Below are 56,071 nucleotides of genomic sequence, written 5' to 3' on the forward strand. Positions count from 1 at the left end.
TGTTGCGCAGGCCCTCGTCCAGCATCAGCACCGTGGCGAACACGAACACCACCAGCGCCAGGCCGGCGCCGGTCAGCGCGGTGGTCAGGCGGCGCGCCCACAGGTTACGGGCCACGTAGGACAAGGGGATCTTCATGATGGAAGCGTCATCCTATGCTCCTCAGTCCCTCGACGATGTTGATGCGCACCGCGCGCACGGTGGGCGCGATGGCGGCGACGGCGCCAATGGCCAGCGCCGCCAGCATCTGCTGGATCACCGTCAGCTGCGACACTTCAAACACGGGGAACATGGTGCCCATCACCTTGCCGAGGAAGGCGGCGAACGGGAACAGCATGACGATGCCGATCGCCGCGCCGAACAGCGACAGCAGCAGCGATTCGCCGAGGATCATCAAGGTCAGGAAGCCGGGGCCGAAACCGAGCGCCTTCAGCGTGGCGTATTCGCCCAGCCGCTCGCGCGCGCTCATGGCCATGGTGTTGGCCATCACCGCCGCGATAATGACGATGACCACGAACGACACCACCCGTATCGCCACCACGATCGCCTCGGACATCGACACGAAACCCAGCTGGAAGGCCTTCTCGGTCTCGGTCAGCGTTTCGGCCAGCGAGTTGGCGAACTCCTTGTCGACGGCGGCGGAGATGGACGCGGCATTTTCCGGCTGGTTGATCTGCACCACGTAGACGCCGATCTGGTTGGCGCGGCGCGGCGCCAGCTTCTTTATGGTCTCGTTGACGTAGTCCCAGTGGAAGAACAGCGTCGCCGTGTTGGTGGTGCTCTGCTTGCCGTCGTAGATGCCGCGCACCACCAACTCCCAGTTGCCGGGATAGATGGTGCCCTTGAGCGGAATGATGTCGCCGACCTTGAAGCCGTACTGGTCGGCCAGCTTGCGGCCGACGATGCAGCCCTTGCGGTCGCGCAGGAAGTCGGCGCGTTCGTCGGGCGTCAGCAGATAGTCGGGATAGATGTCCAGGTAGCTCTCGCCGGAGATGGCGAACTGCGCGAAGAAGTTCTTCGGATCCTTGTACGTGCCCTGGAACCAGTTGGCGAAGCCGACGCCGGACACGCCCGGCACCGCGCGGATGCGGGCCTGGTACGACAGCGGCAGCGGAAACACCAGCGAGGTCTTGTTGCGCGTGACCAGCGTGGTGTTGGAGGCGCCCTCGGCGCCGGCGTACCAGGCGTCCACCACCGTCTGCAGCAGGCCGAAGGAAAAGATCGCCACCACCAGGCCGAGTATCGTCAGCGAGGTGCGCAGCTTGTGGCGCATGGTATTCTTGACGATCAGCCGGAACGTGTACATGGCGCGGGGTCAGGCGGGGGAGGCGGCGGGCTCGCCGGCGATCAATTCGCCTTTTTCCAGATGGATCATGGTGCGCGCCTGCGCCGCCGCGTTGGCGTCGTGCGTGACCATGATGATGGTCTTGCCCAGCTGCTGGTTGAGCTGCTGCAGCAGCGCCAGGATCTCGGCGGCGGAGTTGCGATCGAGGTCGCCGGTCGGCTCGTCGGCGACGATCAGGGTCGGATCGGTGACGATGGCGCGGGCGATGGCCACGCGCTGCTGCTGGCCGCCGGACAGTTCGTTCGGCGTGTGGTCCATGCGGTCGGAAAGGTTGACCATCTCCAGGGTCAGCTCGACACGCTCGCGCCGTTCGCGGCGCGACAAGGGTGTCAGCAGCAGCGGCAGCTCGACGTTTTCAAACGCCGACAGCACCGGCATCAGGTTATAGAACTGGAAGATGAAGCCGACGTTGGTGGCGCGCCAGTGCGCCAGGTCGGTCTCGCCCATGCCGGCGATATCGAGGCCGGCGATGCGCAGCACGCCGCGATCGGGCTTGTCGATGCCGGCGATGAGATTGAGCAGCGTGCTCTTGCCGGAGCCGGAAGGGCCCATCAGCGCGGTGAAGTCGCCGGCCGGTATCGCCAGGCTGATATCGCGCAGCACCTCCACCACCTGGTCGCCGCGGCGATAGGACTTGACCAGGTGCTCGATCAGTACCAGTGGCTCGGCCATGGTCATTTCTTCGCCAGGCTGACGGCGGCGCCGTCATGCAGCTTGGCGTCCGGCGCCATCACCACCTTGTCGCCGGGCTTGACGCCCTTGACCTCGGTCAGCTCGCCGATCTTGCGACCCTGCGTGACGGCGACCTGTTTGACCTTGTCGCCGTCGAGCACGAACACCACGGCCTTGCCGTCGCGCTGGACGATGGCGGCCGGCTGCACGGCGGTCACCGCCTGCTTGTCTTCAGGCGGGACGGCCTTGGACAGGAAGGCCACCTTGGCGCTCATGTCCGGCAGCACGCGCGGATCGCGGTCGATGAAGCGCACCTTGACCAGCAAGGTCGCCTTGCTGCGGTCCATGGTCGGCACCATGCGCGAGACGGTGCCGGCCAGGCGCAGCTCGGGGAAGGCGTCGAGCAGGATTTCGGTCGGCTGGTCGACGCGGATCTTGCTCAGGTTCGATTCGGAGACGTCGGCCTCCACCTCCAGCGTATCCATGTCGGCGATGGTGACGACGGCGCCCTTGCTGTCGGCGGCGGAAGAGAAGGGCGTGATGTTGTCGCCGACGTTGGCGTTCTTGGTCAGGATCACGCCGTCGAACGGCGCCCGTATCACGGTCTGGTCCAGCGCCACCTGCGCCGCCTGCGCGTTGGCGCGCGCGGCGGCGATGGCGGCGTTGTAGCCGGCGATGTTGGCCTTGGCCTTGTTCAGCCGCGCCTGCGCGGTGTCGTAGGCCGAGGCGGTGATGAATTTCTGGTTCAGCAGTTCGGCGGTGCGCTTGAAGTTGGCCTGCGCGTCCTGCAGTTCGGCCTGGCCCTGTTCCAGGTTGGCCTGCGCGACCTTGACGTTGGCCTGCGCCTGGCCCAGCGCGGCGCCGACGTCGCGGTTTTCCAGCCGCGCCACCACCTCGTCTTTTTTGACCTTGCTGCCTTCAAGCACGCCCAGCCACTCCAGCCGGCCGGTGGCCTTGGACGACAGGGCCGCCTTGCGCTGCGCCACCACGTAGCCGGTGGCGTTGAGCAGCGTATAGCTTTGCGACGGGTAGCTCTGGGCCACGGTGACGATCTCCACGCTGGGCTTGCCGGCGAACTGGCCCATCGCCACCCGGCCGCCGATGCCGACCGCCACCACGACCGCCGCGATCCGGATCCAGCGGCGGCGCTTGCTGCGCTGGCCGGGGGCCTGTGCCTGGGCGCCGCGCTCGATTTTCAGCTTGGAGATGTCGGGAGTTGCCACATTACCCTCGTTGTCAATTTTGTCATTAGATAGTGCGGCAAAAGTCCCTGCACCGCAAGTACCGGAACGCGATCTGTGCGTTATAGAACATACCGGCCTCTGCCGGTATGACAGGATGTGGTTTTCGCCTCACGCAGGACCGACCATGACTACCTTGCCGCCCGCGACCCTGGACACCGCATCGCTGGCCCTGCTGATGGATATGCAGAAGAATTCCTTCGGCTATTTTGTCAACGAAACCAATCCGCACAACGGCCTGGTGCGCGACAAGACCGCCCCCGACTGGCCGGCCAGCATCGCCGCCGTCGGCATGGCCCTGACTGCGTATGTGATCGGCGTGCGGCGCGGCTGCATGCCGCGCGGCGACGCGGTGGCGCGCACGCTGACCACGATGCGCTTCTTTGCCAACAGCGAGCAGGGCAGGTCGCCCTCCGCCACCGGCTACAAGGGCTTCTACTACCATTTCCTGGACATAAAAACCGGCACGCGGGTGTGGAATTGCGAGCTGTCCAGCATCGATACCGCGCTGCTGATCGCCGGCATGCTGACGGCGGCCGGATTCTTCACGGCCGACACGCCGGAGGAAAGCGAGATCCGCGAACTGGCCGACATGCTGTACCGCCGCGTGGACTGGCAATGGATGCGCGGCAAGAAGGGGCTGCTGCGCCACGGCTGGAAGCCCAAGACCGGCTTCCTGCGCTACCACTGGGAAGGCTACGACGAGGCGCTGATCCTGTACATCCTGGCGCTGGGCTCGCCAACCTTTCCCATCGGGCGCGACAGCTACGACGCCTGGGCCAGCAGCTACGAATGGAAGTCCCTGCACGGCATCGACTACCTGTACGCGGGGCCGCTGTTCATACACCAGATGTCGCACATCTGGCTGGACCTGCGCGGCATCCGCGACGACTTCATGCGCGCGCACGACCTCGACTATTTCGAGAACAGCCGCCGCGCCACCTACGCGCAGCAGCGCTATGCGATCGAGAATCCGCTGGGCTTCCCCGAGTACGGCGAACTATGCTGGGGTATCACCGCCAGCGACGGGCCGGGGCCGTCGACCAAACGGCTCGACGGCGTGCAGCGCAAGTTCTACGACTATGTCAGCCGTGGTGCGCCTTACGGTCCGGACGACGGCACGCTGGCGCCGTGGGCGGTGGCCGCCTCGCTGCCGTTCGCGCCGGAGATCGTGCTACCCAGCATCCAGCATTATCAGAGCCTGCAATTGTGCGAGGCCAATCCCTACGGCTTCAAGGCATCGTTTTCCACCATCTTCCACCTGGACGACCAAGGCTGCCGGCGCTGGGTGTCGCCCTATCACTTCGGCATCAACGAAGGCCCGACGGTCATCATGATAGAAAATCACCTGCATGATTTTCCCTGGAGCCTGATGCGCAACAACACCTATCTGCGCGACGGCCTGTCGCGCGCAGGCTTCACCGGCGGCTGGCTGGCAGACTGACGAAGGGATTCTTGACGCAGATCCATTGCAGCGGCACCGCCCGCGTATGCACTGCGCTTGGTGTCCGTCTGGTAGTTCAACCGGCAACTCTGTTAGTTCAACCGGCAATTTAGGCAGATTGGACAGCTGTTGTAAAAAGGCCGGCAAATATTGTCTGTTAAATTATTTCCCCTCAATTGTTACATATTTTTTGTCGCACTAACGCCGATTGAATGCGTTAATTGTCGTGCGGCAACATCGACGAAAAAGATCGTCGTGTGATCCCTCCAACCCCTGGCCCTGCGCTGCTGCACGTCGGGCCGACTTTTTTATCGAGGACGTCATGCTGGAATCGATCTCTCAACGTCAACTGTGGATTATCTTTTTCGTGCTGGGCGGCCTGGTGGCCTGGGTGATGGTGCAAGTCGAACTGCCGATGCTGCTGGGCTGGAACCCGGCCTGGGACCAGAAGATCAGCGACTACAGGCTGCTGCTGCACGTGCACGCGACCGCCGGCAGCGTGGCGCTGTTTGCCGCGCCGCTGCAACTGCTGCCTTTCCGGCGCGTCCGCCGCCTGCATCGCCCGATCGGCTACGCCTACCTGCTGGCGATCTGCATCGGCGCGCCGACGGCGATCTGGATCGCGCTCGACCACCTGTCCGGCAGCGAGCGCTGGATGACTTGCGCGCAAGCCGTCTGCTGGCTGTACGCGACCCTGGTGGCGGTGGCGGCCATCATGCAGCGTAAGGTCGACCTGCACCGGTTGTGGATCATGCGCAGCTATGCGCTGACCTACACCTTCATCCTGAGCCGGCTGGCGGTGGACGTGTTGCACTTCCATCCCAGCCCGGCGGTGGGCGGCAATTCCGGCTTTATCCTGCTGTCCTCGCTGGCCGTGCTGGTGCTGGCCGATCTCGTGAGCATGAAGAAACGGGGCTGGAGCCTGGCCTGAGATATTGGGCGGGAGGCGATTCGGCGATACAATCTCGCCTTTGCCTGGAAGCTTTCCGCCCATGACGATCCCGACCTCCATCCTCGATGCGCTGCCGCGCGCCGACGCCTCCTGGCGCCCATTGCTGATCAAGGGACTGGAGGCCATGATGACGGCCTATCCCGACTACCTGCCGCAACTGGCGCAGGACCAATACCTGCCGACGGAGCAGCGCCTGTTCGCCGCCTTTGCCCTGCCGCTACAGGATGTGCGCTATGTATTAGTGGGCGAGGGCCCGTATCCGCGCGAGGAAAGCGCCACCGGCGTCTGCTTCATGGATGGCGCGGTCGGCAGCCTGTGGTCGAGCGAGGAGGGCGGCGGCCTGTCCAAGCCGGTCAACAAGGCCACCTCACTGCGTAATTTCATGAAGATGCTGCTGGTGGCCGACGGCCAGCTGGCGCTGGACAACACCGCCGGCGAGGCGATGGCGGCGGTGTCCGCCCAGGCCCGCAGAGGCGCAGGCAGCCACATCCAGACGCTGGCCGACATGCAGCGGAAACTGACCGGGCAAGGCTTCCTGCTGCTGAACGCCTCGCTGGTATTCCGCAGCCATGTGGCCCCGGCCAAGGATGCCAAGGCCTGGCTGCCGTTCTTCGAGACGGTGATGACCGGCCTGGCCGCCCAGGCGCGCGTCACGCCGACGATGATTCTGTGGGGGAAGATTGCTGAATTGCTGAGCAAGTTGCCGGTAATGAAGGATTTCCCGCAGATCGCCGCGGAACACCCATACAACCTCAGTTTCATCGGCAACCAGGACATGCACGCGCTGTTCAAACCGATGCAATTGCTGAAGGGTAAGTAGGACCGAGGCCCTCCCGGCACACTTTGTTAAAGTTTGGTATACTTGACTAAATCGATCAACTAATCAGCCCTCTCAGGTGCTGGTTAGCGTGAAAGGTCGATATTTTAACCCAGTTGAACCGAGGTAGTGATGCGTCTGACCACCAAAGGCCGTTTTGCTGTGACTGCGATGATCGATCTGGCTTTGCGCCAAGGCAAGGGCCCGGTCACGCTCTCCGGCATCAGCCAGCGCCAGGCCATCTCGCTGTCCTACCTGGAGCAGTTGTTCGGCAAGCTGCGACGCCATGAGATCGTCGAGTCGATCCGTGGTCCGGGCGGCGGCTACAGTCTGGCGCGCCGCGCCGACAAGGTCACCGTGGCCGACATCATTATCGCCGTCGACGAGCCGCTGGATGCGACCCAGTGCGGCGGCAAGGAAAATTGTCATGGCGCCGACGCCACCAGCGGCGCGCGCTGCATGACCCACGAACTGTGGGCCACGCTGAATGAAAAGATGGTCGACTACCTGGATTCGGTATCGCTGCAGGATCTGGTCGATCAACAGAAGCAAAAGAATGCTGAACAAAACGTGGTCGTGATGCACCGTAACCACGCCGCGCTTGGTTAAGAGAATAAGTTAAATCGGAGTAACCCAGATGAACGCCCCTGAAAAAAACATCGCGCCAGTGAAGTTCCAGACCGCCCCGCATTTCCCGATCTACATGGACTACTCGGCCACCACGCCGATCGATCCACGCGTCGCCGACATGATGATTCCCTACCTGCGCGAGCAGTTCGGCAATCCCGCGTCGCGCAGCCACATGTACGGCTGGACGGCGGAAAAAGCGGTGGAAGAGGCGCGCGCCCACGTCGCCGCCCTGGTCAATGCCGACCCGCGCGAAATCATCTGGACCTCCGGCGCCACCGAGTCGAACAACCTGGCCATCAAGGGCGCGGCGCAGTTCTACAAGACCAAGGGCAAGCACATCATCACCGTCAAGACCGAGCACAAGGCGGTGCTGGACACGGTGCGCGAGCTGGAACGCGTCGGCTTCGAGGCGACCTACCTGGAGCCGCAGGACAACGGCCTGATCACCATCGAGCAGCTGACCGCCGCCATCCGTCCGGACACCATCCTGGTCTCCGTCATGCTGGTCAATAACGAGATCGGTGTGATCCAGCCGATCGACGAGATCGGCGCGCTGTGCCGCTCGAAAGGCATCATCTTCCACTGCGACGCCGCCCAGGCGACCGGCAAGGTGGTGATCGACCTGCAAAAGACCAAGGTCGACCTGATGACCTTCACCGCGCACAAGACCTATGGCCCGAAAGGCATCGGCGCGCTGTACGTCTGCCGCAAGCCGCGCGTGCGCATCGAAGCGCAAATGCACGGCGGCGGCCACGAGCGCGGCCTGCGCTCCGGCACCCTGCCTACCCACCAGATCGTCGGCATGGGCGAAGCCTTCCGCCTGGCGAAGGTGGAAATGGACAGCGAGATCACCCGCATCAAGGGCCTGCGCGACCGCCTGGCCAAGGGCCTGCAGGAGATCGAGGAAACCTATATCAACGGCGACATGGAACACCGCGTGCCGCACAACCTGAACGTCAGCTTCAACTACGTCGAGGGCGAGTCGCTGATCATGGCCGTGAAAGACCTGGCCGTGTCGTCCGGTTCCGCGTGTACTTCGGCCTCGCTGGAACCATCTTATGTGCTGCGCGCGCTGGGCCGCAGCGACGAGCTGGCGCACAGCTCGATCCGTTTCACCATCGGCCGTTTCACGACGGAAGAGGATATCGACTTCGCCATCGACCTGATGAAGTCCAAGGTACACAAACTGCGTGAACTGTCGCCGCTGTGGGACATGTTCAAAGAAGGCATCGACATCAGCTCGATCCAATGGGCAGCCCACTAATTTTAAAGTTACAGGAGCACTAAAATGGCTTACTCGGAAAAAGTACTGGACCACTACGAAAACCCACGCAACGTTGGCGCTTTCGAAAAGGGCGATGAAACCGTCGGCACCGGCATGGTCGGCGCGCCGGCCTGCGGCGACGTCATGAAACTGCAGATCAAGGTCGGCGCCGATGGCCTGATCGAGGACGCGAAGTTCAAGACCTACGGCTGCGGTTCGGCCATCGCCTCCAGCTCGCTGGTGACCGAATGGGTCAAGGGCAAGACGCTGGATCAGGCGCTGGCCATCAAGAACACCCAGATCGCCGAAGAACTGGCGCTGCCGCCGGTGAAGATCCACTGCTCGATCCTGGCGGAAGACGCCATCAAGGCGGCAGTGCTGGACTACCAGACCAAGCACCCAGTCGCGGCCTAAGTCTGTTTTACACCGGCGACGATCGTCGTCGCCGGCACGGAGAATCAAATGGCAATCACCCTGACCGAAAAAGCAGCCAAGCATATCAACCGCTACATCGAACGCCGCGGCAAGGGCGTCGGTTTGCGTTTCGGCGTGCGCACCACCGGCTGCTCGGGCCTGGCCTACAAGCTGGAATACGTGGACGAAGTGGCGGCCGAGGACAGCGTCTTCGAATCGCACGGCGTCAAGGTATTCGTCGATCCGAAAAGCCTGCCGTATATCGACGGCACCGAGCTCGATTTCGCGCGCGAGGGCTTGAACGAAGGCTTCAAGTTCCATAACCCGAACGAGAAAGACGCTTGCGGTTGCGGCGAAAGCTTCCGCATCTGATAAGCCATGCAAAATCACTTTGAGCTGTTCAATCTGCCGCAGCAGTTTGCCGTGGACGCGGGAGCGCTGGACAGCGCCTACCGCGACGTGCAGGGCCGCGTCCATCCCGACAAGTTCGTCAATGCCACCGACGCCGAAAAGCGCGTCGCCATGCAGTGGGCCACCCGCGCCAACGAAGCCTATCAGACCCTGAAAAATCCGCAGAAGCGCGCGCAGTACATGTGCGAGCTCAATGGCGTCGACTTGCAGACCGAGTCGAACACCGCGATGCCGATGGCCTTCCTGATGCAGCAGATGGAGTGGCGCGAAGAGCTGGGCGACGCCCGCGCCAGCAAGGACGGCGACGCGCTGGAAGCACTGGACAAGCAGCTGCGCAACGAACGCAAGGCGCGCCTGGCCGAGATCGGGCAGCAGATCGACGCCGGCGACTTCCACGCGGCGGCCCAGGGCGTGCGCGCGCTGATGTTCCTCGAAAAATTCGGCGAAGAAGTCCGCTTCGCATTTGAAGCAATCGAAGCCTGACCGCACGCGCCGGCCGCGCGTGCTTGGGCAATACAAAAAATACAGGTCTCATCCATGGCACTTCTGCAAATTTCCGAACCCGGCATGTCCACCGCACCGCACCAGCACCGCCTGGCGGTCGGTATCGACCTGGGCACCACCAATTCGCTGGTCGCCACCGTGCGCAACAGCATTCCAGAAGTGCTGAGCGATGAGGATGGCCGTCCGCTGCTGCCGTCCGTGGTGCGCTACCTGCCGAACGGCCATGCCAACATCGGCTACAAGGCGCAGGCCGCGCAGACCACCGATCCGAAGAACACCATCGTCTCCGTCAAGCGTTTCATGGGCCGCGGCCTGGCCGATATCGCCTACGCGGAAAACATGCCCTACGATTTCCAGGACACGCCCGGCATGGTGCAGCTGAAGACCATCGCCGGCATCAAGAGCCCGGTCGAGATCTCGGCGCAGATCCTGGCCACGCTGCGCCAGCGCGCGGAAGATTCGCTGGGCGACGACCTGGTCGGCGCCGTCATCACCGTGCCGGCTTACTTCGACGACGCCCAGCGCCAGGCCACCAAGGACGCCGCGCAGCTGGCCGGCATCAACGTGCTGCGCCTGCTGAGCGAGCCTACCGCCGCCGCCATCGCCTACGGCCTGGATAACGGCTCGGAAGGCATCTACGCCGTCTATGACCTGGGCGGCGGCACCTTCGACATCTCCATCCTCAAGCTGAGCAAGGGCGTGTTCGAAGTGCTGTCCACCGGCGGCGATTCCGCGCTGGGCGGCGACGACTTCGACCATCGCCTGTTCTGCTACATCCACCAGCAGGAAAAGCTGGCGCCGCTGTCGGACGAAGACACCGCCGTGCTGATGGTCAAGGCGCGCGAAGCGAAGGAACTGCTGTCGACCAAGGCCGAAGTGACCGTGGACGCCGTCCTCGGCTCGGGCGAAGAGGTGCATCTGAAGGTCACCGCCGCGACCTTCCAGGAGATCACCAAGCACCTGATCGAGAAGACCATGAAGGCGATCAAGAAGGCGCTGCGCGACGCGAATGTCGATGCGGACGACGTCGACGGCGTGGTCATGGTCGGCGGCGCGACGCGCATGCCGCATGTGCAGCGAGCGGTCAGCGAATACTTCCACACCATCCCGCACGCGAACATCGATCCGGACAAGGTCGTGGCGCTGGGCGCGGCGATCCAGGCCAATCTGCTGGCCGGTAACCGCGCGCCCGGCGACGACTGGCTGCTGCTGGACGTGATCCCGCTGTCGCTGGGCATCGAGACCATGGGCGGTCTGGTCGAGAAGATCATTCCGCGCAACTCGACGATTCCTTGCGCCCGCGCGCAGGAGTTCACCACCTTCAAGGATGGCCAGACCGCGCTGGCGGTGCACGTGCTGCAGGGCGAGCGCGAACTGGTGTCCGACTGCCGTTCGCTGGCGCGCTTCGAGCTGCGCGGCATTCCGCCGATGGTGGCCGGCGCGGCACGCATCCGCATCACCTACCAGGTCGACGCGGATGGCCTGCTGTCGGTTTCCGCGCGCGAGCTGCGCTCCGGCGTGGAAGCGTCGATCACCGTCAAGCCGGCCTACGGCCTGGGCGACGACGACGTCGCGCGCATGCTGCAGGATTCGTACAAGTCTGCCGACGTCGACATGGTCGCCCGCGCATTGCGCGAAGAGCAGGTCGAGGCCGAGCGCATCCTGCTGGCGACGCAGTCCGCGCTGGACGAAGACGCCGAGCTGCTGAGCGGCGAGGAACGCGCATCGGTCGATGTGCTGATGAACAAGGTGCGCGACGTGATCGCCCAGTCGCAGACCGGCGCGGCCGATCATGCGGCGGTGAAGTCCGCCGTCGAAGCGCTGGCCAACGGCACCGAAGAATTCGCATCGCGCCGCATGGATCGCAGCGTGCGCAGTGCGCTGGCCGGCAAGACGCTGGACCAGGTCGTATAAAAATCAAAACCTAGAGGTATCAAGTGCCACAAATCGTATTCCTGCCCCACGCAAAACTGTGCCCGGACGGCGCCGTTGTCGAAACTCCCGCCGGCAAGACGCTGTGCGACGTCATGCTTGAAAATGACATCCACATCGAGCACGCCTGCGAAAAATCCTGCGCCTGCACCACCTGCCACGTGCTGGTGCGCGAAGGCTTCAATTCGCTGAGCGAAGCCAGCGAAACCGAGGAAGACCTGCTGGACAAGGCCTGGGGCCTGGAAGCCGTGTCGCGCCTGTCGTGCCAGGCGGTCGTGGCCGACGAAGACCTGGTCGTTGAAATTCCGAAGTACACCATCAATCACGCAAGCGAAGGCGGGCACTGATATGAAGTGGACTGACATCACCGCGATTGCGGAAGCGCTTTACGATAAACACCCGGACGTCGATCCGCTGACTATCCGCTTCACCGATCTGCACAACTGGATCGTCGACCTCGAAGAGTTCGACGACGACCACACGCGCGGCGGTGAGAAGGTCCTCGAAGCGATTCAGCAGGCGTGGATCGATGAAGCCCAATAAGCAAGCGAACAAGATCGGCGCCACCGTCACCGGCGCCGACAACATGCCGGAAATCCGCGAAGGCCAGACCGTCGCGCTGCTGCAGGAGCTGCACATCCTGACCCGCGACGGCAAGATGAACCAGGACAGCCGCCGCAAGCTGAAGCAGGTCTATCACCTGTACCAGTTCATCGAGCCGCTGTTGAAGGACGTGCTGGCCGGGAAGGACAGCGTGTCGCTGGTCGACCACGGCGCCGGCAAGTCCTATCTCGGCTTCATCATCTACGACCTGTTCTTCAAGGCCCTGGGCGATAGCTCGCACATCTACGGCATCGAAACCCGCGAAGAGCTGGTGGCGCGCTCGCAGGAGCTGGCCAGGCAGTTCAACTTCCCCGGCATGTCCTTCCTGCCGCTGTCGGTGGCCGAGTCCACCGAATCGAAACTGCTGCCGGAGCAGATCGACATCGTCACCGCGCTCCACGCCTGCAACACGGCGACCGACGACGCCATTCACTTCGCGCTGAAGAAGAAGGCCAGGTACATGGTGCTGGTGCCTTGCTGCCAGGCGGAAGTCGCGTCGGTGCTGAAGAAGAACAAGGGCAAGTCGCTGGCCAAGTCCGCGCTGACCGAAATCTGGCGCCACCCTATCCACACGCGCGAATTCGGCAGCCAGATCACCAACGTGCTGCGCTGCCTGCAGCTGGAGGCGCATGGCTACCAGGTCAACGTGACCGAACTGGTTGGCTGGGAGCACTCGATGAAGAATGAGCTGATCATCGCCACGTATAAAAACCTGCCGCGCCAGCGTCCATCGGAGCGGCTGCAGGAAGTGCTGGAAACATTGGGGCTGGAGGAGATGGGCAACCGCTTCTTCACCGAGCAGGTAGCGAAACAATAAACTGAAAGGGCGACGGAACGATGAGTGAGCTGAACGAAAAATGGTTGGATCTGCGCAGCGACACCGTCACCCGCCCCAGTGCGGCGATGCGCGCGGCGATGAATGCGGCGGACGTCGGCGACGATGTCTACGGCGACGATCCAACCGTCAATCGGCTGCAGGAATATACCGCCGATTTGTTCGGCTACGAGGACGCGCTGTTCGCGCCGTCCGGCACACAGAGCAATCTGCTGGCGCTGCTGGCCCACTGCGGCCGCGGCGACGAATACCTGGTCGGGCAGGAAGCCCATACCTACCGCTATGAGGGCGGCGGTGCGGCGGTGCTGGGCAGTATCCAGCCGCAGCCCATCATCAACCAGCCCGACGGCAGCATCGCGCTGGCCGACATCGAATCCTATATCAAGCCGGACGATTTCCACTTTGCGCGCACCAAATTGCTGGCGCTGGAAAACACCATCGGCGGCCGCGTGCTGGGCCTCGATTATCTGAAGCAGGCGACCACGCTGGCGCACGGGCGCGGCCTGGCCACGCACCTTGACGGCGCCCGCGTCTGCAACGCCGCCGTCAAGCTGGGCGTGAGCGCGCGCGCGGCGGTGGCGGGCTTCGATTCGGTCTCCGTCTGTTTGTCCAAGGGGCTGGGCGCGCCGATCGGCTCCGTCCTGTGCGGCAGCAAGCCGCTGATCGCCGAGGCCAAGCGCTGGCGCAAGATGCTGGGCGGCGGCATGCGCCAGGCCGGCATGATCGCCGCCGGCGGCCTGTACGCGCTGCAGCACAACTTCGCGCGACTGGCGGAAGACCATGACAACGCCACCTACTTCGCCGGCGAGCTGGCCAAGCTCAAAGGCATCAAGGTCAGCACGCCGCAGACCAATATCTTTTACGTCGATATCCCGGCCGATGCCTGCCGCGGCTTGAACGACGTGTTGCAACTGACCCGCATACGCGTGTCGATGTCGCCGCACCTGCGCATCGTCACGCACATGGATGCGTCGCGCGAGGACATCGACCGCGCCATTACCGTTTTTGGAGATTTCTTCGGATGACCGACACCACCACTGATAACACCGTCCGCCTGGCCAAGCGCCTGTCGGAGATGCGCCCATGCTCGCGCCGCGAAGCCGAACTCTATATCGAGGGCGGTTACGTCAGCGTCGACGGCGTCGTGGTGGAGGAGGCGGGGGCGCGCGTGACGATGGAGCAGCAGATCGACGTGGCCGCCGACGCCACGCTGCTGGAGATCGTGCCGGTGACGATCCTGCTGCATAAGCCGGTGGGCGCCAACGGCGGCATCGGCAAGGATGGCGCGCCGGCGCTGCATCTGCTGAACGCGGCCACGCTGACGCGCTCCGCGCCGGGCCAGCGCTTCCTCAAGCGCCACCTGGCCGGCCTGACCCTGACCACGCCGCTGGAGACCAAGGCCAGCGGCCTGCTGATCTTCACGCAGGATTTCCGCGTCAGCCGCAAGCTGGTCGACGACGCCGCCAAGATCGAGCACGAAATCATCGTCGAGGTAACGGGCGACATCATGGAAAATGGTCTGGCGCTGCTGAACCACGGCCTGCCGTTCAACGGCAAGCCGCTGCCGCCGAACAAGGTCAGCTGGCAGAACGAGAACCGCCTGCGCTTCGCCGTGAAGAATCCGAAGCCGGGCCAGATCGAGCATGTCTGCAAGCTGGTCGGCCTGAGCGTGGTGTCGATGAAGCGCATCCGCATTGGACGCCTCGCGATGGCCAGCCTGCCGCTGGGCGAGTGGCGCTACCTGCAGAACCACGAGAAGTTTTAAGCGGCGGGAGCGGCCTTGTCCGCAGCCTTCTTTTTCTTTTCCGGCGGCGGCAACTGGACCAGGCGGGTGCCGGTCAGTTTGTCGTGCAGGAACTGGCGGTCCTTGTCGAAGAAGGCCGTCAGCGACCACAGCAAAATGCCAACGCCGACAGCGCCCAGCGCCTGCCACTTGTGCAGGCCGAACACCAGCGACACCAGCAGCGCCGGCAGCACCCACATCCAGCTCAGCAGGTAGCGCACGGCGGCCGTCTGCAGCGACAGGTGCGGATGGCCGGGGCGCACCAGCTTCAGGCGCCAGGTCTTCATCGCCAGCGTCTGGCCGTCGCGGCTCCACTGGTGGATGAAATAGGCGCCCAGCACCAGGAAGGCCAGCGCCTGGCGCATGTGCTCCACCGTCGGTGTATGGCTGGCGTGGGTGGCGACTTCAAAGATCAGGAAGGGCAGGAACAACACCGCGAAACCCAGCAGGGTTTCATACACCATTGAAATCAGGCGGCGTTTGACGGTGGGGTTGGTAACAGGCGGATTATTTGACATTGCTGCTGGCGGGTGGGGCGGGCTGGACGGTGCCCGGCGCGGCCGGTGAGGCGGGCGCCACGGCCGGCGCTATATTCGATGCATTGGGAATCGGCGCGCCGGTGGCCGGATCGATGCCCGGCGCTACCGGGGTAACCGCCGCCGCGGTTGGCGCGGCGGCCGGCGCCACGGCAGGGCCGCCGGTGGTCGGCACGGCCGGCTTGATCGGCGCCACCGTCTTGATCTTGCTTTGCGTCGGCGTCGGCAGGTTGGCGACCTGCTTCTTGATCGCAGCCTTGGCGGCCAGTTCCTTCTTCTGTTCTTCCGGCAACTGCTGGTAGGACTCCCACTGCGTGGTCTTTTGCGACGGATCGATTTTCTGCGCGCGGGCGAAGTTCTGGCGCACCTGGCGGCGCTCTTCCGGCGTCATCTTGACCCATTCGCGCATGCGTTCCTGCACGCGGGCCTGTTCATCCGGCTTCATCGACGCATAGCGCTTGACGATGCCCAGCCATTTTTGCTTGCGGATGGGCTCCATCTGGTCCCACTCGGCGGACAGCGGCTCCAGCGCCTGCTGTTGCACAGGCGTCAAGTCCTTCCACATGGTTTTTTCGGGCGCCTTGGCGGACGCGGTCTTGCCGGTCTTGGCGCCGGGCAGCAGGGCGGATGCCGCCGAGGTGGCGGCGGCCATGGGCGCGGAAACGATGGCCGGCGCATCCGGCCGGCTGGCAACATAGGCCGTGCCCGCCGCTGCTACCGCTAACACAGCTACCGCTCCAGCGCCCCATTTTGCGCGACCGCTCAATGCCATGCTTATTGCTCGCTCTGGGTCAGATAGGCGTTAAAACCGTGGTCCAGGTAGGCGGACAGCGGCAATTCGTCGGACAGCACGGCGGCGTCCAGCTCGGCCAGATCGGCCACGCGCTGTTCCTGCTCATAGTGGTAGATGCCGGCCAGGCCGCCGACCAGTACCAGCAGCGGCAGCGCCACGCTCATGCGGGTCATCCACGAGAACGAGAAGAAGCCGCCAGCCGAGGCCAACTCGGTCTTGCTGACGCGCACCTGCATCGGCGCATCGGCTTTCTTTCGGGCGAGCGCCATCTTGCGCGCCTGTGCCAGGCGGTCTGTGGTCGATGCGGGCAGATCGTCCAGCTTCTCATTGAGCGCGTGGCGCACTTTGTAAGCGAAATTCAGATCGTCGGTATTCATAGTTTTATTCCCAAGGCTTTTAGCGACTCCGCAAGTGTATGTGTTGCACGAGAGCAATGCGTTTTCACGCTTCCCTCGGAACACCCCATCGCTTCGGCTGTTTCAGCCACGTCCATATCCTGCCAATAACGCAGTAGGAAGGCTTCTCGTTGACGTGCCGGAAGCTTTTGTACTTCGGCATCGATGAGTTCGAGCATTTGCTGGCGCTCGACCTTGTCCGCGCTGGACTCGGAGGCCTCGGTGCCTTCCTCGGCGGCATAGGATTCGAGTATATCAAAGTCCTCATGCTCGTCGCCCGAGGGTCCCATGCCCGAAAACAGGCTGACCCAGGTGTTGCGCACCTTTTCCCTGCGGAAATAATCGAGGATGGTGGTCTGCAGGATGCGCTGGAACAGCATCGGCAGCTCGGCGGCCGGCTTGTCGCCGTATTTTTCGGCGAGCTTGATCATCGCGTCCTGCACGATGTCCAGGGCGGATTCGTCCTTGCGCACTGCGTAGACGGCTTGTTTAAAGGCACGCCGCTCGACGTTTTCGAGGAAGTCGGATAATTCTTTGTCTGTGGCCATGCGTCGGGTGAGGGTACTGCCGGAAAAGCCGGCGCTGGGATGCCTGGCGGCGACCCGTGAACTGAGCGCATGCTAGCAAAAATTAGCCATTTCTGCATGGTTTTTGACGCACAATCGATCGAAAATGCACCGGCAAGGGGATATTTTCGATATTTCACTTGCCCAAACAGGGTGCCACGGTGTACCGTATGGGACGCTTTGAACACCCCGAAGCTCTATGGTCTCGCCGCAGCAGGCACACAACGCCGCAATCGACGGGACGCGCTTTCATATGTCAGCAGTTTGCTCTAACCCGTGCCACAAGCGCGAGAGGTACGCACAACCGCTACAGACAGATCCGGCTGAACGAGAGTTTGCGTTGAGCGCCGCTTTGCACGTCACTACGGTTGACGGAAGAGGCTGGCGTAACCGCAGAAAAAAAGGGACGCAGGGCAAAGCTGTAGAGGCAGGCCTACTTCGCTAGGAAAGAGCATCCGATCAATCTCCTATGGACCTTGAAAGGAATGTTTCATGAATACCGAAGCATCAACACAAATCACTGGCGCGGAAATACTGGTGCGCTGCCTGGCGGAAGAGGGCGTGGAACACGTCTTTGGCTATCCCGGCGGAGCCGTGCTGTATATCTACGACGCCATCTTCAAGCAAGACAAATTCCAACACGTCCTCGTGCGTCACGAACAGGCCGCAGTGCATGCCGCCGATGCGTACTCGCGCAGCTCGAACAAGGTTGGGGTCGCGCTGGTCACGTCCGGTCCGGGTGTCACCAATGCGGTCACAGGTCTTTCCACCGCTTACATGGATTCCATCCCCATGGTCGTGATCTCGGGCCAGGTGCCTAGCCACGCCATCGGCCAGGATGCCTTCCAGGAATGCGACACGGTCGGCATTACCCGTCCCGTGGTCAAGCACAATTTCCTCGTCAAAGACGTCAAGGATTTGGCGGAAACCGTCAAGAAAGCCTTCTTCATCGCCCGCACCGGCCGTCCAGGCCCCGTGCTGGTCGATATTCCGAAGGATATCTCGATGCACAAGACGACGTACTCGTATCCGAAAGAGATCGAGATGCGTTCGTACAAACCGGTCGACAAGGGCCACTCCGGCCAGATCCGCAAGGCGGTCCAGCTGCTGCTGCAGGCCGAGCGTCCGATGATCTACACCGGCGGCGGCGTGATCCTGGCCAATGCGGCGCCCGAGCTGAACAAGCTGGTCGACAAGCTGGGCTTCCCGGTCACCAACACGCTGATGGGCCTGGGCGCCTACCGCGCCAGCGACGAGAAATTCGTCGGCATGCCCGGCATGCACGGCACCTACGAAGCGAACATGGCGATGCAGAACTGCGACGTGCTGATCGCCATCGGCGCCCGCTTCGACGACCGCGTGATCGGCAACCCGAAACACTTCGCCTCCAACCCGCGCAAGATCATCCACGTGGATATCGATCCATCGTCGATCTCCAAGCGCGTGAAAGTGGACATCCCCATCGTCGGCAACGTCAAGGACGTGCTGATCGAATTCCTGGCCCAGCTCGACGCTGCGGACGCCAGGCCGAACGCGCCCGCGCTCAAGGACTGGTGGAAGCAGATCGCCGAATGGCGCGGCAAGGATTGCCTGAAGTATCCGACCTCGGACCTGGTGATCAAGCCGCAAGCCGTGGTGCAGAAGCTGTGGGAAGTGACCAAGGGCGACGCCTTCATCACCTCCGACGTCGGCCAGCACCAGATGTGGGCCGCGCAGTACTACCCGTTCGACAAGCCCAAGCGCTGGGTCAACTCGGGCGGCCTGGGTACGATGGGCGTGGGCCTGCCGTACGCCATGGGCGTGCAGATGGCCAACCCGGACGCGACCGTCGCCTGCATCACCGGCGAAGGCTCGATCCAGATGTGCATCCAGGAGCTGGCGACCTGCAAGCAATATCATCTGACGCCGAAGATCATCATGTTGAACAACCGCTTCCTGGGCATGGTGCGCCAGTGGCAGCAGATCGATTACGGTTCGCGCTATTCCGAGTCCTACATGGATTCGCTGCCGAACTTCGAGAAGCTGGCGGAAGCCTACGGCCACGTCGGCATGCGCATCGAGAAACCGGGCGACGTCGACGGCGCGCTGCGCGATGCCTTCGGCATGAAAGACAAGCTGGTCTTCATGAACTTCATTACCGATCAATCGGAAAACGTCTGGCCGATGGTGAAAGCGGGCAAAGGGCTCTCTGAAATGCTGTTGGGTTCGGAGGACTTATAAGATGCGACACATTATCTCTGTCTTGCTGGAAAACGAAGCCGGCGCGTTGTCCCGCGTGGTGGGCCTGTTCTCGGCCCGCGGCTACAACATTGAAACGCTGACGGTCGCACCGACCGAAGATCCGACCCTGTCGCGCATGACCATCGTCACCAGCGGCTCGGACGACATCATCGAACAGATCACCAAGCACCTGAACCGCCTGATCGAGGTGGTCAAGGTGGTCGATCTGACCGAAGGCCAGCACATCGAGCGCGAACTGATGTTGATCAAGGTGCGCGCGGTGGGCAAGGAGCGTGAAGAGATGAAGCGCACCGCGGACATCTTCCGCGGCCGCATCATCGACGTCACCGAGAAGAGCTACACGATCGAACTGACCGGCGCCAAGAGCAAGCTCGACGCGTTCATCGATTCGATCGACCGCGCTTCCATCCTGGAGACGGTACGTACCGGCGGTTCCGGCATCGGACGCGGCGAACGCATCCTCAAAGTTTAAGTAAATTCAAAAATACTACTAAGGAAATACCATGAAAGTTTTCTACGACAAAGACGCTGACCTCTCCCTGATCAAGGGCAAAAACGTCGCCATCATCGGTTACGGTTCGCAGGGCCACGCCCACGCGCAAAACCTGAGCGACTCCGGCGTCAACGTGACCGTCGGCCTGCGCAAAGGTGGTTCTTCGTGGAACAAGGTTGAGAAAGCCGGCCTGAAAGTGGCGGAAGTGAACGATGCGGTCAAGGCTGCCGACGTCATCATGATCCTGCTGCCGGACGAAAACATCGCCCAGGTCTACAACGAAAACGTCGCACCGCACGCCAAGCAAGGCGCCGTGCTGGCCTTCGCCCACGGCTTCAACGTGCACTACGGCCAAGTCGTGCCGCGCGCCGACCTGGACGTGATCATGGTCGCTCCGAAGGCCCCGGGCCACACCGTGCGCGCCACCTACACCCAGGGTGGCGGCGTGCCGCACCTGATCGCCGTGTACCAGGACAAGTCCGGCATCGCCCGTGACATCGCGCTGTCGTACGCCTCGGCCAACGGCGGCGGCCGTGCCGGCATCATCGAAACCAACTTCCGCGAAGAGACCGAAACCGATCTGTTCGGCGAGCAGGCAGTCCTGTGCGGCGGCGCGGTCGAGCTGATCAAGGCCGGCTTCGAAACCCTGACCGAAGCGGGCTACGCTCCGGAAATGGCCTACTTCGAATGCCTGCACGAGCTGAAGCTGATCGTCGACCTGATCTATGAAGGCGGCATCGCCAACATGAACTACTCGATCTCGAACAACGCCGAATACGGCGAGTACGTGACCGGTCCTAAGGTCGTGACCGAAGCCACCAAGGATGCGATGCGCCAGTGCCTGAAGGACATCCAGACCGGCGAATACGCCAAGTCCTTCATCCTGGAAAACAAGGCCGGCGCTCCGACCCTGATCTCGCGCCGTCGCCTGACCGCCGAGCACCAGATCGAAGAAGTCGGCGCGAAACTGCGCGCGATGATGCCTTGGATCGCCAAGAACAAGATGGTCGACCAGTCGAAGAACTAAGCTTCATCTTTGCAAAAAAACCGGCGCAAGCCGGTTTTTTTTCGTCTTGCTTGAACCTTTTCCAATTGACAGGGTATTTACGGCGAAACTAACTTGGGGATTACCGTGAGCACCTTGATCAAGACCATCACTTTTTCCGTATTGGCCATCGCTCTCGCCGCTTGCGGCGGCGGCAACTCGCCGGAGACGGCGGCGCAGCAGCCCAAAATGGCCGCGTCCGTGCGGCTCGGCGCGCAAGCGAGCAGCGCCACCGATTATTATCCGCTGGTGCAGCAGCTGTACATTTCCTATTTCGGCCGGCCGGCCGACAGCGCTGCCCTGGTCAACTTTGCCGCGCAGATGGTGCAACTGGACGCGCCCCCGGGCATCCGCGACCTGACCGGCGCCTATGACAGCAATGCCTCGATCAAGACGCTGATCGACAGCTTCGGCACCAGCGCGGAATCGGCCGCGCTGTACTCGGGCGACAACGAAGCCTTCGTCACGGCGATCTTCACCAATGTGCTGGGACGCTCGCCTGCGGCGGCGGGCAAGGCGTTCTGGATCGGCGCGCTCGACGCCGGTACGCTGACCCGTGCCAATGCCTCGCTGGCGATCATGAGCGCCGCACTGGTGAATACCAGCGACCAGGGCCTGCTGGACGCCAAGCTCATTAATAATCGGGTGACGGTGAGCCAGGCCTTTACCAGCGCGCTCAACAGCGACACGCGCATCAATGCCTACAAAGGCAAGACTGCCGCGGCGACGGTGCGGGCGATGCTGGCCTCGGTGGGTGCCACCACGGACACGACGGCCTTCAACACCACAGTGGAAGCGACCATCAACACGCTGGTCGCCAATGCCGTGCCGAGCTTCGCTACCATCAGCGGCATCGTCGGCCAGCGTTGCCTGAGCTGCCATTCCGGCGGCGGGGCGCAGGCGGGCGTCCGCCTCGACAGCGAGGCCGGCATCCGCAGCAATGCGCAACAGGTGTACAGCCAGGTGGTCTCGCGCAGCATGCCGCTCGGGAACGCCACCGGCATGACGGACGCCGAGCGCGATCTGGTCAAACGCTGGTTCGAGGCGGGCGCAAACTGATCAACCATGGGTTGATGCCAGCGTCGGGGGAACAGGAGCTGCGGCTCCTGTTTTCAATGCGGGGCAATCCGGTATCAAGTCTTATCGTTTCGTGCCCGTGTCCAACCTGGCAAGCTGGGCCAAGTAGGTGCGCAGCAGCGCCACGCGCCGTGGCCTGAAGCTCTCTCCAGTGCCCGCCACGGACACCAGACGTTCGGCCCGGAACATCCGAAAGTCCTCGCGCAGACAACACCAGGCCAGCAATACCAGCATGTTGTCGAGATAGACGATGGACAGAGGCCAGATCCGTCTTTCAGTGACTTCACCCAATCTGTCGTTGTAGCGTATCTCCAGGGCCTCTTCACGCCAGCAACTTTCCCGGATGATCCGCATATCAGGCAAAGCCGCTTGATAGCGGCCCTCGAAGCGGTGGACCTGCGACACAGCATGAAGAATCTGTTGCTGGGTCGCCGAGGGCAGCGTGCCCGCTACCTTGCCGAGCACCGTCGCGGCCGCTTCGGCAAGTTGCGGATCCCCCATGTGGCGTACCTCCGCCAGCCCCAGCACCAGGGCTTCAATTTCCAGGCGATTGAACATCTGCGGCGGCAGCGAACCGTCTTCAATGAGGCGGTAGCCATATCCACGTTCACCATCAATCTCGGCCCCGGCTGCGCGCAGACTGTCTATATCGCGGTAGATCGAACGCACGGATACGCCTGTCCGGTCGGCCAGTTGCGCGGCGGTGACGGGCGACGGCAGCGCACGAAATGCATCCAGAAGCTGGAAGAGGCGAGTTGAACGTAGCATTAAACCAACTGACAAGAATTGACAGGTGGAATCATTATACTGCCTCCAGCACGTTGGCAATACAAGCACTCGAAGCGGTGGCGCACTGAATGAGCCATAGGATAAATTATGAAAAGGAACCCTGGGATGATGGAAGCATTATTTCAAATGAACTGGTTTGCGATCGCGGCCGCAAGCGTCGCCAACTTCTGCCTTGGAGGCATCTGGTTTGTCGCTTTATTTGGCAAACAATACGCCTCGTCGCTGGGAATCGCCGATCGGCCCGCGCAGAAGCCGGGGCCGCTCTTCATCATCGGGCCGTTCATCTGCGGCACCATCAATATCGTGACGACGGCGTTCCTGCTGCAGGCCCTGCAAATCCATACCTACGGCGGTGCGCTCGCGCTTGGAGTCATTGTCGGTATCGGCTATCTCGTGGCGATGACGGTCAACATCGCGATCAACCCGCTCTTTCCCCGTCCGTTTTACTATGCGCTGATTAACAGCCCGATGTTCTTGATGGGCAGTTTGATGTCGTGCGTCATCCTGGTCGCAATGTCGTAGCCGTGCCAGCGGCGAGAGCTGTCAATGTTACAAACACTCACCATGTCTTACAGGTGCGCACGGTAATTTCGGGTACAGTTCCTCTTGCCGTAAATTTAACCTTGGAGCCCGCAATGACCGTCATGAAACATATCGCCGCAGCCGCTGCTGTCTCCTTCGCGCTGGCCGCGCATGCCGCGCCGGAATCGCTGCCGACCACCGGCACGCTGGTCGTGGTGCCGGCCTTTGGCGAAGTCACCCACGTCAACGACCAGGCCGTCGCCACCCTCGCCGTCGAAGAGCAGGATAAGGACAAGGCCGCCGCCGCCTCGCGCGTCAACCAGAAAATGAAGCAGGGCATGGAGATCGTCAAGAAGGAGGACCCCCAGGCCAGTCTGAAAACCCAAGGCTATTACACCTATCCGGTCTATCCGGAAGAGCGCCCGCTGCTGAACGGCCAGCAGCCGAAACCGCGCGTGCCGACCGCCTGGCGCGTCGGCCAATATCTGCAGGTCACCACCACCAATCTGGCCAACCTGCCGAAGACCGTGGCTGCCGCGCAAAAAGTCCTGGCCTTGAACGGCCTGCAATTCGGCCTGACGCCGGCGACCACCAAACAGCTGGACGACCAGCGCATCGCCGCGACTTATATAAACCTGAACGAGCGCATCAACTCGATCGCCAGCGCGATGGGCCGCAAAGTCAGCGACGCCACGCTGGACACGGTCGACTTCGAAGGCTCAGGCAATTACGCCCAGCGCGAGTTCGCCGCCGCCCCGGCGCCGATGGCGATGCGCATGGCCAAGTCCATGGACAGCGCCGAAGTGGCCGAGCCCAGCTTCGAGCCGGGTGAAACCACGCTGCAGATGCAACTGGTCGGGAAGGTCCGCTTCAAATAAGCGTGCTGCAAGGCGGCCATTGTTCGGGTACAGTTGACATTGCTGTTATATCAACTCTGGAGACCGCAATGACTGTCATGAAACAACTCGCCGCCGCCGCGATCGCTTCCTTTGTGCTATCCACGCAGTCGGCGCCGCTGGAATCCCTGCCCACCGCCGGCACGCTGGTGGTGGTGCCCGCTTTTGGCGAAGTCAAACACGTCAACGACCAGGCGGTCATTACGCTGGCCGTCGAGGAAGTGGACAAGGACAAGGTGGCCGCCGCCTCCCGCGTCAATCAGAAAATGAAGCAGGGTCTGGACATCGTCAAGAAGGAAGACCCGCAGGCCAGCCTGAAAACCCAGGGCTACTATACCTATCCGGTCTATCCGGACGAGGTGGCGCCGCCGCCGGGCCAGCCGCGCAAGCCACGCGTGCCGACCTCCTGGCGCGTGGGCCAGTCGCTGCAGGTCACCACCACCAACATCGCGGGCCTGTCGAAAACCGTCGCCGCCGCCCAGCGCATCATGACGCTGAACAATCTGCACTTCGGCCTGACGCCGGAAACCACCAAACAGCTGGACGACCAGCGCATCGCCGCGACCTACAAGAACCTGAACGAACGCATCAACTCGATCGCCAACGCCATGGGCCGCAAGGTCGGCGACGCGGTGCTCGACACGGTCGATTTCGAAGGCTCGGGCAACTATACCGACCGTGTCAACGTGACCGGGGCGCGGGCGTCCTCGCCGATGTTGATGAGAGCGGCCGACACCGCCGTCGAGGAACCCAGCTTCGAGCCGGGCGAAACCACGCTGCAAATGCGCCTGGTCGGCAAAGTGCGCTTCAAATAGGCGGATTTGGGTTCGGCTCCTCTATAATGATGGCGCAGTAAGACCAGATAACCATAAACGGAACCCCATGGCCAAATTCCCCCGCCGCCGAGCAAAAAATGGCGTAGCCCAAGCCAAACTGCCGAAGACCTCGCGCTTCAGCCGCTTCGCCCGCCGCGCCAGGGGCGAGGATCTCGACCGGCCGCGCCATCGCGGCATCTACCTGCTGCCCAACGCCTTCACCACCGCCGCGCTGTTCTGCGGTTTCTACGCCATCGTCATGGCGATGAACCAGAAGTTCGAGCACTCGGCCTGGGCCATCTTCATCGCCATGGTGTTGGACGGCCTGGACGGTCGCGTCGCCCGCCTGACCAATACCCAGAGCGAGTTCGGCGCGCAGTACGACTCCTTGTCGGACATGGTGTCCTTCGGCGCCGCGCCGGCGCTGGTGATGTACGAATGGTCGCTGCGCGGCCTGGGCAAGCTCGGTTGGATCGCCGCCTTTGTCTATTGCGCCGGCGCCGCCTTGCGCCTGGCCCGTTTCAATACGAATATCGAAGTGGTCGACAAGCGCTTCTTCCAGGGCTTGCCGTCGCCGTCGGCCGCCGCGCTGGTGGCCGGCTTCATCCTGCTGATGGTCGACCAGGAAGTCTCCGGCATCGAACTGCGCTGGGTATCGTGGGGCATCGCCGTATTCGCCGGCCTGACGATGGTGACCAATGTGCCTTTCTACAGTTTCAAGGACGTGAACTTCCGCAAATCGGTGCCGTTCATCGCGGTGTTCCTGATCGCGCTGGTGTTCGCGCTGGTATCCATCGATCCGCCCAAGGTGCTGTTCCCGATCTTCATCGCCTACGGCCTGTCGGGCTACGCGGTGTCGGCGTGGCGGCTGGCCAAGGGCAAGAAGGTCAGCCTGATCCAGACCGACCAGGAATCGGACGATCCGAGCGAGCGTCTTTAAGCAACGAAGCATCAGTCACGGAGCCATCATGAGCAACTCATCCAACCGCCTTATCATTTTCGACACCACGCTGCGCGACGGCGAGCAATCTCCCGGCGCGTCGATGACCAAGGACGAGAAAGTCCGCATCGCCAAGCAACTCGAACGCCTGCGCGTGGACGTCATCGAAGCCGGCTTCGCCGCCGCCTCGCAGGGCGACTTTGAATCGATCAAGGCCATCGCCTCGGTGGTGCGCGAGTCGACCATCTGTTCGCTGTCGCGCGCCAATGACCGCGACATCTCCCGCGCGGCCGAGGCGCTGGCGCCGGCCGAACGCAAACGCATCCACACCTTCATCGCCACCTCCAAGCTGCACATGGAGATGAAGCTGCGCATGCTGCCGGACCAGGTGCTGCTGCAGGCGAAGAACGCGGTGCGCTTCGCCCGCCAATTCACCGACGATATCGAATTCAGCCCGGAAGACGGCAGCCGCTCGGACGAGGATTTCCTCTGCCGCGTGCTGGAAGGCGTGATCGCCGAGGGCGCCACCACGATCAATTTCCCCGATACGGTGGGCTACGCGGTGCCGGAGATTTTCGGCGAAACCATCCGCCGCCTGCGCGAGCGCATTCCCAATTCCGACAAGGCCATCTGGTCGGTGCACTGCCATAACGACCTGGGACTGGCGGTGGCGAACTCGCTGGCCGGCGTGATGATAGGCGGCGCGCGGCAGATCGAATGCACCATCAACGGCCTCGGCGAGCGGGCCGGCAACACGGCGCTGGAAGAAGTGGTGATGGCGCTGCGCACGCGCGGCGGCTACTACAACCTGGAGTGCGGCGTCGACACCACGCAGATCGTCGCGGCCTCGAAGATGGTGTCGCAGATCACCGGCTTCGCGGTGCAGCCGAACAAGGCGGTGGTCGGCGCGAACGCGTTCGCGCACGCTTCCGGCATCCACCAGGACGGCATGCTGAAATCGCGCGAGACCTACGAGATCATGCGCGCCGAGGACGTGGGCTGGACCGCCACCAAGATCGTGCTGGGCAAGCTGTCCGGCCGCAACGCCTTCAAGCAGCGCCTGCTGGAGCTGGGCATCGACCTGGAATCGGAAGCGGAAATCAACGCCGCCTTCGTCCGCTTCAAGGAGCTGGCCGACCGCAAATCCGATATCTTCGACGAGGATATCCTGGCGCTGGTGTCGGACGAGCAGCAGTCGCAGGATAGCGAATACTACCGCTTCACGTCGCTGGCGCAGCGCTCCAATACCGGCGAGACACCGAGCGCGAAGATCGTGTTCTCCATCGGCGGCGAAGAGCATGTATCGGAAGGCAAGGGCGATGGTCCGGTTGACGCCACCGTCAACGCTATTGAATCTGAAGTGGGCAGCGGCGCTGAACTGGTGCTGTTCTCGGTCAACGCGATCAGCACCGGCACGCAATCGCAGGGTGAGGTGACCATGCGGCTGTCGAAGGAAGGCCGCATCGTCAACGGCGTCGGCGCCGATCCGGACATCATCGTCGCTTCGGCCAAGGCCTATCTGTCGGCGCTGAACAAGCTGCACTCGAAGATCGAGCGCGTCAATCCGCAGCCCTGAGCGGCGCCTGGCGCATGCTTCGGTCCACGCCGAAGCATGCGCCGGTTCAAACAGCTATCTTGTCGATTCGATGACAGGAGGCTTCAATGATCAATTTAATGGAACAGCCCATGCTGGCGCTGCAAGTCCGCCGCGCCGCCGCCGATCTGGGCGACGTGATCTACGTCCACGGCTCGACGTTCGGCGCCGATCTTTCCATATTCTTCCAACTGGATGGCCGCAGCTGGGCCGATGAGCTGAACACGGCCGGCTTCAACGTGTGGGGCTTCGACTTCGCCGGCTATGGCGCGTCGGAGCGATACCCGCGGCATGACGGCACGCCCGCTGGCGGCCTGGAAGACGTGCAAGCGCAACTGCGCCGCGTGGTCTGTGCCGTCCGCGGGCGCAACGGCGGTCGTCCCGTCATGTTGCTGGCCCATTCGTGGGGCGGCACGGTGGCGGCGCGCTACGCGGGCGACCATCCGGACGGCCTCGCGGCTCTGGTGCTGTTCGCACCGATCACAGCGCGCGGCAGCGGCTCTGAACCCGGCAATTACGTGCCCGCCGCCGCAGGCTCGGCATCGCATTACCCGCTGACGGCGTGGGCGCAATATCGCCGCTTCATCGACGATGTCCCGCGCGGCGGAGAGCAGGTCTTCTCGGAAGCGCATTTCCAGGTCTGGAGCGAGGCTTTCCTGGCCACCGATCCCGACGCCGCCGGCCGCATGCCGCCGGCCGTGATGACGCCCGCCGGCCCGCAAGCCGATGTGCGCGCGCTGCGGGCCGGGCAGGCGCTCTACAGCGCTTCGAACATTTCCGTGCCCACGCTGCTGGTGCGCGGCGCATGGGACAGCGCATGCAGCGGGGTCGATGCCGACGAGCTGATAGCCGCCCTGGGCAGCGTGCACAAGGAGCTCGCCACCATCGAAGGCGCCACGCACCTGATGCATCTGGAGTCTGCGCGCGGGCTGCTCTACAATGCTGTCAATGCGTTTTTACTCAGGAGCGCCACATGATAGCCGTGATCTTTGAAGTGATACCCAGCGGCGGCGGTTACGCCGAGTATCTTGACCGCGCGGCCCAGTTGGCGCCGTTGCTGGAAAAGATGGACGGCTTCATTTCCATCGAGCGCTTCGAGAGCATGAAATCGCCGGGCAAGCTGTTGTCGCTGTCGTTCTGGCGCGACGAGGAGGCGGTGCGCGCCTGGCGCGAGCAGGAGCAGCATCGCGCGGCGCAAACCGCCGGCCGCTCGGGCGTATTCGAAAACTACCGCCTGCGCGTGGCCAGCGTGATCCGCGACTACGGCCTGCTGGAGCGCGACGAAGCGCCGCCGTTCCATCCGCCCGTCGCCGCACCGGACACGCCATGACGATGCCGCAACCGCGCTTCGCCCGCGTGGCCGCCGCCATCGGCGATCCGACCCGCGCGCTGATGTTGTCTCGCCTGCTGGATGGCCGCTTTTACACGGCCACCGATCTCGCGCAGCACGCCGGCGTCGCCGCGCCGACCGCCTCGCAGCACCTGAAACTGCTGGTGGACGAAGGCCTCGCGCGGGTGCGCGCGCAAGGCCGCCATCGCTACTACATGCTCGCCGACGGCAACGTCGCGCACGCGCTGGAAGCCTTGCTGCGCGTAGCCGACGGCTCGCTGCCGGAAACCACCCGCTGGCAGGCGCCCGCCATGCGCGGCCTGCGCCACGCGCGCAGCTGCTACGGCCATCTGGCGGGCGTGCTGGGCGTAGACCTGTGCCGCTGTTTCGTCGATAATGGCTGGGTCCAGACTGGCGAAGGCGATGGACACGACTACCCGCTGACAGCGGAAGGCGAGGCGCAGCTGCGGGCATTGGGCATCGTGCTGGCGGAAGGCGCGCCGGCGCGGCGCCAGTTGTACGGCTGCGTGGACTGGTCCGAACGGCGCGACCATTTTGCCGGCCCGCTGGCGGTCGCGCTGCTCGACAGTTTCGTCGAGCGCGGCTGGCTGCGCCGCAGCGACGACAGCCGCGCTTTGGAAGTATCCGCACAAGGCAAGCTTGAACTGGCCGCATGGCTCAACCCCGAACCTGAAAATTAAACATGACCAAGCAATTCGACATCGTCGCACTCGGTGAAGCAATGGTGGAGTTCAACCAGACCACGCCGGGTGATCCGAACTACCGCCAGGGCTACGGCGGCGATACCTCCAACTCGGTGATCGCCGCCAGCCGCCAGGGCGCCGCCACGGCCTACCTGAGCCGCCTCGGCGACGACCAGTTCGGCCGCATGTTGATGGCCCTGTGGAAGCAGGAGGGCGTCGACGCCAGCTTCGTGGAACTGGATGCCGGCGCACCGACGGGTTTGTATTTCGTCCATCACGGCGCGCAAGGCCATTCGTTCAGCTACCTGCGCGCCGGCTCGGCGGCCAGCCGCATGCAGCCGCGGACGATGGATCTGCGCGTATTGTCGGCCACGCGCTGGCTGCATGTGTCGGCGATCTCGCAGGCGATTTCCGCCAGCGCCTGCGACACCGTCTTTGCCGCGATCGAGACCGCGCGCGCGGCCGGCGCGCGCGTCAGCTTCGATCCGAACCTGCGTTTGTCCTTGTGGCCGCTGGCGCGCGCACGCGCCGTCATCACGGCGACCATCGCGCTCACGGATCTGTTCCTGCCCAGCCTTGATGAAGCGGTGGCGCTGGCCGGCACCGACGACGTGCCGACGATCTTTGCCTGGTGCCGCCAGCAGGGCGCGCGCGCCGTGGTGCTGAAGTGCGGCCCGGCGGGCGCTTGGTATGCCGCCGAGGGCGACGCGCCGCAACTGGCGCAAGGCAATCCGGTGCAGGCGGTGGACGCCACCGGCGCCGGCGACTGCTTCGACGGCAGCCTGCTGGCGCGCCTCGCCGCCGGCGATACGCTGGCCGACGCGGTACGCTATGCGAATGCGAGCGCCGGCTTGTCGACACTGGGCCATGGCGCCGTGGCGCCTATCCCCTTTGCGGCGCAGGTGCGCGCGGCGCTGGGCTGATGGATCAACGCATCAGAAGCGGAACTTGACGTAGGCAGCCGGGCCGCTCAGGCGAACGTTGAAGTCGGTCGCATCGCGTTCGCGGGTCAGACTGATTTTGGACGAGCTGTATTCCGCCACCACGCCGACATTCGGCGTGGCATACCATTCCAGCCCCACGGCGCCTCCGTAGATGTGCCCCTGGATGCTGCCGCCGTTTTTCTTGATGCCGTTGGCGTCGGCGAACATGCGCAGCGTCGGCGAGAACGCATGGCGCCAGCCCAGTTCCAGCAGCGGCGCATAGGCGCTTTCGCTTTCCGAATAGCGCGAGTTGCCGCTGATGCCGTTCAGGATGCCGCTGGCCGTGCCGTCCACCCGCGCGTGGTAGTAGGCGGCGCCCACGCCGATGCCGAACACGTCGTTGCCGCTGCCCAGCCACCATTTATAGGCCAGGTTGGCCAGGTCCATTTTCAGCTTGGCGTCGAGCCGGCCGTTGCCAACCAGCGGAATGCCGTCGCGGTTGGTGGCGCCGCTCAGGCTCGGGTTGTAGGTCTTGTCGTAGTTGTAGTAGTCGAAGTCCAGCCCCTGCGTATCGCCCAGCAGCAGTTGCGCCTTCACGCGCGGCAGCGTGACGCGATCGGTCTTGTAGGTGCCGCTGTCGATATGGCCGTAGTTGGTGTCGCCTTCGTAGTTGACGCGCGGGTCGGTGTAGAAGGCGCCAACCGAGACGCTGGCGCGGTCCAGCGCCGGCGATGGATCGGCCCATGCCATCGCGGTGGCGGTACTGAGGGCGATCAGGGTTGCCGTGTAAATGGCGTGGCGTGCGGGAGGAGTGCATAAAGGCATGGGGTGCTCCGTAGGGTGGCGATTGAATGGCGGAATCTTATCAATCACGCTACGGAATCTGCGTCGGCGCACTCCCATATGTATCGTGGGATTGATCCTACCTTTATCGCCCCCGGCGCCCCTCGCGCTCCGGGTCGGGGCCGTTGACCATGGCCTGGACGACGCCGTTGCGGTCGAACTCCACGCTCATCACCGAGTCCCAGACGTTCTGTTCCTTGTAGCGGTAGACCCAGACGTCGCCGTCCACGCTGGCATAACGCACCTGCGCCGCCGGCCTGCCGAAGGTGCTGAGGATGGTTTGCTTGTTGTCCTTGCGCGGCCGCACGGTGGCGAACTTCTCGCTGCTGAGCACCTGTTCGAACGAGACCAGCTTGCCGTCGGGACCGAGGCGCGCCATATACGTGTATTGGCCGAACGGCCCCCTGGCGTATTCCAGCATCGTGTCGGCGCCGCTGGCGTAGGTGCCGGTGGGCTGGCCCAGCTTGGCCTTGACGGTTTCCACCGGCTCGCCGGGCGTCACGGGTGGGGCGCCGAGGCTGGCGCAAGCGCCCAGCAATGCGGTAAAAATTGCCATAAATATCATTTTTTTCATCGCAAACCCTTGAAATTGGTCCGGTTGGTGGAAGAATTGTAGCCAACACAGGATACATCCGGCGCTTTTTCCGCTATACTTCCGGGTCTGGTCTTCGGATCAGTTTTTTTTGAAGTTCACGATGTGCAGGGTTACGACTCCGCGCACCGCATGTTAAAGGTAAATATCATGACCGTAGAAAACATCAACAAAGCCGCGATCATCGCGGACAACGCCCGTGGTCAAAAAGACACCGGCTCGCCAGAAGTTCAAGTTGCGCTGCTGACCGCACGCATCAACGAATTGAACGGCCACTTCAAGGCACACAGCAAGGATCACCACTCCCGTCGTGGTCTGATCATGATGGTTAACCGTCGTAAGAGCCTGCTGTCCTACCTGAAGGGCAAAGACGCTACCCGTTATCGCGATCTGATCGCCAAACTGGGCCTGCGTAAGTAATTTTTTGCGTCATCCAGCTTAATCGAAATGCCTGCGCCAGTTTGCTGACGCGGGCATTTTGTCATTTTGCCGGTGTTAGTTGCAGCATGGAATTCCTGGTTTTTCAGCAGTAAGAAGCAAGCGTAGTAAAGGTGGCCGCACGGCTGCCTGTGGTGAGGTGAACGACAGCCCCTGAAAATCTGTCGGCAAATAGAAAGGGATTACCCATGTTTAATAAAGTTACGAAAACCTTCCAGTACGGTCAACACACCGTGACGCTGGAAACCGGCGAAATCGCTCGCCAGGCCTCCGGTGCAGTCATGGTATCGATTGAAGATACCGTGGTGCTGGCAACTGTCGTGGCGCGCAAAGACGCCAAGCCAGGCCAGGACTTCTTCCCGCTGACCGTCGACTACGTTGAAAAAACCTATGCTGCCGGTAAAATCCCGGGCGGTTTCTTCAAGCGTGAAGGTCGTCCTTCGGAAAAAGAAACACTGACATCCCGCCTGATCGACCGTCCTATCCGCCCTCTGTTCCCAGAAGGCTACCTGAATGAAGTGCAAGTGATCATTCACGTGTTGTCGGTCAACCCGGAAATCGATCCAGACATCGCCGCCATGATCGGCGCATCGGCCGCCCTGTGCGTGTCGGGCGTGCCGTTCAACGGCCCGGTCGGCGCGGCACGCGTCGGCTACGCCAACGGCCAGTACATCCTGAATCCTACCGTCGAACAACTGAAAACCTCGCAGATGGACCTGGTTGTCGCCGGTACCGAAACCGCCGTGCTGATGGTGGAATCGGAAGCGCAGCAGCTGTCCGAAGAAATCATGCTGGGCGCCGTGGTGTTTGGCCATACCGAAATGAAAGCAGTCATCGACGCGATCCACGACCTGGTGCGCGACGGCGGCAAGCCGGAAGTCGAGTGGGTTCCACCGGCGAAGAACGAAGCGCTGATCGGCCGCGTGGCGCATTTCGCCGCCAGCAAGATCAACGAAGCGTATCAGACCAAAGACAAGCAGGAACGTACCGCCAAGCTGAAGGCCGCCACCAGCGAAGTGCTGGCCGACCTGTCCGCTGAAGCGGCGGCATCCGGCGCCGCGCCGGTCGACGCAGCCGAAGTGAACAACATCCTGTTCGACATCGAAGCCAAGATCGTCCGCACCCAGATCCTGGACGGCGAGCCACGCATCGACGGCCGCGACACCCGCACCGTGCGTCCGATCTCGATCCGCACCTCGGTGCTGCCACGCACCCACGGTTCGGCGCTGTTCACCCGCGGCGAAACGCAGGCGCTGGTGGTTGCCACCCTGGGCACCGCACGCGACAGCCAGAAGATCGACGCGCTGATGGGCGAGTTCACCGACTCCTTCATGCTGCACTACAACATGCCACCGTTCGCCACCGGCGAAACCGGCCGCGTCGGCACGCCTAAGCGCCGCGAAATCGGCCACGGCCGTCTGGCCAAGCGCGCGCTGATCGCCGCGCTGCCATCGGCTGACGAGTTCAGCTACGCCGTGCGCCTGGTGTCGGAAATCACCGAATCGAACGGTTCGTCGTCGATGGCTTCGGTCTGCGGCGGCTGCCTGGCGCTGATGGACGCCGGCGTTCCAATGAAAGAGCACGTCGCCGGTATCGCGATGGGCCTGATCAAGGAAGGCGGCAAGTTCGCCGTGCTGTCGGACATCCTGGGCGATGAAGATCACCTGGGCGACATGGACTTCAAGGTTGCCGGTACCCGCAACGGTATCACCGCGCTGCAGATGGACATCAAGATCATGGGCATCACCAAGGAAATCATGCAAGTGGCGCTGGCGCAAGCCAAGGAAGGCCGCGAGCACATCCTGGGCGAAATGCAAAAAGCCATGCCGCACGTGAAGACCGAACTGTCGGACTTCGCACCGCGCCTGATCACCATCAAGATCAATCCTGAGAAAATCCGTGACGTGATCGGCAAGGGCGGCGCAGTCATTCGCGCGCTGACCGAAGAGACCGGCACCCAGATCGATATCAGCGACGAAGGCGTGGTCACCATCGCTTCCGTCGACGCTGCCGCCGGCCAGGAAGCCAAGCGCCGCATCGAAGAGCTGACCGCATCGGTCGAAGTAGGCAAGACCTACGACGGCGTGGTGCTGAAGCTGCTGGACTTCGGCGCGATCGTCCAGGTCATGCCGGGCAAGGATGGCCTGCTGCACATCTCGCAGATCGCCAACGAGCGCGTCAACGCCGTTGCCGACTACCTGAAAGAAGGCCAGGCAGTGCGCGTCAAGGTTCTGGAAACCGACGACCGCGGCCGCCTGAAACTGTCGATGAAAGCCGCCGCTGAAGAAGCCGCTGCTGCCGCCGCACAGTAATTCAGCTTAGTCTGAACAAGAGAGCCGCCGGTGCGCAAGCCCGGCGGCTTTTTTTATCTGAACTTTCCGCGCTGTGTCCGGCCCAACCACATCATGGACACCCAATACGAAGACGATTGACCACTGCCCAAAGCGCGCGAACGGGCTTTGAGCAGTTGTATCGACGAATTATTTTCCGTCGTAAGTGACGCGATAAACACGTCCGCCGTAGTCGTCCGACACCAGCATCGACCCGTCGGCCAGCGTGGCCACGTCGACCGGGCGGCCCACCACTTCCTCGCCGCGCAGGAAGCCGTCGATGAAGGCGGTGTCGGTGACGACCTTGCTGTTGTACAGCGTAATCAGACGCACGCTGTAGCCGCTCTTGGTGCTGCGGTTCCACGAACCATGCTCGGCGATGTAGACGTTGTTGCGATACGCTTCAGGGAACTGTTTGCCGGTGTAGAACGTCAGTCCAAGCGGCGCCACGTGCGGCCCCAGCTTGGCGACCGGCGGTTCAAATTCCTCGCAGGTGCGGCCCTTGGCAAAATCCGGATCCGGCACCACGCCGCCGTGGCAGTAGGGGAAGCCGAAATGCATGCCGGCTTTGGGCGCCACGTTCAGCTCGCATGACGGCGTGTTGTCGCCCATCTCGTCGCGGCCGTTATCGGTGAACCACAAGACCTTGGTGGTCGGATGGAAGGCGAAGCCCACCGTGTTGCGCACGCCGCGCGCATACTCTTCCAGCTGGCTGCCGTCGGCGTTCATGCGGTAGATCTTCGAGCTCTTGGTGTCCTCGGTATCGCAGACATTGCACGGCGCGCCGACCGGGATGTACAGCTTGCCGTCCGGCCCGGCCTTGATGACCTTCTCGCCATGCCACTTGTCGTTCGGCAGGCTGACCTTGACCACTTCATACGACGGTTTTTGCGCATAGCGCTTGTCGATATTGTCGAAGCGGATCACGCGGCCGATCTCGCCCACATACAGCGCGCCGTTCAGCAGCGTCACGCCGATCGGGTTTTCCAGGCCTTCGACGATGGTGACCACGTCCGCCGTCTGCTTGTCGGCGCGCGGCACCAGCGCGTAGACCTTGCCGGCCTTGCGCGAGCCGACATAGACGATGCCGCTGTCCGACACCACCATGCTGCGCGCGGTCGTGACCTGGTTGGCGTAGACGCTGATGTGGAAGCCCTTCGGCAGCTTGAAGCCGCTCAGGTCCGGCACGTTCTGCTGCGCCTTGGCCGCGGCCGCCGCGGCGGCTGCCGCCGGCGTCAGGGCGGGGGCGGCGGGCTTGCCGGCGTTGGTCGCGATCAGTTCAGCCAGCGACGCGATCTGCGCCGCGCTCAAGGTCGGCGACCAGGCCGGCATGTCTTTTTCCGGCACGCCCTTGCTGATGACCTTGATCAGGTTGGCCTTGGTCGGCGCCCCGTGCAGCCAGTTGTGCGCGCCGAGGGTCGGGCCGACGGCGCCTTCCATCTTGGCGCCATGGCAGACGGCGCAGTTGGCCTGGTAGAGTTTTTCAGCGGCGGACAGCGCAGGCTCGGCCGCCTGGGCGGCCAGCGACGCGATGGCCAGGCACGCCAGGGCGGCGATGCGAAGGGCAGGATGTTTCATGGACGTTTCCTTTTGGTGGCGAACCGGTATTGTGCCAGTCTCTGCCGTGGATGGCCACGTTGCCAGGCACTATCCATGAAAAAAGCTTAGCGCGCCCCTATCCGCAGGCGCGGTTCGGACCCTGTGGTGCGCTGCGCCGCAGCCGGGCGCTGCCGCGCCGTAGTGATGGAACGCACGCCAGCGGTGTGGACCGGACCGTCGACCTTGAACACGCTGACCAGTTCGGCCAGATGGCTGGACTGGCCCTGCAGCGATTCCGCCGCCGCCGCGGCCTGTTCCACCAGGGCCGCGTTTTGCTGCGTCACGCCGTCCATTTCGATGATGGCCCGGTTGATCTGCTCGATGCCGGCTTCCTGCTCGGCGCCGGCGTGCATGATCTGCTGCATGATGTCGCTGACGCGCTTGACGCTGGAGACCATGTCGGTCATCGTCAGGCCGGCCTCGTCCACCAGCATGGCGCCGTTGGCGATGGTGTCGACCGACACGCCGATCAGGTGCTTGATGTCCTTGGCGGCGCTGGCCGAACGCTGCGCCAGGTTGCGCACCTCGGTGGCGACCACTGCAAAGCCGCGTCCCTGTTCGCCGGCGCGCGCTGCTTCCACCGCCGCGTTCAGCGCCAGGATATTGGTCTGGAACGCGATCCCGTCGATGACGCCGATGATGTCGACGATCTGCTTCGACGAAGCGGTGATCGATTCCATCGTCGTCACCACTTCCGCCACCACGTCGCCGCCGCGCGCGGCCACGCCTGAGGCGGCCGACGCCAGCTGGTTGGCCTGCCGCGCGAACTCGGCGTTCTGCTTGACGGTGGCGGTCAATTCCTCCATCGACGACGCCGTCTCCTCCAGAGAACCGGCCTGCTGCTCGGTGCGGGAGGACAGGTCCATATTGCCGCTGGCAATTTCGTCCGACGCGGTGGCGACGGCCTCGGTACCGGTGCGCACCTCGCTGACGATGGCCGCCAGCCGTTCGCGCATCGCGGCGATGCTGTGCAGCAGGCTGGAGCGGTCGCCAGGCAGCAGGTCGACCTGCACGGTCAGGTCGCCGGCGGCGATGCGGTCGGTGATGCCGGCGGCATAGGCTGGCTCGCCGCCCAGCTGTTTCAGCAGCGAACGGCTGATCAGCCAGCCCAGGCCCAGCGCCAGCAGCACAGAAGCCGTGCTCAGCACCAGGATGGTCCATGCCGAACCGGTGCTGCGGACATGGATGCCGGTGCCGATCTCATCGATCACAGCCTTCTGGCGCTCGATCAGCGCCGTCATGCCGGCCAGGTAGGCTTCGCTGGCGGGCATGAATTCCTGTTCGATGATCTGGCGGGTCTTGTCGGCGTCGCCGCCGGCTTTTTCCGCCAGCACGCGTTTGCGCACCGCCTGGTATTGCAGGCGCTTTTCCAAGGCGGCGGCGAACAGCGTCTTGGCCGTCGGGTCCGTCAACAATTCGCCGATTTGCCGCTGGTCCGCCTCGGCCTGTTTGGCGCTGCGGGCGATGCCGTCCTCAAAAAAACGCTGCACGGCCGGATCGCCCGCCTTGGCCGCCGCCAGCCCGCGCTGCAGGTTGGCCTCGACGATGGATTTCCAATGGGTGATCAAGCGTTCGACCTGCAGGCGCCGGGTCAGCAGGTTGTCGGTGTCGGCGGCGGTGCTGCTGATGCTGAGCCAGCTGGTGAGCGCTATCGCCAGCAGCAGCAGCAAGGTGGCGCCGAAGCCGATAGCCAGCCGCGTGCCGACCTTCATATCAGAAAATTTCATAGTTCATCCTTGCTTTAAACGGGACAGGCCGGGAAGGCGGGTAATGCGCGAGAACGTTGGATTGGATTGTAAGCAATATTAGTTTCGTTAATGCATTTTAATCTCTTTGATGAAAATGCGTTGGGGGCCGCCAGTTTTTTGATTTTGCGGATGTACAATGCCGTGCCAGCGTCTGGCGGAGGAGAAGAAGTGATCGTTGATTTTGATGTGGCGTTTGAAGACCATGTGCTGAAGGGCGACCAGTTTGTCGGCAGCGGCAGCAATCGCATCCTGTACCTGCACGGCGCGGGCGCGAGCAGCCGCCACGGCCATCGCCTGTTGCGCGGGGCATTGCAGCAGCGAGGCCTGGGCAGCACTTGCTTCGACTGCATCGGCCACGGCGAGACCGGCGGCGCGCTGGCGCAATCGTCGGTGGCCAGCCGCACGCGCCAGGCGCAGGCGGTGGCCGATGCGCGCGGCCTGCCGCAACCGCTGGCGGTGTTCGGCGCCAGCATGGGCGCCTACAACGCGATCCGCATGACGCAAAGCCATCGTATCGATGCGCTGGTGCTGATCGTCCCCGGCGTCTACACGCCGGATGCGTACGAGGTGCCGTTCGGTCCCGCATTCTCGGCGGTGATACGGCGCGAGCGCAGCTGGGCCGACAGCGACGCGTGGGACATCCTGTCGCGCTTCGAAGGCCGGCTACTGGTTATCGCCGCCGAGAACGACGCCACCATCCCGCTCGAGATTCCCGAACGCCTGGTCGCCGCCGCCACGCGCGCGCAATCGCGCCAGCTGCACGTGGTGCAGGGCGCCGAGCACAATCGACTGTGGTCGCTGCTGGCGGAAGAGCCTTCCCGCTTCGAGAGCGCCGTCGATATGGTGGCCGCTATGCTTACGTAAGATCAATCCGCTGGTCGGGAAGCCGCTCTATTGTCGAGGGAATTCGTTTGTAAAACCTCGCTGGATAGGCTACTTTTACCATGATACGTTCGTTTGCGAGCCGAGAGACTGAAATGCTGTTTTTCAGCCGCCAAGTTCCGCGCTTCAAGAATATAGAGCGGGTGGCTCGTCGAAAACTTCAGATGCTACATGCCTCCAGCAGGCTGGAGGAGTTGCGTGTCCTGCCAGGGAGCAGGCTGGAGACGTTGTCGGGTGACCGGATTGGGCAGTTCAGTATCAGAGTTAGCGACCAATGGCGGATTTGTTTTCATTGGGTAGATGATGACGCCTACGACGTCGAAATCGTCGACCATCACTAGGAGGTTGACATGGATTCGCAGCCTCAAGAAATTCATCCCGGTGAAGTGCTGCGCGAGGAATTCATGCGCCCGCTGGCGTTGTCCGATGCGGAACTGGCGGTCGGCCTTGGGATTCCACTGCTGCAGATTAGCGCAGTCATCGAAGGACGTGCACCGATCACCATGAGTCTGGCAAGCCGAATGGCTGCTTATTTCAAAGTCAGCGCTCAGTTCTGGTTGAATCTGCAAACCGAGTATGACGCCCGGATGGCGGCGAAGTCTGCATCGAGATAAATGGCGGAAGGCAGTAGGAGTCGAACTTACAGGGGAGCGTCTGACGCCCCCCACCGGGTTTGAAGCCCGGCCCCATCACCGGATGGGTATGCCTTCCCTGGAACTAGTCGCCACTGTACGACCACACGGCGTTCGGTCGTATCAAGTGGATGTTACCCACGCGCCGAGTATAGCCGACGCGATCGAAGAACTCCAATATCTGTATAGCCCGCTTTCGACCCAGCCCGGTGGCGTCGCGGAACGATGACGCCTGTACTTCGGGCAGCGTCGCCACCAGCCGCGCCAGCTGATCCAGCGGCTGTGGATGATAAAACAGGTCCGGCACCAGCTGGCTGATCTCTCCCGTCTTGGAGAGCTTGAGCAGCAGGCGCCGCACCTCGGCTTCCGCTATGCCATGGTCGCGCGACAGGTCGCGTACCCACGGCGGATCGAAGGCGCCCGCGAGCAGGGCGGCCAGCAATGGCGCGACCTGCGCCTTTTCTGTTTCGCTCAGTTCCACGCTGTGCGACGGCAGATGCAGGCTGCGTCCGCGTTGCTTCACCTGCCCGGCGGCGATCAGCGTTTCGATCAGGCGGCTCCACAGGCGGTCTTCCATCTCCGGCGCGACGATGCGCTTCAGTCGCCACAGTTCCGGGCCGGCGTCGTCCGGCGCGCGGGCGTGGAATTCGGCCAGTCCACCGAGGATGCGTGTTTCCAGTACCCGCACTTCGGCGGCGGCGATCAGCAGCGCGTCGCCGCCTTGCAGCGCGACTTCGATGGTCTCCGCCGGCAAGGTGATTTGTTCCGCCGGCAGCTGCGACAAGCGCACCAGCGCCGACATGCGCAAGCCCAGCGGACTGCTTGCCAGCAGGGACGCGATGTCGCCGCTGGCGATGTATTCGGATAGCGCCTGCAGCCATGCCAGCCGCGCCGCGCCGCGCCGCTTGCGCGCCGGGCCGAACGGATCGATCACCATGCCGCCGCCGATGGTGGCCGTCGCTTGCGCGTTGCGGATGACGAAGCGGTCGCCCGGCACGGCGTGCACCGGCGCATCGAGCACCAGTTGCACGCGGCCGGTCTGACCCGGCGTCAGCACGTCACCGTCCAGCATCACGACGTTGGCGGTATGGTGCGCGGCCCCCAGATGGACGTGCAGCGGCGACCAGGGCTTGAGCGTCTGGCCGCAGTCCGGCATCAGCGTCAATTCGGCGTCGAAACGCTCGGAGCACGCGACGAGGGCGGGAGCGACCACCCATGTGCCGCGCTCGATCTCTTCTTTTGCGGCGCCGCCCAGGTTGAGCGCCAGGCGCTGTCCGGCGCGGCCGCTGTCGGCGTTGCGGTTCTGGGCGTGGATGCTGCGCACCCGTACCTGCTGACCGCCCGGCGCCAGCTGCAGCATGTCGCCGACGTGCACGCTGCCCGCCAGCGCGGTACCGGTCACGATGGTGCCCTGGCCGGATAGCGTGAATACGCGGTCCACGCCCAGCCGGAACAGGCGCCGCTCGGCGCTGGACGGCAGCGCGGCGGCCATCTGCGACAGATGCCGCAGCAGCGCTTCCACGCCGGCATCGCCTTCGTCGCTGGCGTTGGTGCGGAAGATCTGCGCACTGTGGAAATCGGTAGGCGCCAGCAGCGCGCGGATGTCCTGCTCCACCTGTTCGATGCGCGGCGTATCGACGCGGTCTATCTTGGTCAGCGCCACCGCGCCGCGCCGCACGCCCAGCAGGCGCAGAATGGCCAGATGCTCCAGCGTCTGCGGCATGATGCCGTCGTCGGCGGCGATCACCAGCAGCGCGGCGTCGATGCCGGTGACGCCGGCGGCCATCGTGCGGATGAATTTTTCGTGGCCGGGAACATCGATCACGCCGAGAATGTCGCCATTTTCCAAAGGCGCGTAAGCGTAGCCCAGTTCGATCGAGATGCCGCGCGCTTTTTCTTCCTTGAGCCTGTCGGTGTCGACGCCGGTGAGCGCGCGCGTGAGCGTGGTCTTGCCGTGGTCGATGTGGCCTGCGGTTCCGACGATCATATGGCCAGTAGCGCCAGTTGATCGGTGAAGCGCTGGCGCTGGTGGTCGTCCAGGCAGCGCAGGTCCAGCCACAGCGCATCCTGCGCAACGCGGCCTATCACCGGCAGCGGCAACGCGCGCAGGCGCTGCTCAAGAACGCCCAGTGCGTTGCTGATGCGGCCAGTGGCTGCGGCGCGTATCACCAGTCCGTGGCTGGGCAATTGGTCGACGGGCAGGGCGCCGCTGCCGATCTGGCTCATCATCGGTTCGGAGGCGACTTCGTAGCCGGTGCCGAGCACCGCTTGCAGCTGCGGCTGCAACGCTTGTGCCAGCTCGCGCATGGCGGCGGCGGGACGAGTCAGCAGTTTCAGGGTGGTCAGGCGTTCCGGCAACAGGTCCGGTGCGCGGTATAGCGCGAGCACGGGCTCCAGAGCGGCCAACGTCAGTTTGCCGACGCGCAGTGCGCGCTTCAGCGGGTTTTTCTTGATCTGCGCGATCAGGTCCGCACGGCCGACGATGATGCCGCATTGCGGGCCGCCGAGCAGCTTGTCGCCGCTGAAGGTGACCAGGTCGGCGCCGCCGGCGATGGTTTCGCGCACCGTGGTTTCGTGAGGCAGGCCGTATTGTTCAAGGTCGACCAGCGTGCCGCTGCCCAGATCGACGGCCAGCGGGATGCCATGCTTCTTCGACAGCGGGCCGAGCTCCGGCAGCTCGACGCTTTTGGTGAAGCCGGTGATGGCGTAGTTGGAGCAATGGACCTTCATCATCAGCGCGGTCTGCGGGCCAGCCGCTTCGGCGTAGTCCTTCAGGTGGGTGCGGTTGGTGCTGCCCACTTCGCGTAGCACCGCGCCGGCACGGGTCATGATGTCCGGAATGCGGAAGGCGCCGCCGATTTCCACCAGCTCGCCGCGCGAGACGATCACCTCCTTGCCTTGCGCGACGGTGTTCAGCATCAGCAGCACGGCGGCGGCGTTGTTGTTGACGATGGTGGCCGCTTCGGCTCCGGTCAGTTCCAGCAGCAGTTCCTCGATCAGGTTGTCACGGTCGCCGCGCTTGCCGGTGTCGATGTCCCACTCCAGGTTCATCGGCCAGCGCAGGGCTTCGGCCACGGCTTGCACGGCGCTGTCGGGCAGCAGGGCGCGGCCAAGGTTGGTGTGGAGGACGGTGCCGGTCAGGTTGAAGACGGGCCGCAGCGGTGAACGGTTGCGGTCGCGCAGACGGTCGTGCAGCATGGCCAGCAAGGCGGGGATGCCGGTGTCGATCGCCGGGGCGACTGGCACGCCGTCGCGGCGGCTTGCCAGCATGATGCCGCGTAGTTCGGCCAGCAGGACGCGGGCCGCTTCCAGCGTTTGCACGCGGCCGTATTCGGCGATCAGCGGCTCGCAGGCGGGAGCGGACAGGATCAGGTGGACGGCGGGGAGGTGGATGGCGCCTGCACCGGCAGCCGCGACTCCCGCATCGGCTGGCTGGGTGCTCATTCGGCGTTGAACCACAACAGGGGATTGCCGCTGGCGCGGGAATAGCCGGCTTCGCCGACCAGCAGGTCCAGCGCCAGGCTGGCCAGGTCGTCGGCCAGCGGTTCGACGTTGTAGTCGTGCTCCTGGTTGAATATCTTGCGATAGGTATGGCAGTCGTCGCAGGTTTCGGCGCGCGCGACCTTGCTCGGATCGTTGGCCTTGTTAACCACCTCGGGCGCGGTGGTCGTCTCGTCGGATGGCGTCAGGCTCTGGTAGGCGATCTTCGACGTATGCTCGCAGCACGAGCACTTCACCCGCACCATATGCCACTCGCTGGCGCAGCAGCTGCATTGCAGATAGCGATAGCCTTGCGACTGCCCGCCGATGCGGATCACGCTCGCCACCGGATGCGCGCCGCACACCGGGCACAGGGTATTGGTCACCAGCGGCTGCACGCGTTGCGCATCCAGCTGGCTGGCGCGCATGGTCCAGACCACCTGCAGCGCCGCGGCCACAAACGGTGCATGCAATGGATTGACGCCATCGGTCAGTTCCGACAGCACGGCGTCGGCGCAGCCTTCCAGCTGCGCGCTTTCGAGCCCGCGCAGTTCGGCCAGCACGGCGGCGATCTGCGGCTGGTTCTCCGCCACCGGCTCCAGATGATCGAGCAGCGCCGCGAACACCGAGCGCCACGACGGCGGACGCGCGCCGCTGACCGGCAGCGGCGGCATATTGTGTTCGAGCGACAGCGCGATGTCGGCATCGTCCGGCAGCGCGAACGTCTGCTCCGGCAGCGAGCGGATGGCGGCCGTCTGCGCGTCGACCAGTGCCGCCATCAGCAGCAGATAGCCGCTCAGCGTTTCGCCGACGGGAATTCCCTGGATTTCGTTCTTGGCAAGCTGACGCAGGCGCGCGGCGCGCGCGGGGAAAAGACTGCGCGCTTGCGGCAGCAGCAGGCGGGGAATGGCGTTGTGATCGAGCGATTCGATCTCGCCGGGGGCAAGCAGGCGTTGTACCAAAAATGTCTCCCAGAGTACCGGCGGCGGGAGGGCCGCCGGCTCGGGAGCTATTTTAATCCTAAATGGCTGAGTCAATCACGCGATTTACGCGCCACTTCCTCGAACCACCGCTGATGATGTTTGCGCGCCCAGCCATACGTCACCGTGCCGCGCACCATCGCGCCGATCGAGCCCTTGACCCACAGGCCCGCATAGATGTGAACCACGATGGAGCAGATGATGACGAACGCGCAGAACGCGTGCAGCAGCGCGGCGAAGCGCACGATCTCGATCGGGAAGTAGAACGAGAAATAGGCGCGCCAGATCACCACGCCGGACAGCAGCAGGCCGCACATGCAGAAGATCAGCACGAAGAACAGCACCTTCTGCCCCGCGTTGTAGCGACCCACTTTCGGCAGCTTGTCTTCGCGGTTGTTGACGACGTCGCCGATCTGCTCCAGCCACTGCTTGTCGCCCGGTTCGAACTTGTTGTGATGCCAGAAGCGCAGCACCAGCAAGGCGAACGACACAAACATCACCAGCCCGATAAAAGGATGAAGGATGCGGGTCCACTGGCCGCCGCCCAGGAATACGGCCAGCCAGGCCGTCGCCGGATGGAACATCGCCAGCCCGGACACCGCCAGCAGGACGAAGCAGATGGCGGTGATCCAGTGGTTGCTGCGCTCATTGGGCGTGTAGCGTTCGATGAGCGGGTTGCCGTCCTTGTCGCGAAGATGGTTCATTTTTCGCCCTCCCTGATCCGGTTGGCCTCATGCAGCGCCTCGGCTTCCTCTTCCTTGCTGACCTCATTCGGGCCGACGCGGGAATAGTGGAACCATCCGGCCAGGGCGGTGACGGCGATGCCGGCCAGCGCCAAAGGTTTGGTCAAGCCCTTCCACAGTCCGACCATAGGACTGATGCTCGGATTCGCTTTCAGCCCGTGGTACAGGCCCGGCTGGTCCGCGTGGTGCAGCACATACATGACGTGGGTGCCGCCGACGCCGGCCGGATCGTACAGGCCCGCGTTCGCATAACCGCGCGACTTCAGGTCTTCGATACGTTCCGCCGCGTGTTCCTTCATGTCCTCCTTGGTGCCGAAGACGATCGCGCCGGTCGGGCAGGTCTTGACGCAGGCCGGTTCCTGGCCCACGGCGACGCGGTCCGAGCACAAGGTGCACTTGTAGGCGCGGTCGTCCTTCTTGGAGATGCGCGGCACGTCGAACGGACAGCCCGCCACGCAGTAGCCGCAGCCGATGCAGTTCTCCTGGTGGAAATCGACGATGCCGTTGGTGTACTGGACGATGGCGCCCGGCGAGGGACAGGCCTTCAGGCAGCCCGGATCCTCGCAGTGCATGCAGCCGTCCTTGCGGATCAGCCATTCCAGGTTGCCGTCGTTGGTCTCGTGCTCCGAGAAGCGCATCACGGTCCACGACTGCGGCGACAGGTCGATCGGATTGTCGTACACGCCGGTGGTCTCGCCTACGTCGTCGCGCAGGTCGTTCCATTCCATGCAGGCCGTCTGGCATGCCTTGCAGCCGATGCACTTCGAAACGTCGATCAGCTTGGCCACGGTACCGGTGACCGGCGTGCGCGCCACCGGTTCCTGCACCGTGGTGGCCGACATGCGCTTGATATCAAGTGATTGCAGTGCCATGTTTTATTCTCCCCGGGCCGTCATGCTTTTTCCACTTTCACCAGGAAGGACTTGAATTCCGGTGTCTGCGAATTGCCATCACCAACCGTCGGCGTGAGGGTGTTGATCAGGTAGCCCGGTTTGGTGACTCCCTTGAACCCGAAGTGAATCGGCAGCCCGACCTGGTGGGTCTTCTTGCCGTCGATGGTCAATGCCTTGATACGCTTGGTCACCACTGCTTTCGCCACGATGACGCCGCGCTTGGAGCTGACCTTGACCCGGTCGCCGTGCGCCACGCCGATTTCCTTGCCCAGTTCCTCGCCGATCTCGACGAATTGCTCCGGCTGGATAATGGCGTTCAGGCGCGCGTGCTTGGTCCAGTAGTGGAAGTGTTCCGTCAGGCGGTAGCTGGTCGCCACGTGCGGGAAGTCCGCCGCCTTGCCCAGCTTGGCCCGATCGTTGGGGAACATGCGGCCGGCCGGATTGCTGGTGGCGCGCGGATTGGACGGGTGCAGCGGGTTATGGCCGATCGGCGTCTCGAACGGCTCGTAGTGCTCGGGGAAGGGGCCCTCGGCCATGGCGTCGCGCGAGAAGAAGCGCGCCACCCCCTCGGCCAGCATGATGAAGGGGCCCATGCCGTTTTCCGGCGGCTCGTCCGCCTTGAAGTCGGGGACGTCCGCGCCGCCCCAGGTGGTGCCGTTCCAGCTCACCAGCTTGCGGGTCGGGTCCCACGGCTTGCCTTTCGGGTCGCACGAGGCGCGGTTGTACAGCACGCGACGGTTGGCCGGCCAGGCCCAGGCCCAGTTCAGCGTCTGGCCGATGCCAGTCGGATCGCTGTTGTCGCGCCTTCCCATCTGGTTGCCCGCCGCGGTCCAGCAACCGGCGAAGATCCAGCAGCCGCAGGACGTGCTGCCGTCGTCGCGCAGCTGCGCGAAGCCGGCCACCTGCTCGTTCTTCTTCAGGATGATTTTGGTCGCATCCTTCGGATCGGCGAGTTCCTTCAGCGCCTTGCCGTTGTACTCCATCGCCAGTTCTTCCGGCGTGGGGCTGAACGGCTTGGCGTAGGGCCAGGTCAGGTTGACGATCGGATCGGGGAACTTGCCGCCGTCGGTCTGGTACATCTTTTTGATGCGCAGGAAGATGCCGGACATGATCTCCAGGTCGCTCCTGGTCTGGCCCGGACCGTCGGCCCCTTGCCAGTGCCACTGCAGCACGCGCGAGGAGCTGACCAGCGAGCCGCGCTCCTCGGCAAAGCAGGTGGTCGGCAGGCGGAACACCTCGGTCTGGATCTTGGTCGGGTCGACCTGGTGGAACTCGCCGAACGGCCGCCAGAACTCGGCGGTTTCCACCGCCAGCGGGTCCATCACCACCAGGAACTTCAGCTTGGACAAGGCTTCCGTGATCTTCTGCTTGTCCGGCGCCGACGCCAGGATGTTGAAGCCCTGGCAGATGTAGCCGTTCATTTTCCCCTGATGCATAAGCTCGAAGGCCTGCATCATGTCGTACGGCTTGTCCAGCTTGGGCAGGTAGTCGAAGGCCCAGTTGTTTTCCTCCGTGGCTGCGTCGCCCCACCAGCACTTCATGAAGCTGACCAGGAACTTCTTCGCATTGCTGTAGTAGCTCAGCTGGTTCGGACGCAAGGGTTTCAGCGCGCGCTTGGCCGCATAAGCCTCGAAGTCCTGTTCCGCTTCGCCCGGCAAGGTCAGATAACCCGGCAGCATATTGGTCAGCAGCCCCAGGTCGGTCAGGCCCTGGATGTTGGAGTGGCCGCGCAGCGCGTTCATGCCGCCGCCGGCGATGCCGATGTTCCCCAGCAGGAGCTGCACCATGGCGCCGGTGCGCAGCGTTTCCGCGCCGGTGGAGTGCTGCGTCCAGCCCAGCGCATACAGGATGGTGGCTGCGCGGCCCGGCACGGCGGTCGATGCCAGCATCTCGGCGACCTTGTGGAATTTCTCCGGCGGCACGCCGCAGGCTTTCTCCACCATCTCCGGCGTGTAGCGCGAGTAGTGCTTCTTCATCAGCTGGTACACGCAGCGCGGATGTTCGAGCGTGGCGTCGATCTTGGCAAAGCCGTCATCGCCCATCTCGTAGTTCCAGCTGCTCTTGTCCGCGTACTTGCCGGCCTTGTCGTCCCAGCCCGAATACAGGCCGTCGTTAAAGGCGAAGTCCTCGCGGACGATGAACGGCATATCCGTGTAATTGCGGACGTACTCGTGCTGTATCTTGTCGTTCGTGAGCAGGTAGTTGATGATCCCGCCGAGGAAGACGATGTCCGCACCGGTGCGGGTAGGGACGTAATAGTCCGCCACCGAAGCGGTCCGGGTAAAGCGCGGGTCGACCACAATCAGCTTGGCGCCGCGATGCGCCTTCGCTTCCGTCACCCATTTGAATCCGCAGGGGTGTGCTTCCGCCGCGTTACCGCCCATGACCAGGATGACATCAGCGTTCTTGATGTCCACCCAGTGATTCGTCATCGCACCACGTCCAAATGTCGAGGCAAGACCTGCCACCGTCGGACCGTGTCATACACGCGCTTGATTGTCGAATGCCAGCATGCCCAGACTGCGCATGGTTTTATGGGTTAAGTAGCCTACCTCGTTGGTGGACGCCGACGCGCACAGCATGCCGGTCGTGGTCCATCGGTTGACGGTTTTGCCGTCCGCCGTCTTGTCGATGAAATTGGCGTCGCGGTCGGCCTTCATCAACTTGGCGATGCGGGTGAGCGCGTCGTCCCACGACATGGGGCTCCATTCCGTGGCGCCGGGCGCGCGGTATTCCGGCACCATCAAGCGATTTTCGGAGTGGATGAAGTCGATCAGGCTGGCGCCTTTCGGGCACAGCGTGCCGCGATTGACCGGATGGTCGGCATCGCCCTCGATGTGGATGATGCTGGCCTTGGCGTTTTTCGCGCCGTCGCCCAGACCGTACATGAGAATACCGCAGCCGACGGAGCAGTAGGGGCAGGTGTTGCGGGTTTCGGTGCTGCGCGCCAGCTTGTACTGACGGACTTCGGCCAGGGCCGACGCCGGCGCGAAGCCGAGGAGCGCGATGCTCGAACCCGCGATGGTTGCGCCAGTCACCCGTAGGAACTGTCGCCTGGACATCTGGTTCATGGGATAAGCCTCTCATCATATGAAAAGACCTACCAAGTCTATCACTATAAAAACCGAAGTTCCGTAACGAATTGAATTAAACGTTGTGTTTACAGCCAGTGCAATACCTACGGTATAGATCAATTGGCAATGTTGTAGCAACTGCGCAGGCGGGCGTAGTCATAGAAATGGCTGCCTGGAGCGACTTTCGCGTGGTCGCATGCCGGCTTGAAGTCGGTTTCCTTTTCGTTATAGAGCATGCGGAGCAGCGTGCGTTGGCCGTTTGTATAAACGTCCCACTGGATGTTGGCGGCCATCGGTGCGACGGCCGCGCCGCGCCATGGGCTGTTTTCATAGCTGTAGGCTGTGGCGCGCGGCAGCTGTTCGGACATGCCGCGCAGGCCGAGGATGGCGGCCATCGGAATGACGATTTCAGCGTGGGCGAAGCGCAGCTTGGCGGCGTGGGACAGATCGCCTTTGGCGACGGCGTCCACCTCGCTGAAGAAATCATCGAGCAGGGTTTGCGCCATGCGGTAATTGACGTCGCCGTTCTCGCGGATGCCGGGGCCCTTGGTGTAGAAGGCGATGGCGTCTTCGGTGGCGGCGAATACCGCCGCCTGCGGTGCAGGCATGTACGCGGCGAAGTCGGCTTGCAGCTCCACGCGCATGTCTGCGGCCGCCGCGTACAGTTCATACAGCGCTTGCGCCGCATCGACGGAGGACTGGATGACGGTGTCGCCGTCGCCGGTCAGCTTGTTGGTGAATTTGCCGTCGGCGCTGATATAGCTGTATGTGCCGCTGTTGGCTGCGCGGTAGCGGCCTTGATCCAGTCCGGCGATGAAGGCCGGCGTAAACAAGCGCTCCATTGCTGACCTGGCGGCCGCCGCGACTTGCGGCTGCGCCAGCACGACGGCCTCGCGCTTGCTCAGCTCATCGCTTTTGGCCCAGGCTTGGTAGGCCTGGCTGGCCTGGTAGGTGCCGTACAACGGGTCGCCACGGTCCGCCACCAGATCCTGCCTGGCACTCAGCTTGTGGAAGTAGAGCAGGAAGCGGTCGGTGCCGGCAGGACGGCTGTCATGGATCGTTTCAGCGCGTGGCGCCTTTGAAGGAGGGCGGATTATCAGTGGCTGCAGGTTGGGCTGCCGCGCCATCAGTGCGCCGGCGAAGTAGTCGCCGCTGTCGACCGCGCGGTCCTTGCCTGACGTGACGAGGACGATCCGGCGCGGTGGACTCGCCGGGCCGCCGGGGGCGTCGCGGAACAACTCGGGCAGCCGACGTATCATGCGCTCGGCAAGCTGCTGGTGCTCGGCCACGCCCTGCATGGTCTCGTTGCCGTATCCGGGTTTGCCGATGCCGGCCACGCCGTAGCCGAGCAGCGCGTTGGCCTTCATCATCTGCAGGATGTCGGCACCCAGCTGCGTGCCGAGCGGCGTCAGCGCGCCTTCCTTGTCGGCCATCTGCCACAGCTTATACAGCGCCAGATCGGTCTTCATGCTGCTCAAGCCGCGCGAGCCGTGCCGCGCCAGTAGCTGGGTATGGATCGCATGGTAGCCTTGCGGCGGCGCTTCATAGCTGGCGCTGGTTTGCTGCGGTTGATACGGCGTCTTGGTCTGGTAAAACTGCTCGCCGAAAGCGTTCAACAACAGCAGGGAAAGCGCGGCGCCAGCCGCAAGGCGTGGTGGTTTCATACCTTAGAAGTCTACCCGAACATTGACGCTCGCGGTGCGCGGCGAACCGACGTTCAGGTAGTTCTCCTGGTAGTAGGTCCAGTATTTTCGGTTGGCGATGTTCGAGATGTTGCCGCGTACGCTGACCATCTTGCCGAAGTAGCGGTGGCGGTAGTTGAAACCGGCGTCGAACAGCGTGGCGCCCGCCAGCGTGTTGACGTTGGCCGCATCCATCGGCAGCTCGCCCAGGTACTGGCTGCCGGCATGCAGCGCCAGGCCTGGCAACACTTCGCGCCAGGTCGCCTGCACCGACATCTGGCGGCGCGGCGCACCGACGGCGCGCTTGCCGCTGTATCCTGCGGCCGCGTTTTTCAGCGTCGCGTCCAGCAGCATGAGGCCACCTTCGATCGACAGGTTTTTCGCCGCCTGCACCACGGTGTTGAATTCGAAGCCCTGGTACTTGGTCTCGCCGTCTTCCACGAAGACGTTGGCGGCATTGGTGTATTGGGCGCCGCGCTTGATGTTGAACAGCGCCGCGCTGGCGTTCCAGAAGCTGCGCTCTGTCTTGATGCCAAATTCGGCCTGCTTGCTCTTGATCGGCGCGAAGGTCTGGTTGGCGTTGGATGTCGACGTGGGCGCGCTTGCCGCCTGTTCCATCGCTTCCACGTAGCTGCCGTAAATGGTGGTGTCGGCGGCCGGCTTGAACATCAGCGCCACGGTTGGCGTGGTTTTCTGTGCAGGCCAGTTGGCGGTGAGCACGCCCTTGGTCGAGTAGGCGTTGTCGTTGTAACGGTTGTAGCGCGCGCCGGCCAGCACCGACCAGCTGTCGCTCAGCTTGACGGTATCGCTGGCGAAGGCCGCTTCCTGGCGCGTGGCTTCGTCGCGGTAGGTGCCGCCGCTCCAGTTGGTGGTCCAGACGTTGATGATGGTCGGCGCATACAGGTTGCCGGTGCCCAGGTAGACCTTCGGCGTGACAGCCGATGAAGTCGATACCAGGTTCTGCGACATCACGCCTGCGACCACATCGTGCTCCAGGCCGAACGCCTTGAGATTGCCCTCGAAGCTGGCCTGCACCTGGTCGAAATGATAGCCGTGCAGCTCGGACGTCACGCGGTCCTTGTAGTCGGCCTTGTTGTTGGTGATGTAGTACTGGTCTTTCTTGTAGACGCGTGTCGAGTCCGAAGTGCGGTAGGACAGGTTGGCGATCCATTCCGGGTTCAGGCGGATCTCCATGCCGAGCGTGGACAGCGTGTATTCCACGTCGCTGCCGGCGCCGATGCTATTGAGTTTGCTATCGCCCGCTATCGGCGCAGGAATAGCGAACGACGGTGCAATCACCACGTCGGTGCCGCCCACGCTGCGGCGGCGCTGGTAGATCGCGTCGTAGGTCAGCGCCACGTCGTTGGTGATGCGCCATTCCAGGTTCAGGCCTGCGGCGTTGCGCTTGATCGAGCCGCTTTCCTCCTTCACGCCTCCATCTTCGTGCAGCAGGTTCAAGCGGTAGCCGAAGCCGCCTTCGTCGCCCATGCGGCCGCCCATGTCGATGTGCTCCTTGATCGCGCCGCCCTCCTGGTAGCCCAGTGCAGCGCTGAAGCTCTTGTCCGTGGTCGGGCGCTTGCTGACGTAGTTGACGACGCCGCCCGGCGAACCGAAGCCGTACATAAAGCCGCTCAAGCCTTTCAATACCTCGACGCTCTCGAACATCTCCAGCGGCATTTCTGTGCCGCGGTTGATGTTGGCCAGGCCGTTGACCTTGTAGCCGTTAAGGTCGTCGAGACGCAGGCCGCGCATCTGGATGGTGGCCGGATGGGTGCTGATCGGCGGGCTGATGGAGGTCACCGATGCGTCGTATTTCAATACTTCGGAGATGCTGGTGGCCAGCCGGTCCTCGATTTCGTCGCTGCTGACGGCCTTGGTGGAGAAAGGCGTATCCAGTTCCGACTTGCGGCCCAAAGCGCCGCCGCTGACGCTGTCGCCGAGCTTCTTCTTTTCGACCGTGGCCTTGATGACGACCTTGGACAGCGCACCTTCGGCGGCATCTTCAGCGAAGGCGGCGCCGTGCAACGCGCACAGGCCGGCGGCCGCGAGGGCCAGGTGCAAACGGGATTTGACGAAAGGAGTGGTCTTGGACATGTGAGCCTGAGTAAGAGTGCGGTATAAAACCCGCAATCTTATCGGCTTGATATGACAAGGGTATGACGTTGCTACGGCAGTAGCGCTTCGATTTTCTCCAGCGATGGCGGCGATGCGCCAGGCGCGAGGCAGGCGGCTGCGCCGGCTGCCACGGCAAACTGCAGATGCTGCAAAGGCTGGTGCTGCGGGCGATGCATCATGCTCCACGCCAGTGCGGCGATGCCGGCGTCGCCCGCGCCGACGGTGTCGACGACGGCGATCTCCGGCGCAGCCAGGTGCCATTCGTCATCGCCAATATGCAGCGACGCGCCGTCGCCGCCCTTGGTGTACAAGTAGACCGCCGACGGATTCCAGCCGCGCAGCGTGGCAAAGGCGGACTCGATGTCGTCGGTGCGGAACAGGCCTACCAGATCCTCTTCGGACACCTTGATCACGTCGGCCAGTTCGGTCATGCGGCGCAGCGTGGCGTCGTAGCGCTCATCCATCAGCAGCCGGTAGTTCGGGTCGTAGCTGATGCGCACGCCGTCCCGTTTGAGTTGTTCGGCCAGCGCCACCAGCTTATCCGCCAACGGCCGGCGCGCCAGGCTGATGCCGCCAAAGTGCACCCACTTGCAATGCGCGCGCCAGCCTTGGGGCAGGGCCGCCGCATCGAACTGCAGGTCAGCGCTGTCGTCCCCGACGAAGAAGTAGGCCGGCGGATCGGTGCGGTGCACGATCGCCAGCAGCGGCGACTTGTCGGAACGCTGCAGGAAGCGCAGGTCCAGGCGCGCGGCCTCGCTGGCCCGCCACAGTGCGTCGCCGAAGACGTCGTTGCTGATGGCGCCGGCGAAGGCGGTCGGCACGTCCAGCTTCGCCATCGTGCGCGCCACGTTCCAGGTCGAGCCGCCGACCTGGCTGAGCCACTTGGTCTGCGCCGCGTCCCTCACGATCATGTCGGTCAGCGCTTCGCCTGCCGCGACGAATAGTGGAAAGGCAGCCATCTCAGTCCTTCAAAACGTTGAGCACTTCATAGCAGGCGCCCATGGTGTGGTAGTCCACTTTGCCGGCCGGGCTTTTCTCGTCGGTCAGCTTGCTGTTGTCGGCGCCGAGGATGCGGTACCACGCGCCATGCCGGTGGTCGACGAAATGCTCCCAGCTGTAAGCCCAGATCTTGTCGTACCAGGTCCAGTAGCGCGCTTCGCCGGTGCGGGCGGCCAGCAGCGCGGCGGTGGCCAGGCTCTCTGCCTGTACCCAGAAGTATTTGAGGTCGTCGCAGATGCTGCCGTCCGGCGCGAAGCCGTAGTAGATGCCGCCGTGTTCATGATCCCATGCCTTGGCCAGCGCCGCGTCGAACAGTTCGGCGGCGCGCGGCAGCAGCCAGTTGGTGCCGCCCTCCAGCTGCGCACCGTGGCGTTCCAGCAGCAGCAACAGCTTGGCCCATTCGGTCAGGTGGCCCGGCTGATAGCCCCAGGGACGGAAGATATTGCTCTTGTCGTGGCGGTTGTATTCGGTGTCCACCGACCAGTCGGCATGGTAGTGCTCCCAAATCAGGTTGCCGGACAGCGCGGCCTGGCGCTGCGTGATATTGCGCGCCAGCGTTTCGGCGCGCAGCAGGTAGGCGCGCTCGCCGGTCGCCTCGAATGCGGCGATCAGCGCTTCGCAGGCGTGCATGTTGGCGTTCTGGCCGCGATACGGCGCCAGGTACGACCAGTCGGAGCTGGCTTCGTCGGCGTACAGGCCGTAATCCGGTTGCCAGAAGCGGCGCTCCATCAGCGCGAAGGTTTCGGCGATCCACTCGCGGGCCTGGATTTCGCCGGCCATCACGGCGTGGCTGTAGGCCAGCAGCACGAACGCCAGGCCGTAGCAGTGGTTGGTGCCATCGGTGACGCTGCCTGCGCCGTTGTTCCAGTCCAGTTGCCAGGCGTAGCCGCCGGTGTCCGGATTGCGGTGCGCATCGCGCAGGAAGGTCAGCGCGTGGCGCAGGCGCTGCTGGTCCGCGGCGTCGCCGAACTGGCGCCATGCCATCGCGTAGTTGAACACGAAGCGGGTGCTGCTGACCAGGTGGCGGGTATGCGTGTCATAGATTGTGCCATCGTCCTTGTAGAAGTGATACAGGCCGCCGCTGGGATCCGTGCAGCGGCTGTCGTAGAACTGTTTGGTGTGGCGGATGTGATCCAGCAGGGTGCTGCGCGATTGAAAATCTGGGGCCATTGTCAGGTCCGTTTATAAGTTGCGGGGTTCTTGGGGCGCCAGCCGTCAAACACGGTGCTGGCGCGTATGATTAATTCCACCGGTGCGATTTTCTCGACCGGTTCTTCGTGCGGGCCGTTGAGCAGCAGTTCCACGCCCAGCGCGCCCAGCGCCTTTTTATCGATGCGCAGCGTCGTCAGTGGCCGGTGTCCCAGCACGGCGGTCGAGATGTCGTCGAAGCCGACGATCGCGATATCGTGCGGTACCTTCAGCCCCTTGGCGAGGCAGCAGCGCATGGCCACCAGCGCCGCGCTGTCGTTGTAGCAGAACACCGCGTCCGGCGGATGGGGGAGGGCCAGCAACTGCTCCATCGCTTCCCACGCGCCGGTCTCCAGGTCGACGCCGTCCGGCAGACCGGCCTCCAGGCGTGGATCGGCGAGTATGCCCTCCTCGAACAGCGCCTGCCGGTAGCCGCGCGCGCGTTCGCGGATGCTGTAGTGAGACAGCGGGCCGGAGATGAATCCCACCCGCGTGCGGCCGGTGTCGATCAGGTGTTTGGTCGCCAGGTAGCCGCCCATCATATTGTCCGGGTTGACCGAGCTGTAGCCGCGCAGCTGCATATCGATCAGCACCAGCTGCTTGCCGGTCGAGCGCAGTGCGCTCAGCGTCTCCGGTTCGAAAAAGCCGGCGCAGACGATGCCGTCCGGCGCATGCATGCGAATCTGGTCGATCAATCCGTCCGCCGGTCCCACAGCCATGAACGACAGCACGATGCCTTGCTTGCGGCAAGCCTCCTCGGCGCCATGCAGCACCGGCGAGAAGAACGGGCTGCTGGACGCGGTGTTGTGCTGGCGATGGAGCAGGAACGTGAGGCGGCGCAGCCGCTTCGGCCGCAGTTTGCAAAAATCGTAGCCCAGTTCCCGCGCCGTCCCCAGCACCATCTGGCGCGTCGCTTCGGTCAGTCCGGGCTCGTTTTTCAGTGCGCGCGAAATGGTCCCAGCCGATACGCCTGCGACGCGGGCGATATCCCTTATCGTGACATTCGTGCCCATTCCAGTCTCCTTTTGTTATGAATGCAGTCTTGCATAGACGTCCAGCCATGGTCAAACGACCTGGCGACTTTCCTGAAAAGTTTAGCGCAATTTACTAAACATGCTAGTTTTAGCGGACGGTAAACCCGCCCGGGTCGTTGCATACCTGTATCGGCTTGTTTAGTGAGGATGGCTAAACTGAGGTCCAAAAACGCTTGTTGTTTGACCCGTTGGCGCCGGCCATGCAGAATCTTTTCATTAATATAAAACCATCCATACAGGAGACAGACCTATGGAACACGTTGCATCGGCAGCTTTGCGCCCCCACGACCATGCGGAACGGGGCAGCAATACCGT

Annotated in this window: 57 protein-coding genes and 1 tRNA gene (2 of these 58 only partly in view); 33 read left to right on the forward strand and 25 right to left on the reverse strand. The window is 63.4% G+C overall.

Features of this window, described 5'->3' with window-relative positions; all coding sequences use genetic code 11:
• The 4 genes in view from ACCD07_RS02600 to ACCD07_RS02615 are tightly spaced (at most 10 nt apart) and all read right to left on the reverse strand, a layout consistent with a single transcriptional unit that may run on beyond the window.
• A protein-coding gene (locus tag ACCD07_RS02600; protein ID WP_353402869.1) for an ABC transporter permease crosses the window boundary here: on the reverse strand, window positions 1-136 show its start. It extends 1,031 nt beyond the left edge of the window; only the first 136 of its 1,167 coding nucleotides appear in the window; its start codon is at window positions 134-136; its stop codon lies beyond the left edge, outside the window.
• Window positions 137-146: 10 nt separating this feature from the next.
• Window positions 147-1,304, reverse strand: a complete 1,158-nt coding sequence (locus ACCD07_RS02605; RefSeq protein WP_353402870.1) for an ABC transporter permease — start codon at window positions 1,302-1,304, stop codon at window positions 147-149.
• Window positions 1,305-1,313: 9 nt separating this feature from the next.
• Window positions 1,314-2,015: an ABC transporter ATP-binding protein gene (locus ACCD07_RS02610; RefSeq protein WP_413446422.1), complete on the reverse strand. Its 702-nt coding sequence runs from the start codon at window positions 2,013-2,015 to the stop codon at window positions 1,314-1,316.
• 2 nt (window positions 2,016-2,017) lie between these two features.
• A complete protein-coding gene (locus tag ACCD07_RS02615; protein ID WP_413446423.1) occupies window positions 2,018-3,238 on the reverse strand; it encodes an efflux RND transporter periplasmic adaptor subunit in 1,221 nt (406 codons plus the stop codon).
• Between the two features lie 145 nt (window positions 3,239-3,383).
• Here ACCD07_RS02615 and ACCD07_RS02620 point away from each other — a divergent pair, with 145 nt between their 5' ends.
• The 14 genes from ACCD07_RS02620 to ACCD07_RS02685 all read left to right on the forward strand — a co-directional run bounded on the left by ACCD07_RS02620 (window position 3,384) and on the right by ACCD07_RS02685 (window position 14,827).
• On the forward strand, window positions 3,384-4,700 hold the full coding sequence (locus ACCD07_RS02620; protein WP_413446424.1) for a glucoamylase family protein: 1,317 nt from the start codon (window positions 3,384-3,386) through the stop codon (window positions 4,698-4,700).
• A gap of 322 nt (window positions 4,701-5,022) precedes the next feature.
• Window positions 5,023-5,631: a DUF2306 domain-containing protein gene (locus ACCD07_RS02625; RefSeq protein ID WP_413446425.1), complete on the forward strand. Its 609-nt coding sequence runs from the start codon at window positions 5,023-5,025 to the stop codon at window positions 5,629-5,631.
• 61 nt (window positions 5,632-5,692) lie between these two features.
• Window positions 5,693-6,472, forward strand: coding sequence for a uracil-DNA glycosylase (locus ACCD07_RS02630; RefSeq protein WP_413446426.1), 780 nt, complete (start codon window positions 5,693-5,695; stop codon window positions 6,470-6,472).
• Window positions 6,473-6,601: 129 nt separating this feature from the next.
• The gene (gene iscR, locus ACCD07_RS02635; protein WP_176651877.1) at window positions 6,602-7,078 is read left to right on the forward strand and encodes a Fe-S cluster assembly transcriptional regulator IscR; all 477 of its coding nucleotides are present in this window, start codon (window positions 6,602-6,604) and stop codon (window positions 7,076-7,078) included.
• Window positions 7,079-7,106: 28 nt separating this feature from the next.
• Window positions 7,107-8,363 (forward strand): IscS subfamily cysteine desulfurase, encoded by a 1,257-nt coding sequence (locus ACCD07_RS02640; RefSeq protein WP_176651876.1) that lies wholly within the window; start codon window positions 7,107-7,109, stop codon window positions 8,361-8,363.
• A gap of 24 nt (window positions 8,364-8,387) precedes the next feature.
• Window positions 8,388-8,777, forward strand: a complete 390-nt coding sequence (iscU, locus tag ACCD07_RS02645) for a Fe-S cluster assembly scaffold IscU (RefSeq protein WP_008450509.1) — start codon at window positions 8,388-8,390, stop codon at window positions 8,775-8,777.
• Window positions 8,778-8,825: 48 nt separating this feature from the next.
• Complete coding sequence (gene iscA, locus ACCD07_RS02650) at window positions 8,826-9,149, forward strand: iron-sulfur cluster assembly protein IscA (RefSeq protein ID WP_209715847.1); 324 nt, start codon at window positions 8,826-8,828, stop codon at window positions 9,147-9,149.
• Window positions 9,150-9,155: 6 nt separating this feature from the next.
• Window positions 9,156-9,671 carry a Fe-S protein assembly co-chaperone HscB gene (gene hscB, locus ACCD07_RS02655; protein ID WP_413446427.1) on the forward strand — a complete coding sequence of 172 codons (516 nt, stop codon included), beginning with the start codon at window positions 9,156-9,158 and terminating at the stop codon, window positions 9,669-9,671.
• Window positions 9,672-9,725: 54 nt separating this feature from the next.
• Window positions 9,726-11,606, forward strand: coding sequence for a Fe-S protein assembly chaperone HscA (gene hscA / locus ACCD07_RS02660; protein ID WP_413446428.1), 1,881 nt, complete (start codon window positions 9,726-9,728; stop codon window positions 11,604-11,606).
• Window positions 11,607-11,629: 23 nt separating this feature from the next.
• Complete coding sequence (gene fdx, locus ACCD07_RS02665) at window positions 11,630-11,971, forward strand: ISC system 2Fe-2S type ferredoxin (RefSeq protein ID WP_413446429.1); 342 nt, start codon at window positions 11,630-11,632, stop codon at window positions 11,969-11,971.
• Window position 11,972: 1 nt separating this feature from the next.
• Complete coding sequence (iscX, locus tag ACCD07_RS02670; protein WP_176651871.1) at window positions 11,973-12,167, forward strand: Fe-S cluster assembly protein IscX; 195 nt, start codon at window positions 11,973-11,975, stop codon at window positions 12,165-12,167.
• Window positions 12,154-13,044 (forward strand): class I SAM-dependent methyltransferase, encoded by an 891-nt coding sequence (locus ACCD07_RS02675; RefSeq protein ID WP_176651870.1) that lies wholly within the window; start codon window positions 12,154-12,156, stop codon window positions 13,042-13,044. Before iscX ends, ACCD07_RS02675 begins: the two co-directional genes overlap by 14 nt.
• A 20-nt stretch (window positions 13,045-13,064) precedes the next feature.
• Entirely contained in the window at window positions 13,065-14,087 is a 1,023-nt protein-coding gene (gene ltaE, locus ACCD07_RS02680; protein ID WP_413446430.1) for a low-specificity L-threonine aldolase, read from the forward strand.
• On the forward strand, window positions 14,084-14,827 hold the full coding sequence (locus tag ACCD07_RS02685) for an rRNA pseudouridine synthase (RefSeq protein WP_176651868.1): 744 nt from the start codon (window positions 14,084-14,086) through the stop codon (window positions 14,825-14,827). The genes ltaE and ACCD07_RS02685 overlap by 4 nt, the downstream gene beginning before the upstream one ends.
• On the opposite strand, the gene ACCD07_RS02690 is transcribed toward ACCD07_RS02685, so the two are convergent.
• The 4 genes from ACCD07_RS02690 to ACCD07_RS02705 are packed head-to-tail and all read right to left on the reverse strand — an operon-like array spanning window position 14,824 to window position 17,117.
• Window positions 14,824-15,363: an RDD family protein gene (locus ACCD07_RS02690; protein WP_413446431.1), complete on the reverse strand. Its 540-nt coding sequence runs from the start codon at window positions 15,361-15,363 to the stop codon at window positions 14,824-14,826. The genes ACCD07_RS02685 and ACCD07_RS02690 overlap by 4 nt on opposite strands.
• Complete coding sequence (locus ACCD07_RS02695; protein ID WP_413446432.1) at window positions 15,353-16,108, reverse strand: DUF3106 domain-containing protein; 756 nt, start codon at window positions 16,106-16,108, stop codon at window positions 15,353-15,355. Before ACCD07_RS02695 ends, ACCD07_RS02690 begins: the two co-directional genes overlap by 11 nt.
• Window positions 16,109-16,155: 47 nt before the next feature.
• Complete coding sequence (locus tag ACCD07_RS02700; protein ID WP_176651865.1) at window positions 16,156-16,551, reverse strand: DUF3619 family protein; 396 nt, start codon at window positions 16,549-16,551, stop codon at window positions 16,156-16,158.
• Window positions 16,548-17,117: an RNA polymerase sigma factor gene (locus ACCD07_RS02705; RefSeq protein WP_176651864.1), complete on the reverse strand. Its 570-nt coding sequence runs from the start codon at window positions 17,115-17,117 to the stop codon at window positions 16,548-16,550. The genes ACCD07_RS02700 and ACCD07_RS02705 overlap by 4 nt, the downstream gene beginning before the upstream one ends.
• Window positions 17,118-17,627: 510 nt before the next feature.
• Here ACCD07_RS02705 and ACCD07_RS02710 point away from each other — a divergent pair.
• The 4 genes from ACCD07_RS02710 to ACCD07_RS02725 all read left to right on the forward strand — a co-directional run bounded on the left by ACCD07_RS02710 (window position 17,628) and on the right by ACCD07_RS02725 (window position 21,973).
• The gene (locus tag ACCD07_RS02710; protein ID WP_413446433.1) at window positions 17,628-19,355 is read left to right on the forward strand and encodes an acetolactate synthase 3 catalytic subunit; all 1,728 of its coding nucleotides are present in this window, start codon (window positions 17,628-17,630) and stop codon (window positions 19,353-19,355) included.
• Window position 19,356: 1 nt separating this feature from the next.
• Complete coding sequence (ilvN, locus tag ACCD07_RS02715; RefSeq protein WP_176651862.1) at window positions 19,357-19,848, forward strand: acetolactate synthase small subunit; 492 nt, start codon at window positions 19,357-19,359, stop codon at window positions 19,846-19,848.
• A gap of 31 nt (window positions 19,849-19,879) precedes the next feature.
• Window positions 19,880-20,896 carry a ketol-acid reductoisomerase gene (gene ilvC, locus ACCD07_RS02720; protein ID WP_176651861.1) on the forward strand — a complete coding sequence of 339 codons (1,017 nt, stop codon included), beginning with the start codon at window positions 19,880-19,882 and terminating at the stop codon, window positions 20,894-20,896.
• Between the two features lie 105 nt (window positions 20,897-21,001).
• Entirely contained in the window at window positions 21,002-21,973 is a 972-nt protein-coding gene (locus tag ACCD07_RS02725; protein ID WP_413446434.1) for a DUF4214 domain-containing protein, read from the forward strand.
• An 81-nt stretch (window positions 21,974-22,054) separates the two neighbouring features.
• On the opposite strand, the gene ACCD07_RS02730 is transcribed toward ACCD07_RS02725, so the two are convergent.
• Window positions 22,055-22,759 (reverse strand): helix-turn-helix transcriptional regulator, encoded by a 705-nt coding sequence (locus ACCD07_RS02730; RefSeq protein ID WP_413446435.1) that lies wholly within the window; start codon window positions 22,757-22,759, stop codon window positions 22,055-22,057.
• 126 nt (window positions 22,760-22,885) lie between these two features.
• Here ACCD07_RS02730 and ACCD07_RS02735 point away from each other — a divergent pair, with 126 nt between their 5' ends.
• From ACCD07_RS02735 to ACCD07_RS02775, 9 genes are all read left to right on the forward strand, one after another.
• Complete coding sequence (locus tag ACCD07_RS02735; RefSeq protein ID WP_413446436.1) at window positions 22,886-23,302, forward strand: DUF1761 domain-containing protein; 417 nt, start codon at window positions 22,886-22,888, stop codon at window positions 23,300-23,302.
• A 113-nt stretch (window positions 23,303-23,415) separates the two neighbouring features.
• Window positions 23,416-24,180, forward strand: coding sequence for an SIMPL domain-containing protein (locus ACCD07_RS02740; RefSeq protein WP_413446437.1), 765 nt, complete (start codon window positions 23,416-23,418; stop codon window positions 24,178-24,180).
• A gap of 68 nt (window positions 24,181-24,248) precedes the next feature.
• Window positions 24,249-25,013: an SIMPL domain-containing protein gene (locus ACCD07_RS02745; protein WP_413446438.1), complete on the forward strand. Its 765-nt coding sequence runs from the start codon at window positions 24,249-24,251 to the stop codon at window positions 25,011-25,013.
• Between the two features lie 67 nt (window positions 25,014-25,080).
• Entirely contained in the window at window positions 25,081-25,953 is an 873-nt protein-coding gene (gene pssA / locus ACCD07_RS02750; protein ID WP_176651858.1) for a CDP-diacylglycerol--serine O-phosphatidyltransferase, read from the forward strand.
• A gap of 28 nt (window positions 25,954-25,981) precedes the next feature.
• Entirely contained in the window at window positions 25,982-27,529 is a 1,548-nt protein-coding gene (locus ACCD07_RS02755) for a 2-isopropylmalate synthase (RefSeq protein WP_176651857.1), read from the forward strand.
• 86 nt (window positions 27,530-27,615) lie between these two features.
• Window positions 27,616-28,524: an alpha/beta hydrolase gene (locus tag ACCD07_RS02760; protein ID WP_413446439.1), complete on the forward strand. Its 909-nt coding sequence runs from the start codon at window positions 27,616-27,618 to the stop codon at window positions 28,522-28,524.
• Window positions 28,521-28,877 carry an antibiotic biosynthesis monooxygenase family protein gene (locus ACCD07_RS02765; RefSeq protein ID WP_413446440.1) on the forward strand — a complete coding sequence of 119 codons (357 nt, stop codon included), beginning with the start codon at window positions 28,521-28,523 and terminating at the stop codon, window positions 28,875-28,877. The genes ACCD07_RS02760 and ACCD07_RS02765 overlap by 4 nt, the downstream gene beginning before the upstream one ends.
• Entirely contained in the window at window positions 28,874-29,578 is a 705-nt protein-coding gene (locus ACCD07_RS02770; protein ID WP_413446441.1) for an ArsR/SmtB family transcription factor, read from the forward strand. Before ACCD07_RS02765 ends, ACCD07_RS02770 begins: the two co-directional genes overlap by 4 nt.
• A gap of 2 nt (window positions 29,579-29,580) precedes the next feature.
• Window positions 29,581-30,504: a sugar kinase gene (locus ACCD07_RS02775; RefSeq protein ID WP_176651853.1), complete on the forward strand. Its 924-nt coding sequence runs from the start codon at window positions 29,581-29,583 to the stop codon at window positions 30,502-30,504.
• 12 nt (window positions 30,505-30,516) lie between these two features.
• Here ACCD07_RS02775 and ACCD07_RS02780 read toward each other — a convergent pair whose 3' ends face one another.
• Window positions 30,517-31,329 carry a hypothetical protein gene (locus ACCD07_RS02780; protein WP_413446442.1) on the reverse strand — a complete coding sequence of 271 codons (813 nt, stop codon included), beginning with the start codon at window positions 31,327-31,329 and terminating at the stop codon, window positions 30,517-30,519.
• 103 nt (window positions 31,330-31,432) lie between these two features.
• A complete protein-coding gene (locus ACCD07_RS02785; protein WP_413446443.1) occupies window positions 31,433-31,903 on the reverse strand; it encodes a hypothetical protein in 471 nt (156 codons plus the stop codon).
• A gap of 186 nt (window positions 31,904-32,089) precedes the next feature.
• Between ACCD07_RS02785 and rpsO the strand changes: the two genes are divergently transcribed.
• Window positions 32,090-32,359, forward strand: coding sequence for a 30S ribosomal protein S15 (gene rpsO / locus ACCD07_RS02790; RefSeq protein WP_008450438.1), 270 nt, complete (start codon window positions 32,090-32,092; stop codon window positions 32,357-32,359).
• Between the two features lie 206 nt (window positions 32,360-32,565).
• The gene (gene pnp / locus ACCD07_RS02795; protein WP_176651850.1) at window positions 32,566-34,689 is read left to right on the forward strand and encodes a polyribonucleotide nucleotidyltransferase; all 2,124 of its coding nucleotides are present in this window, start codon (window positions 32,566-32,568) and stop codon (window positions 34,687-34,689) included.
• Between the two features lie 168 nt (window positions 34,690-34,857).
• Here pnp and ACCD07_RS02800 read toward each other — a convergent pair whose 3' ends face one another.
• Both ACCD07_RS02800 and ACCD07_RS02805 read right to left on the reverse strand, forming a co-directional pair.
• Window positions 34,858-36,285: a PQQ-dependent sugar dehydrogenase gene (locus ACCD07_RS02800; RefSeq protein ID WP_413446444.1), complete on the reverse strand. Its 1,428-nt coding sequence runs from the start codon at window positions 36,283-36,285 to the stop codon at window positions 34,858-34,860.
• A gap of 86 nt (window positions 36,286-36,371) precedes the next feature.
• On the reverse strand, window positions 36,372-38,033 hold the full coding sequence (locus ACCD07_RS02805; RefSeq protein ID WP_176651848.1) for a methyl-accepting chemotaxis protein: 1,662 nt from the start codon (window positions 38,031-38,033) through the stop codon (window positions 36,372-36,374).
• A gap of 189 nt (window positions 38,034-38,222) precedes the next feature.
• Here ACCD07_RS02805 and ACCD07_RS02810 point away from each other — a divergent pair, with 189 nt between their 5' ends.
• The 3 genes from ACCD07_RS02810 (at window position 38,223) to ACCD07_RS02820 (ending at window position 39,550) form a co-directional block, all read left to right on the forward strand.
• The gene (locus tag ACCD07_RS02810; RefSeq protein ID WP_353402891.1) at window positions 38,223-38,918 is read left to right on the forward strand and encodes an alpha/beta fold hydrolase; all 696 of its coding nucleotides are present in this window, start codon (window positions 38,223-38,225) and stop codon (window positions 38,916-38,918) included.
• A gap of 113 nt (window positions 38,919-39,031) precedes the next feature.
• The gene (locus tag ACCD07_RS02815) at window positions 39,032-39,277 is read left to right on the forward strand and encodes a type II toxin-antitoxin system RelE/ParE family toxin (RefSeq protein WP_413446445.1); all 246 of its coding nucleotides are present in this window, start codon (window positions 39,032-39,034) and stop codon (window positions 39,275-39,277) included.
• Window positions 39,278-39,286: 9 nt separating this feature from the next.
• Window positions 39,287-39,550, forward strand: a complete 264-nt coding sequence (locus ACCD07_RS02820) for a HigA family addiction module antitoxin (protein WP_413446446.1) — start codon at window positions 39,287-39,289, stop codon at window positions 39,548-39,550.
• A 1-nt stretch (window position 39,551) separates the two neighbouring features.
• On the opposite strand, the gene ACCD07_RS02825 is transcribed toward ACCD07_RS02820, so the two are convergent.
• The 12 genes from ACCD07_RS02825 to ACCD07_RS02880 form a co-directional block, all read right to left on the reverse strand.
• Window positions 39,552-39,647, reverse strand: a tRNA-Sec gene (locus tag ACCD07_RS02825).
• A 6-nt stretch (window positions 39,648-39,653) separates the two neighbouring features.
• Entirely contained in the window at window positions 39,654-41,555 is a 1,902-nt protein-coding gene (selB, locus tag ACCD07_RS02830; protein ID WP_413446447.1) for a selenocysteine-specific translation elongation factor, read from the reverse strand.
• Entirely contained in the window at window positions 41,552-43,012 is a 1,461-nt protein-coding gene (gene selA / locus ACCD07_RS02835) for an L-seryl-tRNA(Sec) selenium transferase (protein WP_353402894.1), read from the reverse strand. Before selA ends, selB begins: the two co-directional genes overlap by 4 nt.
• On the reverse strand, window positions 43,009-44,010 hold the full coding sequence (gene fdhE, locus ACCD07_RS02840; protein ID WP_413446448.1) for a formate dehydrogenase accessory protein FdhE: 1,002 nt from the start codon (window positions 44,008-44,010) through the stop codon (window positions 43,009-43,011). Before fdhE ends, selA begins: the two co-directional genes overlap by 4 nt.
• A 71-nt stretch (window positions 44,011-44,081) precedes the next feature.
• Window positions 44,082-44,732, reverse strand: a complete 651-nt coding sequence (locus ACCD07_RS02845) for a formate dehydrogenase subunit gamma (RefSeq protein ID WP_176651841.1) — start codon at window positions 44,730-44,732, stop codon at window positions 44,082-44,084.
• The gene (gene fdxH, locus ACCD07_RS02850; RefSeq protein ID WP_176651840.1) at window positions 44,729-45,643 is read right to left on the reverse strand and encodes a formate dehydrogenase subunit beta; all 915 of its coding nucleotides are present in this window, start codon (window positions 45,641-45,643) and stop codon (window positions 44,729-44,731) included. The genes ACCD07_RS02845 and fdxH overlap by 4 nt, the downstream gene beginning before the upstream one ends.
• A 20-nt stretch (window positions 45,644-45,663) precedes the next feature.
• On the reverse strand, window positions 45,664-48,735 hold the full coding sequence (gene fdnG / locus ACCD07_RS02855) for a formate dehydrogenase-N subunit alpha (protein WP_353402896.1): 3,072 nt from the start codon (window positions 48,733-48,735) through the stop codon (window positions 45,664-45,666).
• Between the two features lie 119 nt (window positions 48,736-48,854).
• The gene (locus ACCD07_RS02860; RefSeq protein WP_413446449.1) at window positions 48,855-50,402 is read right to left on the reverse strand and encodes a histidine-type phosphatase; all 1,548 of its coding nucleotides are present in this window, start codon (window positions 50,400-50,402) and stop codon (window positions 48,855-48,857) included.
• Window positions 50,403-50,405: 3 nt separating this feature from the next.
• Entirely contained in the window at window positions 50,406-52,514 is a 2,109-nt protein-coding gene (locus tag ACCD07_RS02865; RefSeq protein ID WP_413446450.1) for a TonB-dependent siderophore receptor, read from the reverse strand.
• A 71-nt stretch (window positions 52,515-52,585) separates the two neighbouring features.
• A complete protein-coding gene (locus ACCD07_RS02870) occupies window positions 52,586-53,494 on the reverse strand; it encodes a carbohydrate kinase family protein (RefSeq protein WP_413446451.1) in 909 nt (302 codons plus the stop codon).
• A gap of 1 nt (window position 53,495) precedes the next feature.
• On the reverse strand, window positions 53,496-54,704 hold the full coding sequence (locus tag ACCD07_RS02875; protein WP_353402900.1) for an AGE family epimerase/isomerase: 1,209 nt from the start codon (window positions 54,702-54,704) through the stop codon (window positions 53,496-53,498).
• A 2-nt stretch (window positions 54,705-54,706) separates the two neighbouring features.
• On the reverse strand, window positions 54,707-55,735 hold the full coding sequence (locus ACCD07_RS02880; RefSeq protein WP_176651834.1) for a LacI family DNA-binding transcriptional regulator: 1,029 nt from the start codon (window positions 55,733-55,735) through the stop codon (window positions 54,707-54,709).
• Window positions 55,736-56,006: 271 nt separating this feature from the next.
• On the opposite strand from ACCD07_RS02880, the gene ACCD07_RS02885 reads away from it, so the two are divergent.
• Window positions 56,007-56,071 carry the 5' end (the start) of a sugar MFS transporter gene (locus ACCD07_RS02885; protein WP_413446452.1) on the forward strand. 1,219 nt of this gene lie beyond the right edge of the window, so only the first 65 of its 1,284 coding nucleotides appear in the window; its start codon is at window positions 56,007-56,009; the stop codon falls past the right edge of the window.

Origin of the sequence: Duganella sp. Dugasp56, assembly GCF_047304105.1 — a bacterium.
In the GTDB taxonomy this organism is placed as follows: domain Bacteria; phylum Pseudomonadota; class Gammaproteobacteria; order Burkholderiales; family Burkholderiaceae_D; genus Rugamonas; species Rugamonas hordei.

Coding starts and splice junctions, on each gene's coding strand:
- ACCD07_RS02605 (WP_353402870.1), bottom strand. CDS start 1,304: ATGTACACGTTCCGGCTGATCGTCAAGAATACCATGCGCCACAAGCTG.
- ACCD07_RS02610 (WP_413446422.1), bottom strand. CDS start 2,015: ATGGCCGAGCCACTGGTACTGATCGAGCACCTGGTCAAGTCCTATCGC.
- ACCD07_RS02620 (WP_413446424.1), top strand. CDS start 3,384: ATGACTACCTTGCCGCCCGCGACCCTGGACACCGCATCGCTGGCCCTG.
- ACCD07_RS02625 (WP_413446425.1), top strand. CDS start 5,023: ATGCTGGAATCGATCTCTCAACGTCAACTGTGGATTATCTTTTTCGTG.
- ACCD07_RS02630 (WP_413446426.1), top strand. CDS start 5,693: ATGACGATCCCGACCTCCATCCTCGATGCGCTGCCGCGCGCCGACGCC.
- iscR (WP_176651877.1), top strand. CDS start 6,602: ATGCGTCTGACCACCAAAGGCCGTTTTGCTGTGACTGCGATGATCGAT.
- ACCD07_RS02640 (WP_176651876.1), top strand. CDS start 7,107: ATGAACGCCCCTGAAAAAAACATCGCGCCAGTGAAGTTCCAGACCGCC.
- iscU (WP_008450509.1), top strand. CDS start 8,388: ATGGCTTACTCGGAAAAAGTACTGGACCACTACGAAAACCCACGCAAC.
- iscA (WP_209715847.1), top strand. CDS start 8,826: ATGGCAATCACCCTGACCGAAAAAGCAGCCAAGCATATCAACCGCTAC.
- hscB (WP_413446427.1), top strand. CDS start 9,156: ATGCAAAATCACTTTGAGCTGTTCAATCTGCCGCAGCAGTTTGCCGTG.
- hscA (WP_413446428.1), top strand. CDS start 9,726: ATGGCACTTCTGCAAATTTCCGAACCCGGCATGTCCACCGCACCGCAC.
- iscX (WP_176651871.1), top strand. CDS start 11,973: ATGAAGTGGACTGACATCACCGCGATTGCGGAAGCGCTTTACGATAAA.
- ACCD07_RS02675 (WP_176651870.1), top strand. CDS start 12,154: ATGAAGCCCAATAAGCAAGCGAACAAGATCGGCGCCACCGTCACCGGC.
- ltaE (WP_413446430.1), top strand. CDS start 13,065: ATGAGTGAGCTGAACGAAAAATGGTTGGATCTGCGCAGCGACACCGTC.
- ACCD07_RS02685 (WP_176651868.1), top strand. CDS start 14,084: ATGACCGACACCACCACTGATAACACCGTCCGCCTGGCCAAGCGCCTG.
- ACCD07_RS02690 (WP_413446431.1), bottom strand. CDS start 15,363: ATGTCAAATAATCCGCCTGTTACCAACCCCACCGTCAAACGCCGCCTG.
- ACCD07_RS02700 (WP_176651865.1), bottom strand. CDS start 16,551: ATGAATACCGACGATCTGAATTTCGCTTACAAAGTGCGCCACGCGCTC.
- ACCD07_RS02705 (WP_176651864.1), bottom strand. CDS start 17,117: ATGGCCACAGACAAAGAATTATCCGACTTCCTCGAAAACGTCGAGCGG.
- ACCD07_RS02710 (WP_413446433.1), top strand. CDS start 17,628: ATGAATACCGAAGCATCAACACAAATCACTGGCGCGGAAATACTGGTG.
- ilvN (WP_176651862.1), top strand. CDS start 19,357: ATGCGACACATTATCTCTGTCTTGCTGGAAAACGAAGCCGGCGCGTTG.
- ilvC (WP_176651861.1), top strand. CDS start 19,880: ATGAAAGTTTTCTACGACAAAGACGCTGACCTCTCCCTGATCAAGGGC.
- ACCD07_RS02730 (WP_413446435.1), bottom strand. CDS start 22,759: ATGCTACGTTCAACTCGCCTCTTCCAGCTTCTGGATGCATTTCGTGCG.
- ACCD07_RS02735 (WP_413446436.1), top strand. CDS start 22,886: ATGATGGAAGCATTATTTCAAATGAACTGGTTTGCGATCGCGGCCGCA.
- ACCD07_RS02740 (WP_413446437.1), top strand. CDS start 23,416: ATGACCGTCATGAAACATATCGCCGCAGCCGCTGCTGTCTCCTTCGCG.
- ACCD07_RS02745 (WP_413446438.1), top strand. CDS start 24,249: ATGACTGTCATGAAACAACTCGCCGCCGCCGCGATCGCTTCCTTTGTG.
- pssA (WP_176651858.1), top strand. CDS start 25,081: ATGGCCAAATTCCCCCGCCGCCGAGCAAAAAATGGCGTAGCCCAAGCC.
- ACCD07_RS02755 (WP_176651857.1), top strand. CDS start 25,982: ATGAGCAACTCATCCAACCGCCTTATCATTTTCGACACCACGCTGCGC.
- ACCD07_RS02760 (WP_413446439.1), top strand. CDS start 27,616: ATGATCAATTTAATGGAACAGCCCATGCTGGCGCTGCAAGTCCGCCGC.
- ACCD07_RS02765 (WP_413446440.1), top strand. CDS start 28,521: ATGATAGCCGTGATCTTTGAAGTGATACCCAGCGGCGGCGGTTACGCC.
- ACCD07_RS02770 (WP_413446441.1), top strand. CDS start 28,874: ATGACGATGCCGCAACCGCGCTTCGCCCGCGTGGCCGCCGCCATCGGC.
- ACCD07_RS02775 (WP_176651853.1), top strand. CDS start 29,581: ATGACCAAGCAATTCGACATCGTCGCACTCGGTGAAGCAATGGTGGAG.
- ACCD07_RS02780 (WP_413446442.1), bottom strand. CDS start 31,329: ATGCCTTTATGCACTCCTCCCGCACGCCACGCCATTTACACGGCAACC.
- ACCD07_RS02785 (WP_413446443.1), bottom strand. CDS start 31,903: ATGGCAATTTTTACCGCATTGCTGGGCGCTTGCGCCAGCCTCGGCGCC.
- rpsO (WP_008450438.1), top strand. CDS start 32,090: ATGACCGTAGAAAACATCAACAAAGCCGCGATCATCGCGGACAACGCC.
- pnp (WP_176651850.1), top strand. CDS start 32,566: ATGTTTAATAAAGTTACGAAAACCTTCCAGTACGGTCAACACACCGTG.
- ACCD07_RS02800 (WP_413446444.1), bottom strand. CDS start 36,285: ATGAAACATCCTGCCCTTCGCATCGCCGCCCTGGCGTGCCTGGCCATC.
- ACCD07_RS02805 (WP_176651848.1), bottom strand. CDS start 38,033: ATGAAATTTTCTGATATGAAGGTCGGCACGCGGCTGGCTATCGGCTTC.
- ACCD07_RS02815 (WP_413446445.1), top strand. CDS start 39,032: ATGCTGTTTTTCAGCCGCCAAGTTCCGCGCTTCAAGAATATAGAGCGG.
- ACCD07_RS02820 (WP_413446446.1), top strand. CDS start 39,287: ATGGATTCGCAGCCTCAAGAAATTCATCCCGGTGAAGTGCTGCGCGAG.
- selB (WP_413446447.1), bottom strand. CDS start 41,555: ATGATCGTCGGAACCGCAGGCCACATCGACCACGGCAAGACCACGCTC.
- selA (WP_353402894.1), bottom strand. CDS start 43,012: ATGAGCACCCAGCCAGCCGATGCGGGAGTCGCGGCTGCCGGTGCAGGC.
- ACCD07_RS02845 (WP_176651841.1), bottom strand. CDS start 44,732: ATGAACCATCTTCGCGACAAGGACGGCAACCCGCTCATCGAACGCTAC.
- fdxH (WP_176651840.1), bottom strand. CDS start 45,643: ATGGCACTGCAATCACTTGATATCAAGCGCATGTCGGCCACCACGGTG.
- ACCD07_RS02860 (WP_413446449.1), bottom strand. CDS start 50,402: ATGAAACCACCACGCCTTGCGGCTGGCGCCGCGCTTTCCCTGCTGTTG.
- ACCD07_RS02865 (WP_413446450.1), bottom strand. CDS start 52,514: ATGTCCAAGACCACTCCTTTCGTCAAATCCCGTTTGCACCTGGCCCTC.
- ACCD07_RS02870 (WP_413446451.1), bottom strand. CDS start 53,494: ATGGCTGCCTTTCCACTATTCGTCGCGGCAGGCGAAGCGCTGACCGAC.
- ACCD07_RS02875 (WP_353402900.1), bottom strand. CDS start 54,704: ATGGCCCCAGATTTTCAATCGCGCAGCACCCTGCTGGATCACATCCGC.
- ACCD07_RS02880 (WP_176651834.1), bottom strand. CDS start 55,735: ATGGGCACGAATGTCACGATAAGGGATATCGCCCGCGTCGCAGGCGTA.